The organism is Variovorax sp. 770b2 (genome assembly GCF_900115685.1).
In the GTDB taxonomy this organism is placed as follows: domain Bacteria; phylum Pseudomonadota; class Gammaproteobacteria; order Burkholderiales; family Burkholderiaceae_C; genus Variovorax.
In genome coordinates this window covers 282480-340150 of the sequence record NZ_FOXJ01000001.1, presented here as the reverse complement: position 1 = coordinate 340150, position 57671 = coordinate 282480, and the positions used below count along the sequence as shown (strand labels likewise).

Here is a 57671-nt window from a genome sequence, read left to right as displayed (position 1 = left end):
CAGCGCATCGACCTCGGCCTGCTCGAACCCCTGAATCCGGCGCACGACAAGAAGTGGTACGCGCGCTGGAAGTTCTGGAGCTTCATCCTCGGCGCGGCCGGCCCGGTGGCCTCGCTCACGCTGCAGGGCCTGGCGCTGCGCCCCAGCGAACCCCAGGACGCGCACGCCGACCTCGTGGCCAAGGCGCGCAAGGTGCTGGAGAGCTGGCGCCGGACTTCCGACCCGCTCTTCTGGTCCGCCGTCGAAGACTATGTGCGGCAGCAGTCGTTCTCGCTCGAGACGCAGGCCTACCTCATGCACTGCATCGCGGCCGTGTTCAGCGGCGACACCATGAAGCTGTCGAACGCACAGAGCGAGCAGTTCGCGGGCCTTCTCACCGAGACCTATTGCGACGCGCTCGGCACCGCGGCCACGATGCCCTCCTCGGACATCTACCGGCGTCTGGCCGAAGGCCTGGAGGCGACCGACCGGGAGAGCGGCCTTCGCCGGATGCTGGGCCGCAGCGACGCGGCGCAGATCGCGATGACCACGCTGGTCAACGCCATCGGCCACGGCGGCTCACGCTGAGCGCTGCGGCCTCGTGCGCTGGCGCAAGGCGCGCACCGCACTGTCGACCGTCGTGAGCACCGGCAGGCCGCAGGCCTGTGCACACGCGGCGCCCGCGCGCGCCATGCTGAACTGCGCGAGCGCGATGCGCGTGCAGCCGCGATCGCGCAGCACCGCAGCCTGTTGCGCGATGAGCGCATCGTGGCGCTGCGTGTCGCCGGCGTTCAGCGCATCCAGGGCGCCTTCGGCCAACGCAAGCTCCAACGCGGCACCCGCGGGAAATTCGGGCGGCATCGAAGCGAGCGTGGGTGCGAAGGTCGCGATCAGGCCCAGCCGTCCTTCCCCCTGCATCGCCTCGGCGATCATGGCCTCGTTGGGCTTGAGCACCGGAATGCCCGCATGCCGCCCCGCCACGGCCTCGATGCACGGCCCGAAGGCCGAACAGGTGAAGAGGATGCCCTGGGCACCCGTATCGACCGCGTACTGCGCGAGGCGTTGAAACCGTTCGTGCATCGCCGCATCCAGCCCGCGCCCGCTCCGCGCGAGATCGGCCGAGAGGCTGTCGTCCAGCAGGTTCATGCGCACCGCCTCGGGCCAGTCGCGCGCGAAGGCTTCGTTGATGGGCGCGACCGAATGCGAGAGCGCGTGGACGAGGGCGATGCGTGTCATGAAGCCAGGTGATCAGATGCCCTTGGAAGACGGATTGGCGAAGGCCTCTTTCGTCTCGGCGTTGAGCGGGTAGTTGATGTTGATGCCCTTGGGCGGAATCGGCGACATGAACCACTTGGCATAGAGCTTTTCCATCTCGCCGGACTTCATCATGCCCGACACCACGCGGTCCACCAGCGCCTTGAAGGCCGCATCGTCCTTGCGGAACATGAGCGACTGGTTCTCGGTGCGCAGGCTCTCGCCGGTGATGATGAAGTCCTTCGGGCTGCGCGCGTTCGCGATCTGCCCGGCCAGCAGGATGTCGTCGAGCACGAAGGCCTGCGCGCGGCCGCTCTCCACGAGCAGGAACGAATCGCTGTGGTCCTTGCCCGCGAGGTTGGTCACTTCGAGGCTGCGGCCGCGGTCGGCCTCGCGCAAGAGGCGGAACGAGGTGGTGCCGCTGGTGGTGGCGACCGTCTTGCCCTGCAGGTCGGCAATGCTCCGGATGCCCGAATCGGCCTTCACCAGCATGCGCACGTTGTAGCGAAAGATGTCGGGCGAGAAGGCCACCTGCTTCTGGCGCTCGACCAGGTTGGTGGTGGAGCCGCACTCGATGTCGACCGTGCCGTTCTGCACCAGCGGCATGCGGTTGGCCGAGGTGACGGCCTGGTACTTGATCTCGATGGCCGGCAGCTTGAGCTCGGTCTTCACCGCCTCGACGATGCGGTTGCAGATCTCGATGCTGTAGCCCACGGGCTTCAGGTTGCCGTCCAGGTACGAGAAGCCGAACGACGACTCGCGGTAGCCGAAGGTGATGGCACCGCTCGCCTTGATCTTGGCGAGCGTGTCGCTCTCCTGCGCCTGGGCGACGGCGAACGGCAACAGGGTGCAGGCCACCACGAGGGCGACGGCACCGAAGGGAATCTGCAGGCGAAGCTTGGGCATGGGAGCGCTCCTCGGAACGGCGGGTTGAAGAAAAACGGCGAATGAAAAACGGGTCGCGGTCAGCGCGCGGCGGCGCTCGTCACCGCATCGATGGAGGCCGCGAGACGGGTGGCGATTTCCTGCAGGTCTTGCCGCGTCGCGATGAAGGGCGGTGCGAGCAGCACGTGGTCGCCCTGCCGGCCATCGACCGTTCCGCCGAAGGGGTAGCACAGCAAGCCGCGCGCCATGGCGTCCTTCTTGACGAGTGCGTTGACCCTGAGGGCCGGATCGAGCGGCGCCTTGCTCGCGCGGTCGGCGACCAGCTCGATGCCCCAGAAGAAGCCGCGTCCGCGGATGTCGCCCACGTGCACGTGGCCGCCCAACGCGTCGGCCAGCATCGCGCCGAAGGCCACGCCGTCTTCGCGCACCTTGGCGACGAGGCCGTCGCGGCGGATCACCCGCTGCACCGCGAGCGCCGCCGCGCAGGCCATCGGGTGGCCCAGGTAGGTGTGGCCATGCTGGAAGAAACCACTGCCCTTGGACATGGCCTCGACGATCTTCTGCTGCGCGAGCACCGCGCCGATCGGCTGGTAGCCGCCGCCCAGGCCCTTGGCGATGGTGATCAGGTCGGGCACTATGCCTTCCTGCTCGCACGCATGCAGCGAGCCCGTGCGGCCCATGCCGCACATCACCTCGTCCAGGATCAGCAGCACGCCGTATTTGTCGCACACGGCGCGCACCGCCTTGAAGTAGCCCGCTACGGGCGTGAGCACACCGGCCGTGGCACCGCCCACCGTCTCGGCGACGAAGGCGATCACGCGGTCGGCGCCCTGCGCGACGATGGCCGCTTCGAGCTCGGCCGCCAGGCGCAGGCCGTACTGCTCGGCGCCTTCGCCCTCGCGCTGTTCGCGGTACGGATAGCACGGCGCCACATGCGTGGCCGGCACGAGGATCGGCGCGAACGGCTCGCGGCGCCATGCGTTGCCGCCCACCGCGAGCGCGCCCAGCGTGTTGCCGTGATAGCTCTGGCGGCGCGCGATGAAGTGCGTGCGCTGCGGCTGGCCGATCTCCACGAAGTACTGGCGCGCCATCTTGAGCGCCGACTCCACCGCCTCGGAACCGCCGCTCACCAGGTACACGTGGCTCATGCCTTCGGGCGCGGAGGCGATCAGTTCATCGGCCAGTTGCTCGGCCACTTCGCTCGTGAAGAAGCTGGTGTGGGCGTAGGCCAGCGTGTCGAGCTGCGCGTGCATGGCGGCCAGCACCTCGGGGTGCGCATGGCCGAGCGACGAAACGGCCGCGCCGCCCGAGGCATCGAGGTATTCGCGGCCTTCGGCATCGCGGATGAACATGCCGTGCGAGCCGGCGGCAACGGGCGGGGTCTGGCGAAGGTGGCGGTGAAAGACGTGCGTCATGGCGTTGAAAATCTGGAACAGTCTTTGGAACCAACGTTTCGGCCGGATTATTGTTTGGAACATTTGTTCCGTCAACTGCTTCGTCGTTCCATGTCCGGTACATTCGTTCCAACCGCAGCCAGAAAAGAGACACCGCCATGGGCGCCAGAGACCAGATCCGCCAGCGCTTCAACGAACTGAGCCCCGCCCTGCAGCAGGTGGCGCGCTACGTGCTCGACCACCCCAACGAAGTGATCACCGCCTCGATGCGCAACGTCGGCACGCGCGCGCAGAGCACGCCCGCCACGCTGGTGCGTTTCGCGCAGAACCTGGGCTACGCGGGCTGGCCGCAGCTCAAGGAGGCCTTCGCGGGCGACATGGGCCTGGGCACCGAAACCTACGGCGGGCGCGCCAAGCAACTGGTCGGCCGTTCGCACGACCGCGGCCTCACGGGCGAGATGTTCGAGGTGCAGCGCCGCAACCTGGAAGCCACGCACCAGCAGAGCGAGCAGGCGCTGCAGAAGGCCTGCACGCTGATCGAGAAGGCACCGGCCGTGCATGCCGCGGGCTTCAGGGCGTGCTTTCCGATCGCGTTCTCGTTCGTCTACGTGTACCGGCTCTTTCGCGCCAGCGTGCACCTGGTCGATGGCCAGGGCGGCTCGCTGGAGATGCAGCAGCGCGCCTTCGCCAAGGGCGACGCGCTGGTGGTGGCGAGCTTTGCGCCCTACTCGCGCGAGGCGCTGCAGGTGGCCGAAGCCGCGAAGGCGGCGGGATGCCGCATCGTCGCGATCACCGACAGCGTGACCTCGCCGCTCTCGCTGCTGGCCGACGAGACGCTGCTCTTCACGATCAACAGCCCCTCGTTCTTTCCCTCGGTCGCGGCCGGCGTGGCGGTGACCGAGGCGCTGGTCGAACTGCTAGCCAGCCGCGCGGGCAAGCCGGGCATCAAGCGCATCGACCGGGCGGAGGCGCAGCTGTTCGAGTCGGGTGCGTACCTTTTGCCTCCTGTCGCACGCGGATAGTCGCTGCCCCGAGACGGAACCCTGCCCCGACGCGGGTGTCCAACCGATGTCGCGGCGTCTTGTCGCGACAGGAGGTAATGACCATGAAGCAAGTGAAGCATTGGCAAGACCCCGTCAACGCCGTCGCCGGCGCCTGGCTGATCGTCTCGCCCTGGGTCCTGGGCTTTCAGGGCATCTCGCCCGCCATGTGGACCATGGTGGCCACCGGCATCGTGCTGGGCGCCGTGGCACTGGGCGCGACCTTCGTGCCCAAGCAGTGGGAAGAGTGGACCGAAGTGGCCCTCGCGGTGTGGCTTGCCGCATCGCCGTGGCTGGTCGGTTTCGCCGCGATGGAAACGGCGATGGTCAACGCGGTGCTCGTGGCCGCGGTGATCCTGGTGCTCGCCCTCTGGGTGCTGGTGACCGACAAGGACTACCTTGGCGCGTCGCTGAACCGACCGGCGCACTGAGCGGCTGCGCCGCGAAACGAGGCCCGCCGCACTGGCGGTGAGGCCGACTGGATGGGCACGATGCCCATCCGCGAAACCGCCCTCCGCCGTCTTTTCTTTTATTGCGCGCGAGGGACGGCGGGTTGTTGCGCCGTGGCCGCGGTGCCGTCCGGGTTGCTCATCCACCCGGCCTGCCAGCCACCGCCCATCGCCTGGATGAGCGCGATCGCCGAGGCCTGGCGGTTGACCTGCAACTGCACCAGCGCGCGCCGCGCGCTGAGGGCAGCCGCCTGCGCCGTCACCACGTCGGTGTAGCTCACCTGCGCCGCGCGGTAGCGGTTGAGCAGTTGCTGCTCGGTCTTGTCGGCCGCCGCCGAGGCCTCGCGGCGCAGGCCCTCCTGCTGCGCGAGCGTGGCGCCCGTCGTCAGCTGGTCTTCCACCGCCTGGAACGCGGTGAGCACCGTCTGGCGGTAGCGCGCCACGGCGGCTTCGTGGCCGGCCTTGGCGGCATCGACGCTGGCGCCGATCGCGCCCGCATCGAACACCACCTGCGCCACCGAGAAGCCGAGCGACCACAGCGTGTTGGCCGAGCTGAACAGGTCCTTCACGCGGCTCGCGTTGGTGCTGCCGACCGATGCGGTCAGCGGGATGTTCGGGAAGTACGCGGCGCGCGCAATGCCGATCTGCGCGTTGGCCGACGCCACCGAGCGCTCCGCCGCGGCGATGTCGGGGCGGCGCTGCAGCAGCGTCGAGGGAACGCCGGTCGGCACGCCGGGGACCGTGGGTGTCCAGGTCGCGGCCGGCAGGGTGAAGTCCGCGGGCGCCACGCCCACCAGCATCGCGATGGCGTGTTCCAGCGTGGCGCGCGTGCGCGCGAGGCCCACGCGGTCGGCCTTGGCGTTCACGAGCTGCGTCTGCGCCTGCAGCACGTCGGTCTGCGCGGAGATGCCCGCCGCATAGCGGTTGCTCGTGATCTCGAACGCGCGCTGGTAGCCCGCGATGGTTTCGTCGAGCAGCACGATCTCGGCATCGGCCTCGCGCAGCGAGAAGTAGTTGGTCGCAAGGTCGCCGATGGCCGAGAGGCGCGCCGCCGCGAGGTCGGCCTCGCTCGCCTGTGCATTGGCCTGCGCGCTGCTCACCGCTTCGCGCAGGCGCCCCCACACGTCGGGCGTCCAGCTCGCGTTCAGCGAGGCGGAGAAGCTGTTCGACGGGCTGGCTGTTTCACTGTTGCTGTTCACGTTGCCGCTGCGCCGGCCGCTGCCGCTGAACGACACCGAGGGAAACAGCGCCGCGCGCTCGCCGCGCACCAGCGCCTGGGCCTGCGTGTAGTTGGCCACCGCCGCGGCGATGTTCTGGTTGGACACCTGCACGCGGCCGGCCAGATCGTCGAGCGTCGGGTCGGCGAAGAGCTTCCACCACTCGCCGCGGTCCAGCGCATCGGCGGGCGCGGCGGGCAGCCAGCCTTCGGCGGTCTGCTGCTCCTTCCAGGCGGTGGACGCCGCGGAGGTCGGCACCTGGTAGGCCGGCCCGACCGCGCAACCCGCGAGCAGCGCGGCAAGCGCGATCGACGTGAGCGCGAAGCGGCTCGATCGGAAGGGGGAAAGCAATGCGTTCATGGTGTTGTTCTCAAGCGGGCGTGGCACGGCTCAGTTCGTGTTCGTTCTTGCCACGGCGGCGCAGCTTGTCGAGCAGGAGATAGACCACCGGCGTTGTCAGCAGGGTGAGCAACTGGCTGGCAATCAGCCCGCCGATGATGGCCACGCCCAGCGGCCGGCGCAACTCGGCGCCCTCGCCGAAACCGATGGCCAGCGGCAGCGCGCCGAGCGCGGCCGCCATCGTGGTCATGAGGATGGGACGGAAGCGCAGCAGGCAGGCCTCGCGCACCGCCTCCAGCGGCGTGAGCCCGCGCGAGCGCTCGGCCTCCAGCGCGAAGTCGATGATCAGGATGGCGTTCTTCTTCACGATGCCGATCAAAAGGAACACGCCGATCAGCGCAATGATCGAGAACTCCATGCGGAACATCAGGAGCGCCAGCACCGCGCCCACGCCGGCCGAGGGCAGCGTCGAGAGCACGGTGATCGGGTGCACCAGGCTTTCGTAAAGGATGCCCAGCACGATGTAGATCACGATCAGGGCGGCCAGGATCAGCATGACCTGCTGCCCCTGCGACTGCTGCGCGCTGGCCGCCGTGCCGGCGAAGGCGCCGCGCACGTTGGTGGGCATCGCGATGTTGGCCTCGGCCTTGGCGATGGCCTCGCGCGCATCGCCCAGGTTCGCGCCCTCGGCGAGGTTGAACGAGATCGTGGTCGCGAGCTCGCCGTCGTCGTGGCTCACCGAGGTGGCGACGGACTGCTCCTCGAACTTGGCCACCGCCGACAGCGGCACCAGCGTGGTGGGCGTGTTGCTCAGCACGTTGCCGGTCGATGCGCCGCGCAGGCCCGCGTTGGCCGAGACCGGCACCGTGGTGCTCGCGGCCGTGGCGGTCGATGCGGCGCCGCCGGTGGTCGAAGTGGTGGTGGTCGTCGCCGCCACCTGCGTGGTCACCGTCTGCCCGCCGATCACCGAGGTGCGGGTGGCCGGCACGTACACGTCGCTCAGCGAATTGGGGCTGCGCGTGTAACGCGGCGCCCACTCCATCACCACGTGGTACTGGTTGAGCTCGGTGTAGATGGTCGCCACCTGCCGCTGGCCGAAGGCGTTGTAGAGCGCGTTGTCGATGGCGGTGGATGTGAGGCCCAGCCGGCGCGCGCTGTCGGGGTCGACCTTGGCCACCGTTTCCACGCCGTTCTGGTCCTGGTCGGTGTCCACGTCGGTGAGCAGCGGCTGCAGCTTCAGCTCGTCGGACAGCTTCGTGGCCCAGCTGCGCAGGTCCGCCAGGTTGTCGCTCTTGAGCGTGTACTGGTAGGTGGAGTTGCTCGAGCGCCCGCCCGAGCGCACGTCCTGCACGGTGCCCAGAAACACGCGCAGGCCCGTCACCTCGTTCAGCTGGGGCCGCAGGCGCGCGATGACGGCCAGGCCGCTTTCGGTGCGCTGGTTGGCCGGCTTCAGGTTGACGAACATGAAGCCGCCGCCCGCGCGCGAGCCGCCGGTGAAGCCGATCACCGTGTCCACCGCCGGGTCCTTGCGGACGATGTCGATCACCTGCCGCAGCTTGTCGGCCAGCGCCTGCGACGAGATGCTCTGATCTGCGCGCAGGCCCCCGTTGAGCTGGCCGCTGTCCTGCTGCGGGAAGAAGCCCTTGGGCGCCGCGCTGAAGAGGTAGACGTTCAGCCCCACCACCGCCACCAGGATGAGCATGACCAGCCCCTTGCTGTCCAGCGCCCAGTCCAGGCTGTACTCGTAGCGCTTGAGCACCCAGTCGTAGCTGCGCGCGGCCATGCGCCCCAGGCGTCCTTGCGGCTTGTTCCTGTCATGCTCGCCGCCGCGCTTGAGCAGCCACGCGCACATCATCGGCGTGGTGGTGAGCGAGATGACCAGCGAGATCATCACCGCCGCCGACAGCGTGATCGCGAACTCGCGGAACAGCCGCCCCACCTGCCCGCCCATGAACAGCAGCGGAATGAACACCGCCACCAGCGACACGCTGATCGACAGCACGGTGAAGCCCACCTCCTTGGCCCCTAGCAGCGCCGCCTTCATGCGCGACATGCCCGACTCGATGTGGCGGCTGGTGTTCTCCAGCACCACGATGGCGTCGTCCACCACGAAGCCGGTCGCCACCGTGAGCGCCATCAAGCTCAGGTTGTTGAGGCTGAAGCCCAGCAGGTACATCACCCCGAAGGTGCCGAGCAGCGCCGCGATCGTGGCCACGGCCGGCACGATGGTCGCGCGCACGCTGCGAAGGAACAAGCTGACGACAAGCACCACCAGCAGCACCGAGATGACCAGCGTCGCCTCGACCTCGTGCAGCGAACTGCGGATGGAGTTGGTGCTGTCCGAGGCGACCTGCAGCGTCACGTCGGGCGGCAGTTGCGCCTGCAGCTCGGGCAGCAATGCGCGCACGCTGTCCACGGTCTCGATGATGTTGGCCGAGGGCTGCCGCGTGATGAGGATGATGATCGCCGGCTCGCCGTTGAAGAGACCGAGCGTGCGCGTGTCTTCCACGCCGTCGATCACCTCGGCCACGTCCTGCAGCCGCACCGCCGCGCCGTTGCGCCAGGCCACCACCATCGAGGCGTAGTCGCTTGCGCGCAGGGCCGGCGTCTGCGTGTAGATCTGCAGCTTGCGGCCGTCGCCCTGCACCATGCCCTTGGGGCGGTTGGCGTTGGAAGCCTGGATGGCGGCGCGCACGTCCTCGGTGCTGATGCCGTAACGGTTGAGCGCGAACGGCAAGAGTTCGATGCGCACCGCGGGGAGCGAGCCGCCGCCGATCTCGACGTCGCCGACGCCGTCGACCTGCGACAGGCGCTGGCTCACGATGTTGGAGACCGCGTCGTAGATCTGGCCCGGCGTCTTCGTCTTCGAGGTGAGGGCCAGGATGATGACTGGCGAGGCGGCGGGGTTGGCCTTGCGGTAGGTCGGGTTGCTCCGGAGGGTGGCGGGCAGGTCGACGCGGCTGGCGTTGATGGCGGCCTGCACTTCTCTGGCCGCGCCGTCGATGTTGCGGCTCAGGTCGAACTGGAGGGTGACGCGGGAGGAGCCGACGGAGCTCGTGGACGTCATTTCGTTGACGCCCGCGATGGTGCCCAGGTGGCGCTCCAGGGGCGTTGCCACGCTGGTTGCCATCGTCTCGGGGCTTGCGCCGGGGATCGAGGCGCGCACCGAGATGACCGGGTAATCGACCTGGGGCAGCGGCGAGACCGGCAGCACAAAGAAGGCCGCGATGCCGGCCAGGGCGATGCCGATGGTCAGCAGGACCGTGCCGATGGGCCGCCGGACGAAAGGAAGCGAGAGATTCATCCCGCCGCCTCCTCCTCGATCACGGCGCGGCGCGAGCTGCCTCCCCCCAGCCGATCGAACGCCAGATAGATGACGGGCGTGGTGAACAGCGTCAGCAGCTGGCTGACGATCAGCCCGCCGAAGATCGCGAGCCCCAGCGGCCGACGCAACTCGGCACCCTCGCCAAAGCTCAGCATCAGGGGCACGGCAGCAAAGAGCGCCGCCAGCGTCGTCATCAAAATCGGCCTGAACCGCAACAGTGCAGCCTGGTGAATCGCCTCACGAGGCGACTTGCCTTCCGTGCGCTCCGCATCGATCGCAAAGTCGATCATCATGATCGCGTTCTTCTTCACGATGCCGATCAGGAGAATGATCCCGATGATCCCGATCACCCCCAGGTCGTTGCCCGTGATCATCAGCGCCAGCAGGGCCCCGACCCCGGCCGAAGGCAGCGTCGACAGAATCGTCAGCGGATGCACGTAGCTCTCGTACAGCACCCCCAGCACGATGTACACGCAGACCACCGCCGCAAGAATCAGCCACAGCTGGTTCGACAGCGACCGCTCGTAGGCGCCCGATGCCCCGAGAAAGGTCATCGTCACGCTCCCGGGCATCCCGATTTCCTTGGCCGCCGCGCGAATCGCATCGACCGACTGGCCGAGCGACACGCCCGGTGCGGTATCGAAGTTCAGCGTGCTCGCCGGGTACTGCGCCACGTGCGTGATCTGCAGGGGCGCCTGCTGCTCGGAAATGTCGGCGATCGCGGCCAGCGGCGTGGCCGTGCCCGAGCCGGCGATGAGGTTCAGCTGCCCCAGCGTCTGCGGCGTGTTCACCATGCCGGGCCGCGCTTCGAGAATCACGCGGTACTGGTTGGTCTCGGTGAAGATGGTCGAGACGATGCGCTGGCCGAAGGCGCTGTAGAGCGCGTCGTCCACCGTGCTCGCGGTGATCGAGAGGCGCGCCGCGGTGTCGCGGTTCACGTTGACGAACGCGGCCAGCCCCTGCGCGCCGGCGTCGCTGCTCACGTTGCGCACCTTGTCCGAGTCCTGCAGCCTGGCCACCAGCTTCTTCATCCACTCGGTGATGAGCGCGCTGTTCACGCCTTCGAGCGACACGCGGTACTCGGTCGGGCCGGTCTCCGCGTCGATGGTCAGGTCCTGCGTGGGCTGCAGGTACAGCGTGACGCCGGCCACCTGGCGCACGCGCTCGCGCAGGCGCTCCATCACCTCCTGCTGGCTGTCGTGGCTGCCCTTCAGGTTGATGAGCATGCTGCCGGTGTGCAGCATGGTGTTGTTGGCGGCGTCCACGCCGACGAAGGAACTGAGGTTCTCCACGTCCGGGTCGTCCAGGATCGCGCGCGCGGCCTGCTGCTGCAGCTGCGCCATGCGGTCGAACGACACGTCCTGCGAGGCCTGGATGCGCCCTTGCAGCTGGCCGGTGTCCTGCGTGGGAAACAGGCCCTTGGGAATCGTGAGGTACAGCACCACCGTGAGCACCATGGTGAGCAGCGCGACCAGCAAGGTGAGCGGCTGGTGGTCGATCACCCAGTGCAGCGAGCGGTCGTAGCGCACCATCACGCCCTCGAAGAAACGCTGCGCGCGTGCACCGAGGCCCGTGCCACCCGGCTCCTTCTTCGGCTCGTGCCTGAGCCAGCGCGCCGACATCATCGGCACCAGCGTGAGCGACACCACGGCCGAGATCAGGATGGTGATGGCCAGCGTCACCGCGAACTCGCGGAACAGCCGCCCCACCACGTCGCCCATGAAGAGCAGCGGAATCAGCACCGCGATGAGCGACACCGTGAGGGAAATGATGGTGAAGCCGATCTGCGTCGCGCCCTTGAACGCGGCCTGCAGGGGCTTTTCGCCCTCCTCGATGTAGCGGGCGATGTTCTCGATCATCACGATCGCATCGTCCACCACGAAGCCGGTGGCGATGGTCAGCGCCATCAGGCTCAGGTTGTTCAGGCTGTAGCCCAGGAGGTACATGAGCCCCAGCGTGCCGATGAGCGAGATGGGCACCGCGATGCTCGCGATGACCGTGGCGCGCAGGCTCCCGAGGAACGCGAAGATCACCAGCACCACCAGCACCACGGCCAGCACCAGTTCCATCTCCACGTGCTGCACCGAGGCGCGGATGCCCGCGGTGCGGTCGCTCAGCACCTCGATCTTCAGGCCCGCGGGAAAGCCCGCCTGCAGCTCGGGCAGCTGTTTCTTGATGGCGTTGACGGTGGCGATCACGTTCGCGCCGGGCTGGCGCTGCACGTTCAGGATGATGGCGGGGGTGAGCTTGCCCTCACCGCCCTCGGAGGTCTTGGTTCCTGCCCAGGCGCCCAGCTGCGTGTTCTCGGCACTGTTGACCACCTGCGCCACATCGACCATGCGGATCGGCGCGCCGTTCTTGTAGCTGACGATGAGGTTCTTGTAGTCCTCCACCGTGAGCAACTGGTCGTTGGAATTGATGGTGTAGGCGCGCTTGGGACCGTCGAAGCTGCCCTTGGCGCCGTTGGAATTGGCCGCGCTGATGGCGGTGCGCAGCGTGTCCAGGCCAATGCCGTTGGCCGCGAGCGCCTGCGTGTTGGCCTGGATGCGCACGGCCGGCCGCTGCCCGCCGCTGAGCGACACCAGCCCCACGCCCGAGACCTGGCTGATCTTCTGCGCCAGGCGCGTGTTGACGAGGTTCTGCACCTCGGTGAGCGGCAGCGTGTCCGACGTGATGGCCAGCGTGAGCACCGGCGCATCGGCCGGGTTGACCTTGGCATACACCGGCGGCGCGGGCAGGTCGGCCGGCAGCAGCGAGCCGCCCGCGTTGATGGCGGCCTGCACTTCCTGCTCGGCCACGTCCAGCGTCTGGCCGAGCGAGAACTGCAGCGTGACGATGGACACGCCCGCCGCGCTGGTCGAGCTCATGCGGTCCAGGCCGGACATCTGGCCGAACTGGCGCTCCAGCGGCGCGGTGACGGTGTTGCTCATCACCTCGGGGCTGGCCCCGGGGTAGAGCGTCTGCACCTGGATGGTCGGGTAGTCGACCTGCGGCAGCGCCGACAGCGGCAGGAAGCGGAACGCCACCAGGCCGGCCAGCACGATGGCGACCATCAGCAGCGAGGTAGCCACCGGGCGAAGAATGAAGGGACGTGAGGGGCTCATCGTGCGCGGTGCTGCTGCGGGCCGGCCTCAGCGCGCCGTGCCGTTGGCTGGCGTCGGAGGAACGGTGGGGGTGGCCGGGGGAACGGGTGCGCCGGCCGGCGGCGTGGCCGATTCGATCGGCTGGCTCGGCGGCGCGCCGCCGCCGCCCTCAGTTGCACCGCCCTGATGGCGCTGCCCGCCCTCCCTGTTACCCCGGCGTCCGCCTTCGCGGTTGCCGCGGCGCGCGCCGGAGGCGGCGCCCGAGGCCGGCGTGGCCGGCCGGTCGGCCTGGGTCTGCACGCTCGCGCCGTCCTTCAACCGGTCGCCGCCTTCGGTCACGACCTGTTCGCCGGCCTTCAGGCCCGACATGACGGCCACGTTGTCCACGCTCGATTCGCCGCGCGTCACGGGACGCTGCGACACGGTGTTGTCTTCGTTCACCACGTACACGTAGTCGCCGTTGGGCCCGTGGCGCAGCGCCGTCACCGGCACCACGACCGCGCTGTTCACGGTGCGCAGCAGGAGCCGCAGGTTGACGAACTGGTTCGGGAACAGCGCGCCGTCGGCATTGGAGAAGCGCGCCTTCGACTTGACGGTGCCGGTCTGCGTGTCCACCAGGTTGTCCAGCGTGGAGAACATGCCCTTGGCGAGCTGGCGGGTGCGGGTGCGGTCGAAGGCCGTGGCCTCCAGCTGCGCGCCCTGCGCAAGGCGTTCCTGCACCTCGGGCACGCGGTCCTGCGGCACGGAGAATTCGACGTCGATGGGCGCGATCTGCGTGATGACCGCCACGCCGCCGGTGGTGCCGGTCGAGATGTAGTTGCCCGCGTCCACGGGCCGAAGGCCGATGCGCCCGCTCACCGGCGCGGTGATGCGGCTCCAGGTGAGGTTCAGCCTTGCCGTGCCTTCGTTGGCGCGGTCGATGGCGACCGTGCCTTCGAGCTGCTTGACCAGCGCGGCCTGCGTGTCGACGTCCTGCCGGGCGATGGAGTCCTGCCCGAGCAGCGTCTGGTAGCGCTGCAGCGTGACGCGCGCGGCGGCCAGCTGGGCCTCGTCGCGCTGGCGCGCACCGGCGGCCTGCGCCAGCGCGTTCTGGAAAGGCTGCGGGTCGATGGTGGCGAGCACGTCGCCCTTCTTGACCATCTGCCCTTCCTTGAAGAGCACCTCGGTGAGCACGCCCGAGACCTGCGGCTGCACCGTGACGTTGGCCAGCGGGGTGACGGTGCCCAGCGCCTCCAGCTGCACCGGAATGTCGGCCTGCCGCGCGGTGGCGACACCGACCGTGTTGGCGGCCGCGCCGCCGCCCCGCCCACCGGGGCCGCCGCCGCCCGGCCGGCCGCCACCACCACCACCACCTGGGCCGCCCGCGCCGCCGGGTCCGGCTGCCGGCGCCTTCGAACGCTGGATCAGGTACCACGCGCCGCCTCCCAGGGCCACGAGCAGCGCCAGGGTCAACAGCCACCCCAGCCACCGGCGCCTGCGTACCGGAGGGTGTGTCGGCGACACGATGGGCGGCAGGGGCTCGGGGGGAGTTTTGGGGTCCATGGGATGCGTGGGGAGGGTACAGAGGGTGCAGAGCGTGCGAAAGGGGCGGCCTAGAGTACAGCGCCGAATGGTAGTACCGCAGTTTGCTGCGCCGTAAAGCGGCGGTAAAGCTCGCGCCGCTGCCGCAGTTCACGCCTTGCGGATGCGGCTCGCGCCGTTCTCCTGCATTTCGTCGCATGGCGGTGGCCCGTGCGGCGGAGCGGCGGCACAGTCCGCCCATCGCTTCCCCACCCGCATCGCTCACACCTTTCACCGGAGAACCCCCATGCTGCTGCAGATCCTTCTTCACACGCCCAAGTGGGTGTTCGCCGTCTTCGTGCTGCTCGTCTGGCTGGGCGCCAGGCAATTGCTGTCGAACAGCGTGAGCCTCAGCCGCGTCACGCTGATGCCCATCCTCATGGGCGGGCTGTCGGTCTTCGGCGTGCTCTCGGCCTTTGGCGATTCGCTGGGCGCCCTGCTGGGCTGGGCGGCTGCGGCCGCGGTGCTGATTGCGCTGGTGCTGCAACGTCCCCTGCCCTCCACCACCCGCTACGACGCGGCGGGCCGCCAGTTCCACGTGGCCGGCAGCGCCGTGCCGCTCGCGCTCATGATGGGCATCTTCTGCACCAAGTATGTCGTGGGCGTGGCGCTGGCCATGCACCCCGAATTGCGCCAGCAGGCGGTCTTCGCCCTCGCCATCCCGACGCTGTACGGCGCCTTCACCGGCATCTTCGCGGCCCGCGCCGTGCGCCTGTGGAAGCTGGCGATCGCCACCGACGCTGTCGCCACCGGCGTCCGCGCGGCCTAAGATCCGAGCCCCAGCTCCCGTGAGCCCCGCCAGCCAGGAACCGCCATGACCGTGCTCTTTCTGCTCCTCAAGATCTCCGTCACGGTGGTGCTGGTCGCCTCGGTCCTGGAAGCGCTGGTGCTCTCCTGGCGCAACGGCTGGGCCAGCTACGACTGGAAGGCGGCCGGCGTCTCGGTGTTCGACTTCCTGGTGCGCGAATACCCGCTGCGCTGGCTGCTGCCGGTGGCCTTCTGGACCGGCGCGATGGACTGGTTCTGGAACCACCGCCTCTTCACCCTGCCGATGGACCACTGGAGCGGCTGGGTCGCCTGCTTCATCGGCCAGGAGTTCTGCTACTACTGGTACCACCGTGCGGCCCACCGCGTGCGCTGGTTCTGGTGCACGCATGCCATCCACCATTCGCCGAACCAGCTGAACCTGTCGGCCGCCTACCGCTTCGGCTGGACCGGCCGCCTCACCGGCACGCTGCTGTTCTTCATGCTGGCGCCGCTCCTGGGCATGCCGCCGAAGGTGATCCTGCTGATGCTCACGCTGAACCTGCTCTACCAGTTCTGGATTCATGCGACGTGGATTCCGCGCCTCGGGCCGTTGGAATGGGTGCTCAACACGCCCTCTGCGCACCGCGTGCACCACGCCTCGAACCTGGAATACCTGGACGGCAACTACGGCGGCGTGCTCACCGTGTTCGACCGCCTCTTCGGCACCTACATTCCCGAGCGCGCCGACCTGCCGTGCCGCTACGGGCTGGTGAACCCGATCACCTCGCACAACATCCTGGAGATCGAGTTCACCCACTGGCGCGCGCTCTTGCGCGACCTGCGTTCGGCGCGCTCGGTGCGTGCGTTCGCGGGTTATCTGCTCAAGCCGCCGGGCTGGCGACCGGAGGGGCCCGGCGACACCACCGAAGAGCTGCGGCAGCGCGCGGCCCTGCAACCGGCAGCGCCCTCGCCGCAGCCGTCCGCCCCCGATTTCATACCTGTCCAATTCAAGGAGTTGTCATGAACCCCACCCCCTCGAACCCTTCGCAACCCCACCTCGAAAAGCTCGCCCGCCGCCGCGCTGGCGCCAAGATGGGCTGGTACATCCACGCCTTCGTCTATGTGCTGGTCAACCTCGGGCTGGTCGCCTTGTCGGCCGCCAACGGCCGCACCTGGGCGATGTACCCGCTGATGGGCTGGGGCCTGGGCCTGCTCATCCATGGCGCGGTGATCTGGTTCCTTGCGCCTGGCGGCAGCTTCTACGACAGGCTGGTGGCGCGCGAGCGCCGTGCACTGGGCGCCGGGGAGCGTGGGTGACGCCTGAAGCGCTGCCGCGGTTTCGCGCGGAGAACTTCCGCGACATGTTGCGGCATGGCCTGATCACCGTCGCCTTCTGCTGCTTCATCGCCACGGCGCTGGCCATTTCGGGCAACGGCAGTTGGGAATCCCAGATGGTGTATTCGCTGTCGATCGGAACGATCTGTTGGCTCGTCATCGACGCCGGCCGGTTGCTTTTGAGCGGCAACAAGGAGGTGCTGTGGCCGCACGGCCTCTCGGGCTATGGACTGATCGCGCTGGGGATCACCGTCGGCTTTCTGGGCGGCAACGCCATTGGCGACGCCTGGGTCGGCGCACCGCCGTTCGAGTTCCACAACCTCGCCGCGCGCCGGATGACCTCGACCATCGTCATCACCCTGGTTGCCACCATCGGCATGTGCTTCTTCTTCTTCAGCCTCGGCAAGAGCAAGCACATGCAAAGCCAGCTCGACCTGGCCAAGCGCAACGCCACCGAGGCGCGGCTCAAGCTGCTGGAGACGCAGCTGGAGCCGCACATGCTGTTCAACACGCTGGCGAACCTGCGCGTGCTGATCACCCTCGACCCGCCGCGCGCCGTGGCGATGCTCGACCGCCTCAACAGCTATTTGCGCGTGACGCTCAGCGGCTCGCGCACGCTGGCGCATCCGCTCTCGGCCGAGTTCGACCGGCTGGGCGACTACCTCGAACTGATGTCGGTGCGCATGGGCGAGCGCCTGCGCTACACCCTCGACCTGCCCGACGAACTGCGTGACATTCCCGTGCCGCCGCTGCTCTTGCAGCCGCTGGTGGAAAACAGCATCCGCCACGGGCTGGAGCCCAAGGTCGAGGGCGGCGAAATCGCCGTGCGCGCGCGCAGGAACGGGGACCGGCTGGTCATCGAAGTGAACGACACCGGCGTCGGGCTCGATGCGGCGCTGCCCTCGGAAGATGGCAGCAACAGCGGCTTCGGGCTCGAACAGGTGCGCGAGCGCCTGGCCACCGTGTTCGGCGCGCAAAGCGAGATGCGCCTTGCGGCCGCACCGGCCGGCGGGACCTGCGCGACGCTGAGTTTTCCGCTGCCCGCGGCTGCCCCATGAATGCGACGACCCCCATGAACCCCACCGCACTGATCGCCGAAGACGAGCCTCTTCTGGCGCAAGCCCTCAAGGCCGAGCTGGCCGCTGCATGGCCCGGTCTGCAGATCGCCGCCACCGCCGGCGACGGCCGCAGCGCCGTGCGCGAGGCGTTGCGCCTCTTGCCGCAGGTGCTGTTCTTCGACATCCGCATGCCCGGCCTGGACGGCCTGGGCGCCGCCGCCGAACTGGCCGACAGCTGGCCCGCCGACGAGGCGCCGATGCCGCAGCTGGTGTTCGTCACCGCCTACGACGAATACGCCGCGCGCGCCTTCGAGGCGGAGGCCATCGACTACGTGCTCAAGCCCGTGCAGCCCGAGCGGTTGCGCAAGACCGTGGCGCGCCTGCAGCAGGCGCTGGCGGCGCAGCAGCCGTTGCCGACGGCCTCCCCCGCCGTGGCGGGTGAAGCACTCGAACAAACCCTTGCGCAGTGGCGCCAGGTGCTCGCGGCAGCCGGGGCCGGTGGCGCCTTGCCGGCAGCCGCCCCCGCACCGCTGCGGATGATTGCCGCCAGCGATGCCGGCGGCAGTACCGTGCGAATGGTGCCGATCGACGAGGTGCTGTATTTCGAGGCGGCCGACAAGTACCTGCGCGTGCTCACCGCCACGCACGAGTACCTGATCCGCACGCCGCTGAAGCAGTTGATCGCGCAACTCGACGCCGACGCCTTCTGGCAGGTGCACCGCGCGGTGGTCGTGCGCAGCGGGGCCATCGAGTCGGTGCACCGCGATGAAGCGGGCAAGTTGCACCTCACCTTGCGCGGGCGGCCGGAGAAGATCCCGGTCAGCCGGCTCTACGCCCATCTCTTTCGCGCAATGTGAAATTCGCTGTCGAGCGCCCATGAAAAAAGCCGGCCCTTTCGGGGCCGGCTTTTTTTCATTCAGTCGCCAATCGCGTGGCAATTCAGCGCCAGTGGCCGCCATGGCGATGGCCGTAGCCACCGCCCCGGTAGTAGCCCCCACCGCCGTAGTAGCGGGGACCGTAGTAGGCCGGCGGGCCGTAATAGACCGGGGCCGGACGGTAATACACGGGCGGCGGACGGTAGTAGACCGGCGGCGGCGCGTAGTACACAGGGGCCGGCGGTGCATAGACCGGCGCCGGGTAGTAGGCGGGACCGCCCACGCCGACCGCCACGCCCGGCAGGCCGACACCGACCGACCAGCTCACGTCGCTGCGCGCGCTGGCCGAGGTGGCTGCAAACAATGCACCGGCTGCCACGACACCCGCGGCGGCCCATTTGAAGAAGGTGGAACGTGTGAGGCTCATGATGTTGACTCCTTGTTTCGGAGGGCTGCGTCCGGGTCTGGACCGCCCTTGTGTGTATTGAACGCGGCAATTGCAAACGGGGTGCACCGGCCATTGTGAAGAACGTTGCCAAAGGTAACTCAGAAGGGGCGCCCTCTAGAATGAGGCAATGACCTCCCCGACCGACAAAAACGGCGCCAAAACGACCGCTGCACCGAGCAATTTCCTGCGCCACGTGATCGAGAACGACCTCGCACAGGGCGCGTATTCTGGCCGCAAATGGGGCGGCTCCCCCGGCAACGCCGCCCACCACGCCCAGGGCATGACCGACCCCGCCAAGGTGCGCCTGCGCTTTCCGCCCGAGCCCAACGGCTACCTGCACATCGGCCACGCCAAGAGCATCTGGCTGAACTTCGAGCTGGCCCGCGAATACGGCGGCGTGAGTCACCTGCGCTTCGACGACACCAACCCTGAAAAAGAAGAGCAGGAATACGTCGACTCCATCCGCGACGCCGTGAAGTGGCTCGGCTACGAGACCTACCTGGCCGACCGCCCGAGCGCCCCCGGCACCCTGCAGCCGCACGAGTACTTCGCGAGCAACTACTTCGACTTCATGTACGAAGCGGCCGAGTACCTGATCGGCGCCGGCCTCGCCTACGTGGACGAGCAAACCCCCGAGGAAATGCGCGCCAACCGCGGCGACTTCACCACGCCCGGCACCGACAGCCCCTTCCGCAGCCGCACGCCCGACGAGAACCTCGCGCGCTTTCGCGAAATGCGCGACGGCAAGCTCGACGACGGCGCCGCCATCCTGCGCGCGAAGATCGACATGGCGAGCCCCAACATCAACATGCGCGACCCGGCGCTCTACCGCATTCGCCGGGCCACGCACCACAACACGGGCGACAAGTGGTGCATCTACCCGATGTACACCTACGCGCACCCCATCGAAGACGCGCTGGAGCAGATCACCCACTCCATCTGCACGCTCGAATTCGAAGACCAGCGCCCCTTCTACGACTGGCTGCTCGACCGCCTGGCCGAAGGCGGCCTCATCGCGAGCCCGCACCCGCGCCAGTATGAATTCGCGCGCCTGAACGTCACCCACGTGATGACCAGCAAGCGCAAGCTGCGCCAGCTGGTCGAAGAGGGCCACGTCGACGGCTGGGACGACCCCCGCATGCCCACCATCGCGGGCCTGCGCCGCCGCGGCTACACGCCCGAGGCGCTGCGCCTGTTCTGCGAGCGCAGCGGCACCACCAAGTCGGGCGGCTGGATCGACTACGCGAGCCTGGAAGCCGCGCTGCGCGACAGCCTGGACCCCATCGCCCCGCGCGCGATGGCCGTGCTCGACCCGGTCAAGCTGGTGATCACGAACTGGGGCGAGCTGATGGGCGGCAACGAGGTTCTGGACGACTGCTCCGCCCCCGTGCACCCGCACCACCCCGAGATGGGCAAGCGCGAGTTCAAGCTCGGCCGCGAGGTGTGGATCGAAAGCACCGACTACGAGGACGTGCAGCCCAAGGGCTTCTTCCGCCTGTTCCCGGGCAACAAGGTGCGGCTGAAGTACGGCCACGTCATCGAATGCACCGGCGCGACGCGCGATGCCAACGGCAAGCTCATCGAAGTGCAGGCCACGCTGGTGCCGGACACCAAGAGCGGCACGCCCGGCGCGGACGCGGTCAAGGTGAAGGGGAACATCACCTGGGTGGCCGCAGCCGATGCGGTGCAGGCCGAGGTGCGGTTGTACGAGCGGCTGTTTGCGGCGGCGAATCCGGGCAGCGGGGAACTGCTGGACGAGCTGAACAAGCAGAGCTTGGAGATCTGCTCGGCGTTCGTGGAGCCTTCATTGGCGACGGCTGAGGCCGGGGTGGGGATTCAGTTCGAGCGGCATGGGTACTTCGTGGTGGATACGAAGACGGATGCGCCCGGCAAGCGGGTGTTCAATCGGGCTGCCGGCATGCGGGACAGCTGGGGCAAGTAACTCGCCCCGCCTCCGCACAAAAGCCGGGACCGTCAAAAGCCCCGGCTTTCATTTATTCAGGCCGCTTGTAGACCACGCCCAGCACCGCGCTGTTTTCGTCCCTCGTGCACACCGCCGAACGCGTGCAGGACGAACTCTTCCTGGCGAGTGAACCGTTGCGTGCTTTCTGGCGTAATCAGCTGTGTTTTCTGGAATTTTAACGATCTAAACCATTGATTTATAACGATTTTCCGTATAGATTTGGATTTACATCCATCACACGGAAAACTCATGGATTTTCAGGACATCGGCGACGATGCTCGTCGTCAATACATTGATGCCCGTGCCACTTTCGAAGCACTCGAGGCAGCCGAAACACAGGCCGCTGGCGTTCGAGGCGGCATGTACTGGAAGAGTGTGAATGGTCTGGACTACCTGATCCGCACCAGCACCCGCAACGCACAAAAAAGCCTGGGTGTTCGCAACGCCGAAACCGAAGCCATCCATGCCAGTTTCGTTCGCAGAAAAGAAGAAGCCGAGGGCAGAGTCAAAGACCTTGACGAGGCACTGACTCGTCATCAACGCATGAACCGGGCGTTGTTCGTTGGACGCGTTCCAACCATCGTCATCGACATCCTCGACATGCTCAAGCGCGCGGACATCGCGGAGCATTTCACTGTGGTGGGTACGCATGCGCTGTATGGCTACGAAGCAGCGGCGGGTGTACGTCTGCAAAGCGCCGCCGTGGCTACACGCGACGTGGATCTGCTCTGGGACACCCGCAAGCGCTTCCGTTTGGCGACCCAGCTCAAGCGGCTCGATTCCTCCATGTTGGCGCTGCTGCGCAAGGTCGACAAAACCTTCTCCCTGATCAACGACCAGCGCTATACAGCAGTCAACAGCAAAGGCTTCGAGGTGGACATCCTGCGGCGTGAAGCGCAGGAGCAAGACCCCCACCCCGCCCAATTGAGCGAAGCCGAGGACGATTTCTGGGTTGTACAGGCCCTCAACGCGGAACAGTTGGTGAGTGCGCCCCGCTTCTCGGCCGTCGTGGTTGGCACCACCGGGCACATGGCGCGCATGAACACCGTGCATCCGCTCGCCTTCGTGCGCTTCAAGCGCTGGCTGGCCCAGCGGCCCGATCGGGATCCGCTCAAGGCCGGGCGCGACAGTTTGCAAGCGGACACCGTGCAGCAGCTGGTGCAAGACTATCTGCCGCAGTTGGCCAATTCGCCACACGACGCCCGACGCCCATGAGCTTGCCATCCTCGTCCCGCCTCATCCGCTTCAACAAGCCCTACGGCGTCTTGAGCCAGTTCACCCCCGAGGGCCGCTGGCGCGGATTGAAGGACTTCATCGACATCCCCGACGTCTACGTCGCAGGCCGCCTCGATGCCGACAGCGAAGGCCTGCTGCTCCTGACCAACGACGGCCAGCTCCAGGCGCGCATCGCCGATCCGCGCTTCAAGATGGAGAAGACCTATTGGGTGCAGGTGGAAGGCGTGCCGACCAAAGAGGCGCTCGCCGCGTTGCGCCAGGGCGTGCAACTCAACGACGGCCTCACGCGCCCTGCCCGCGCCCGCCTGCTCGATCCGCCGCCCGAGGTGTGGGAGCGACAACCGCCGATTCGCGAGCGCAAGAGCATTCCGACCGCATGGCTGGAACTGGCGATCAGCGAAGGCCGCAACCGCCAGGTGCGGCGCATGACCGCCGCTGTCGGGCTGCCCACGCTTCGCCTGATCCGCGCCGCCATCGGGCCGCACACGCTCGATGGATTGGCGCCCGGCACGTGGCGCGAGTGACGCGGCCGCGCGACTTCACAGAACCTGTTTCATTCGATCTCTTCATGCACGACAACATCCGAACCACCTCGCCCGACATCCTCACGCTCGCACTGAATCGCCGCAGCGCATTGCTCGGCACGCTGGGCCTGCTCGCGCTGCCCGCGACGCACGCCGTCGCTGCTGCCCCCGCGAAGTCGAAGCAACCGCACTCGGACGTCTGGCCGCACGCATCCCATGTGCCGGGCGGCGTGGCGCGCCTGTCGCTCGGCCCGAGCGCCAAGCGCCCGGCCGCCTTTGCAGGCGACGTGCCCTTGCTCGTGCTGGGCGACGCCATCGAGTGGACGGCGCTGGTCGGCATCCCGCTCGCGGCCACGCCCGGGGACGCGAGCATCACGGTGCGCGCCGAGAACGGCAGCGAAAGGCAGGTCGCCTACACGGTGGCCGACAAGCAATACCGCGAGCAGCGCCTGACCGTCGCGCCGCGCACGGTCGATCTGTCGCCCGAGGACGAAGCGCGCTACGTGCGCGAACGCGACCACCTCACCGGCGTGATGGCCACGCTCACCGACCTGCGGCCCGATGCGTCGCTGCAGATGCGCGTGCCGGTGCCGGGCCGCCGCTCCAGCTCGTTCGGCCTGCGCCGCGTGTTCAACGGGCAGTCGCGCAATCCGCACAGCGGGATGGACATCGCGGCCGGCACGGGCACGGCGGTGCTGGCGCCGCTGCCGGGGCGCGTGATCGATACGGGGGACTATTTCTTCAATGGCGGGACGGTGTGGCTCGACCATGGGGGTGGGCTGCTGACGATGTATTGCCATCTGAGCCGGGTGGATGTGAAGGTCGGCGATGCGCTGAAGACCGGTGAGCAGTTGGCTGCGGTCGGTGCGACTGGTCGTGTGACGGGGCCACATCTGCATTGGTCGGTGATGCTGAACCGCGCGATGGTGGACCCCGCGCTGTTCATCGCGGCTTGAGTAATCACCCTGAGTTCCGAATTCCCCTCGCCTCCTAAACTCGCGCTACTCAAACAAGGGCGGGTGGGTGCGATGGCCAAACAGACAAGAGCCGGGCGGCGCCGTGAGCGCGCAAGGAATGAACTGGCAGGCAAGGGGTGGACGGTCATCGTCGTCGGCGTCCTGCTGCTTGTGGGCCCGCGCTTCATGCAGGGCTCCATCGCCGGCACACTCGGCCCGGCGCTTCGACCGGCTGGATGGGGGGCGCTGACGGTTGGCGTGGTGTTGCTGGGGCTGCATTACCTTCTCGCCCGCAAGGCAGCGATCCCGGACACGGAGCGCGTTGCGCAGCAGTCGCCCGTCGCCAAGGTCGCCCAACCCACGCCGCCGCCTTCTGTCCAGCGGCGGGAACCCGCCGTTGCTTCAACGTCATCCGAACCGAAGCGCCCTTCTCCAGAATCCGCGCCGCAGCACGAGCAGCAATGGAGCCCCGCGGTACTCGCAGCCATCGAATGGCGCCGCTTCGAGGCATTGTGCGAAGCGCTCTATGCACAGGCGGGTTTCACCACGCGCAGCCAGTCGCACGGTGCAGACGGCGGCATCGACATCTGGCTTCACTCCAAGCACAGCGACGTGCCACGCATCGTTCAATGCAAGCACTGGCAAAGCAAGGTCGTGGGCGTGAAGGAGATGCGCGAGTTCTTTGGCGTGATGGCTTCGCATCAGCTGAAGAGCGGCACCTACGTGACGAGCTCGACCTTCTCCGCAGACGCCGCAGCGTTCGCCAAGGCAAATGGCATCCACGCGCAGGACGGCACCGCCCTGCTCAAGCTGATCGGCCAACGCACGCCCGAGCAACAGGCCGCATTGCTCGCGGTGGCTTACGAAGGCGAGTACTGGCGGCCCACCTGCGCGAGTTGCGGCACGAAGATGGTCGAAAGAAACTCATCCAAAAATGAAGGCAGCTTCTGGGGTTGCGCCAACTATCCGAAGTGCCGAGGCAGGACGATTCCGAAGTCCAAGGCATCTGCAACGGTCTGATCGCGAGGCACGCCATGACGGATCAACTGCTGTTCACCGAAGCCTGCCTCGACGCAACCTTCGCCCGCGCCACCCGCCGCGAAACCATTGACATCCTCAACAGCCGCCTGCACCCCGCCCTGCAAAGAATCGTCGCTGCCGAAGTCGCCTCGGGCAACCGCGTCGTCGATGTCGGCATCGACTGGCCCGACGCGGGCTCGGTGCACGTCACCCTGCGCGACCGCTTCAGCAATCGCCACGCGGGCGCAGAAGCCGTCTTCAGCCTTTGCGACGACCCGCACTACTGGCACGCCGACTACAGCACCACGGCCAAGCCGACGCACCTGCTCATCTGCTGACTGTTTTCTTTGGCCAGGCGGCAGTGCTCCACGCAATCAGCGCCAGCAGCACCACCTGAACCGGCAGCCGCACCACCAGCGCCCAATACGGCACGCTCGCAAACAGCTCCGGCCGCTGCAGCATGTAGAAATGCGCGGGCGTCACGGCCAGCGTCAGAAGGAACAGGCCGATCCCCGCAGCGCGCCGCGTCGGCCGCCACAGCAGCCCGGCCGCACCCAGCAGTTCGAACACGCCACTCACCAGCACGGCCGCGCGCGGCCAGGGGATGTACGGCGGCACGATGCGCATCTCCGCCTCGGTCGCCACGAAGTGCGCGACGCCGCCGATGGCGAACCACAGGAAGACGAACAACAGGCCCGCCACGCGCCAGCGGCTGAGAGCTGGCGCGGCGCTCATCGGCAGGCCATCCACCGCATCAGATCGGCTTGGTCAGATACAGCGCCTCGCGCCCCACGATCACGCGCTGCGCGGGCATGAAGATCGTGCAGTCGTCGCATGGCGCGCGGATCTCGTCCGGGCCGTTGGTCGCGATCAGCTCGCCCTTGGCAAAGGTCTCGAAGCCGATCAGCGGCCGCACGAACGCAAAGTCTTCCGACTTGATGACGTGCGTCTGCAGCAGCTGAAAGCGGCGCTGCGGCGCGGGTGCAGGCGTGGCCGGGTCCTTGTCGACAAGACCGAAGTACGCAAGGAAGTCGTAGGTGACCGCGGTCGCCAGCACCGACGCCGAGCGCAGGAAATGCTGGCCGCATTCGACCACCATCGCCACGCCCTTGCCGTCCGGCCCGCCATGGCTGCCGTACTGGATCAGCGGCGTGCCCGAGCCCAGGCCGTCGGGCATCACCAGGTGCACCGACGGGCGGCCGATGGCCAGCGCCACTTCGGCATTGCGCTCGAACGCCGGGTAGACCCAGAACGGCACGACGGGTTGGCTGGTCGAATGGATGTCCAGGATGTGGTCGGCAGCGTCCACCACCGGCCGCAGGATGCGCGCGCGGCGCAGCTCGGGGCTGTCCTCGGCGCCGTCCAGCCACTCGGGCGACCAGATGCGGTTCAGGTTGTGCACGATCTGGCGGCTGTCGTAGGGGGACTCTTCCTTGAACGACTCGTAGGCGTCGATGTTGGCGAAGCTCACGGTGAGCGTGCCGATCTTGGGGCGCACGCCGTTGTCCAGCAGGTGGGTGGCGGCGGTCATGCCGCAGATTTCGTTGCCGTGCGTGAGCGCATTGATCAGCACGTGCGGGCCGGGCTTGCCGGACTCGAAGCGGTGCACGTAGTCGATGCCGACATTGCCTTGGCGGTAGGCGGAGAGGTCGCGGGGGAGGACTTCGAGGGCGGGTGGGGATTGGGTCATGGGGCTGTGGGCGTTGGAGCGATTCGGTCGGGCGAGTTTGCTACAGCCGACAAATCCGCGCTCCGGGCGCCATGACCGGGTTTTTCGAGTTCGATTCGACCGAATCGAACTCGCAGGGAGGCTCAGCGCACCTGCTGGTAATCCACAGGCACCCACACATACCCCGACCCTTCGGCCCGGATGCGCCCCAGCCCCGGGAACGGAAGATGCGCGCTGCCCACCAGGTAGCGCCCCTTGGCGGCATCGGCATACGCCTTCTTGCGCTCCACCGCGGCGGTCTTTGAATCGGTGTCGAACGAGATAGTCACCTGCGGCTGCACGAACTGCACCGCGGCCACGTGCATCAGGTCGCCCCACAGCACGAGCTTCTGGCCCTTGGACTCGAGCACGTAGGTGTTGTGGCCCGGCGTGTGGCCATGGGCGGCCACGGCCTTGATGCCGGGCACGAGGTCGGCGCCCTCCTTCAGGGGCGCGAACTTGCCGGCCTCGACGTAGGGGTTCAGCGACGCCTGCGCACCCTGGAAGAAGCCCTTCATCTCGGGCGAGGCCTTCTCCAGGTTGGCCTTGCTGAGCCAGAAGTCGGCGTCTTCCTGGCCGGCGTGGATCGTGGCGTTCGGAAAGGCCAGCTTGCCGTCGACGATGAGGCCGCCCACGTGGTCGCCGTGCATGTGGGTGATGAACACGTCGTCGATCTGCTCGGGCTTGTAGCCGGAGGCCAGCAGGTTGTTGCGCAGGTTGCCCAGCGTGGGGCCGAAGAGCGAACCGGCGCCGGTGTCGATCAGCACCAGCTTGCTGCCGGTGTTCACGAGGTAGCTGTTCACCGAGGTGGGCACCAGGTCCTTCTTGAAGGACCGGTCCAGGAGCTTGCCGACCTGCGCCTGCGTGGTGTTGGTGAGCAGCTTCTTCACCTCCAGGTCGAGGGTGCCGTCGAACAGGGCCGTGACCTCGAAGTCGCCGAGCATCATGCGGTAGAAGCCCGGCGCTTGGGTCTTGATCTGGGGCGCGCCGGCGTGCGCCGCGAACGAAAGCATCAGCACGCTGCTTGCCAGTGCGGCGATGCCGCGGCGCAGCCAGTGGGTGGGGTGGGTCATCGGGGTTCCTTCTCCGGCGTGTCGTTAGAGGGGGCGAAGAATAGCCCAAACCCCGCGCGCCCTCCCTCTCTCTTTTGGCGCGGTCACCAGTTCACTTCGCGCTCCGGCGTGGCCGAGATGTGGTGGATCGACAGGTCGGCACCGTCGTATTCCTCTTCCTGCGTGAGGCGCAAGCCCATCGTGGCCTTGAGCACGCCGTACACCGCCGCGCCCGCCAGCGCCGCCCACACCACGCCCATCAACGTGCCCATGAGCTGCGCCCACACGTTCACCCCGCCGATGCCGCCCAGCGCCTGCGTGCCGAAGATGCCGGCCGCGATGCCGCCCCAGGTGCCGCACAGGCCGTGCAGCGGCCAGACGCCCAGCACGTCGTCGATCTTCCATTTGTTCTGCGTGAGCGTGAACATGAAGACGAAGATCGCGCCCGCCACGCCGCCCACCACCAGCGCGCCCAGCGGGTGCATCAGGTCGGAGCCGGCGCACACGGCCACCAGGCCCGCGAGCGGGCCGTTGTAGACGAAGCCCGGGTCGTTCTTGCCCATGGCCAGCGCCACGAGCGTGCCGCCCACCATTGCCATCAGCGAGTTGACGGCCACCAGGCCCGAGATCTTGTCGATGCTCTGCGCACTCATCACGTTGAAGCCGAACCAGCCCACGCACAGCACCCACGCGCCGAGCGCGAGGAATGGGATGTTCGACGGCGGATGCGCGCTCAGCGAGCCGTCGCCGCGGTAGCGGTTGCGGCGCGCGCCCAGCAGGATGACCGCCGGCAGCGCCAGCCAGCCGCCCACCGCGTGCACCACCACCGAGCCCGCGAAATCATGGAACTCGTGGCCGGTGACCGAGGCGATCCAGCCCTGGATGCCGAAGTGCTTGTTCCACGCGATGCCCTCGAACAGCGGATACACCACGCCCACGATCACCGCGGTGGCGATGAGCTGCGGCCAGAACTTGGCGCGCTCGGCGATGCCGCCCGAAATGATGGCCGGAATGGCCGCGGCAAAAGTCAGCAGGAAGAAGAACTTCACCAGCTCGTAGCCGCTCCTGGCCGCCAGCTCGGTCGCGCCCACGAAGAAGTGGGTGCCGTAGGCCACGCCGTAGCCCACGAGGAAGTACACGATGGTCGAGACCGAGAAGTCGACCAGGATCTTCACCAGCGCATTGACCTGGTTCTTCTTGCGCACGGTGCCCAGTTCGAGAAAGGCGAAACCGGCATGCATGGCCAACACCATGATGGCGCCGAGAAGAATGAACAGCGCATCTGCGCCCTGTTTGAGTGCGTCCATGGGAGCTTCTTGCAATTTTTGGTTTGAATTGGTGCATCGCATCCAGATTGCCCGGAGCGATGGTGCAAGGAAGCAAAAATGGTGCCTAAAAGCTCTTCGATGGTGCGAAACGAGCCATAACGGCGCGTCCACGCACCGGAACAGGCTGCTTTAGACCCGCTCAGCCCACCGCGCCGGCGCGCAGCGCGTCGCGATACCGCCGGCTGCAGGGCACCGAGGTGCCGTCATGCATGTGCAGCCGGGCGTCGCCGCCGTCCAGCGGCTCGATTTCCTTGATGCGCGCCAGGTTCACCGCATGGCTTCGGTGCACGCGCACAAACCGGGCGGGGTCCAGCTGGGCGAGGAAATCGGTGAGCGTGGCGCGCAGCAGGTAGTCGTGGCCGTTGACGTGCAGGCCGACGTAATTGCCCTCGGCCTGGAGCCAGTCGATGTCGGTGGCGGCGATCAGGAATTCGCGGCGCAGCTTGCGCACCAGAAAGCGTTCGGGCCGCGCCGGAAGGGTCGGGGGCGGCGGGCTCTCCGGCTCGGTGGGCGCATCGGTCGGCAGCGCCGGGGGAACGGGCGGCGGCGGCGCGGGCTCCGGCGCGTCGGACACGCCCGCCTCCGGCGCATCGAGCACCCGCGCCTCGCCCTGCAGCCGCAGCATGAAGAGCCGGTACGCCCAGATGCCGAAGACGATCGAGACGTACACCCGCACGTCCTTCAGGTACTCGTAGCCCCACTGGGCGCTCCAGCCGCCGAAGTCGTAGCGGCCGCCGGCCAGGGCATAGACCAGCGAGCGCACCGCGAACATGCCCGCCACGTGCGCCACGCTGATGGCCACGCTGGCCACCACGTGCCCGGCCACGAATCGCACCCAGCGGCCGGGCATCATCAGCGGCGCCAGCCGGCGCTCGACGGCCACGAACACCGGGATCAGCATCAGCAGCACCAGGTGGCTCGATCCCTCCCAGGTGACGATTTCCCAGGTCGCGCGCGGCACGGCGCGATTGCGGGCGTCGACCACCGCCACCATGGTGCTGAACACGCCCTGCAGCGCCATCAGCACGATCCAGAAACCTGCCTCCACGTAGCGGCGGATCGGCTCGTAGCGCTCGTACAGGTTCCGGTGGGACGCTTTCATGCCCGGGATTCTCGCCATCCGCGCGGCCCTGGCGGTGAATTTCGTCCCACGGGGCCACCGCTCGTCACAAAGCCCGGGCCATCCGTCCCGCGGCCGCCCCGCCGGGCGGCGCCGGGCCACACGATGGCCGCTCTTTCTGCTTCGAGGACCCCGAAATGAACCTCCCGACTCCCCTGCCCGACGCCGGCCGGCGCCACGACATCGACGCGCTGCGCGCCCTCGCCTTCCTGTTCGTGATCCTCTATCACGTGGCCATGTACTACGTGGCCGACTGGCCCTGGCACCTGAAAAGCCCGCACGCGGCCGAATGGCTGCAGTGGCCGATGCGGGTGCTGAACCTCTGGCGCATGGACCTGGTATTCCTGATCTCGGGCGTGTCGCTCGGCTTCCTCGCCCGCCACCAGGGCACCGCGGCACTGCTGCGCAGCCGCGGCGCCCGGCTGATGCTGCCGCTGGTGTTCGGGATGATGGTGATCGTGCCCTACCAGGCCTACGCGCAGGGCGTGGCCAACGGGCTGATCGCACCGGGATTCGGCGCCTTCTTGCTGCGCTACCTGTCGATGGCCGGGCCATGGCCCCGGCGCGCGTTCGACGGTGCGGAGTTCGGCATGACCTGGAACCACCTCTGGTACCTGCCCTATCTCTTTGCCTACACCGCGCTGGTCGCGCTGACGCTGCCGCTGTGGCAATCGCCGGCCGGCCAGTGGGTGCGCCGCCGCTTCAACGCGCTGCGCGGCTGGAAGTTGCTGCTGCTGCCGGTGCTGCCGCTGCTGGCGTGGACGGTGCTGCTGGCCCCGCACTTTCCGCCCACGCACAACCTGGTGCGCGACTTCTACCTGCACGCCATCTACCTCACCGTGTTCCTCTACGGCTACTGGATGGGCGTGGACACGGGCATCTGGAAGGAGCTGGAGCGCATGCGGCGGGTGTCGCTGGTGCTGGCGGTCGTGGCGATCGCCGCCTTCATCGCGCTGCGGGTCGGCGCGCGGGGATCGGCCCCGGACCTGCTCGTGGACCTGCTGCGCACGCTCTACATGTGGCTGGCCATCGCGACGATCCTCGGCCATGGCCACCGCCACCTGAACCACCCGTGGCCGTGGCTGCGCTGGGCCAACGAATCGGTGTACCCGTGGTACGTGCTGCACCAGACGCTGATCATCGTGGCCGTCGTCTGGCTCGCGCCGCTGGCGCTGGGCCCGGTGCTGGAGCCCGCGCTGATCCTCGCGGCCACCATCGGCGGGTGCTGGCTGCTGACCGACGGGCTGGTGCGCCGCGTGCGGTGGCTGCGGCCGCTGTTCGGGCTGACGCGCCGCGCGCGCCCGGCGCCCGCCTTGCGGGATCAGAGCCCGCTTTCCCTGGCCAGCACGCGCAGCACCTGACGCGCCACCTTGGCGAACAGGCTTTCGCCGCGCGCATCCATGGTCACCACGCCGCGCACGATCTGCTGGATGCGCGCGGTGTCGCCGCGATCGCCCTCGGCACGCACAGGGCGCATCAGCAGCGGGTACTGGCTCAGGTTGGGCACGGCCTTGCCCTTGTCGGTCACGTTCACGGCAATCGGCCCGCCATTCACCGACTGCAGGTAAGCCGAGTCGATGTCTTCCGCGGCCACGGCCGACACGTCCACCAGCGCCACCTGGAAGCTGGCCTGCCGCGGATCGTCGGGCACGAAGCGGCCTTGGGCACCCTCGCGCAGTCGCCAGGCATGCTGGCCCTCGACATAGCCGCGCAAGTCTTGCGCGCCCCGCTCGTCGACGATGCGCGCCAGCAGTTGCTTGCCGGTGATCCAGCGCGAGGCATGCAGCTCGGCATCCAGGTCCACCGCGATGCCCGCGAACGGCGCCTTCACCTGCAGCAGCGCGCGGCGCCTGGCCAGCCCGCCGAGGTTTTCCTGCTCGGCGACCACGCCGCGCAAGAGCTCCTGCGTCTGCGCGCGGTCGATGCGATCGGCCACCGAGCGCGCGAGCCGCGCCTGCAGCAGCGCCAGGCGGATGCGCGCCTCGCGCTGCTCCTGTTCGAGCATGGGCGAACGCAGCGTGAAGAGCACCTGCCCCTCGCGCACCTGCGCGCCCGGCCGCACATGCAGCTCCGCAATCTGCGAGGCCTCGGGCGCGAAGATCGGCCCCTCGCGCGTGGCGCCCAGCACGGCCGGCACCTTCACGCTCAGGTCCAGCGGCAGGAACACCGCGACGAGCGCGATCGCCAGCAACGAGAACGTCAGCACGCTGCGGGGCTTGCGCGCGATCGCGCCGCGCAGCGCCCACCAATGTTTGATTTCGCGCCAGACGGGCATGGCGATGAACCAGCCGATCTCCACGGCGAACAGCAGGATGCCCGCCGCCTTGAAGAAGAAGTGATAGACGACCAGGGCGATGCCCAGGAACAGAAAGAGCCGGTAGAGCCAGGTCGCCCAGGCGAAGAAGGCGAACATCCGCGCGATGCGCGCCGTCGCCGGTTCGGGCATGGGCGCACCCATGCCGAACAGCCACTCGCGCATCTTCCATTGGCCAAAGGCCTGCGAGCGGCTGCCGAGGTTGGGCACCCCCAGCATGTCCGACATGAAGTAGTAGCCGTCGAAGCGCATGAACGGGCTCAGGTTGATCGCCAGCGTGCCGATCCAGCCGGTGGTGGCGATCACGAAGGCCGCGCTCCTCACCGGCCCGTCGGGCAGGAAGGCCCACAGCAGCGTCGCGATGCTCGCCAGGCACAGCTCGGTGATCACGCCCGCGCCGTCGACCAGCAGACGGTCCTTGCGCGAGCGCAGCTTCCAGGTGTCGGTGGTATCGGTGTAGAGCACCGGCACCATCACCAGGAACGACACGCCCATGGTCGGCACCCGGCAGCCGCAGCGCGTGGCGGCGTAGGCATGGCCCAGCTCGTGCAGCGTCTTGGTGAAGGCCAGGCTCAGCCCGTACACCGCCAGCCCTTTCAGCGAGAAAAAGTACGGGAAGGTGTGCAGGAACTCGTCCCACTGCCGCGACGCGAAGTACAGGCCCAGCAAGCCCGTGAGCACGATGCAGAACACGAAGGTGCGCGTGAACAGCGGCGCCACCCAGCGCACCGTGCGCTTCAGGAATCGGTCGGGCTTCACCAGCGGCACGCGGATGAACAGGTAGTGGTGCAACAGCCATTGCCACCACGACTGCTCCCGCGCCTCGGCCTGCGCGTGCAGGCTTTTCACCGCATCGCCCAGCGGCGCGCGCACGAGGCTGTTGGCCAGCAGGAACTGCAGCAGCGCCTTGATGGCGCGGGGGTCGGGCTCGGCGCCCTGCTGCTGCACGAAGCGCCGCCGCATCTCCTTGACCGTGCCGCCGCGCCATGCGGCCAGCATCGCGAACTCGGCCTGGCCGATCTGGAAATAGGCGTGCCGCACCGGGTCGAAGATGCTCCAGCTGGGCGCGCCGTCCAGCAGCGGCGAACTGCGGTCGAAGCGCAACTCCTCGCGCAGCTCGGGCAGGTACGCATCGTCGGGCAGGTCGCCCGGCGGTGGCGGCGCCGGCTGCGGCACCGGTCCCGGCATGAGTTCCTCGATGCTCATCGCTTCTTCCGGCTACCAGCCCACGGTCTGGCGCAGCACCGTGATCGGCCTGCGCAGCACGTAGAACAGCAACGGCACCTTGCCGCCGTATACCTGCGCGGTGCCGCGCGTGCCGATGCGCAGGTTCTTCAGCGCCGCGCCGTCGTCGGCGCGGGCGGCCAGGCGGAAGGCCAGGTTGTTGCTCTCCGTCTTTTCGGCCTGGTAGCCGGCGCGCAGCAGTTGCGCATCGATGGGTCGCAGCGGGTCGCTGTCCAGGTAGATCTTCACGCGGGCACCGTCCTGGATCAGCAGGCTGTCCTGCACCGGCAGGAGGATGCTGAATTCGATGCGCCCGGGGTTCGCGATCTTCATGATCTGCTGGCCCGTTTCCACCGGCCGGCCCTGCCAGTCGCGGCGGTCCGAATACACCGCGATGCCCTCGACCGGCGCGCTCAGCACCGACTTGGCCATGAGGTCGCGCGCGTAGTCGTACTGCGCCGTGGCCAGCTCCAGCTCGGCCTTGTTGATGGCCACCTCGCGGTTGGCGTCGGCGCTGTCGATGGCCGCCTGCGAGGTGCTGGCGAAGCGCGCGGTCGCCACCTGCATCTTGCGCTGCGCAAGCTCCAGCTCGTTGCGCAGCCGGGTGTCCTCGAAACGCAGGATCGGCTGGCCGGCCTTCACCGGCGAGTTGGGCGGCACGAGAATTTCGGCCACCACGCCGGTCAGCGGCGCGGCGATCACCGAAGGATCGGCCGCGGCCACTTCCATCGGCGCGAGCGCGCTCATCGACACCGGGAAGATGCAGGCCAGCAGCAGTGCCGCGGCCACCAGCCAGCGCGTCTTGCGGTCGAAGCGCCAGCGCTGCCAGGCGCGCTGCGGGCCGGCCAGCGCGCGCCATGCGTGCGAATAGGTTTCGGCCAGGCGCGCGGCGATCTTCTGCTGCGGCTCGGTCCACGGCTCGCCCGCGAACAGCAGCGCGCCACCCAGCGCCTGGCCTTCGTGAAGGCGCATCGGCAGCCACAGCGCATGCCCGAACGGGTAGCTGGCCGCATCGCGGTCGTCCGCATCCACATACGACGCGCGGCCGAAGGCCAGCGGCTGGTCGGTGCGCGATGCCTCCTCGGGCAGGCTGGCGACGATCCGCTCGATCCAGCGAATCAGCGGCACGTTGCGGTCCACCGCGGCGAGGCTGGAAACGCCCGCCACGTGAAAGCCCGCGTCCGCGTGGCGCCGCCGCAGCGCGAAGGCCTGGCGCAACGGCAGGATGCGCCGGGTCTCGTTGAGCAGGTGAAAGAGAAGCTCCTTCTCCGTCTGCTGCCGCCGGATTTCCGCCTCGAGTTCGAGCAGCACCAGCATGCCGTCGCGAAAGCGCGGCGTGGCGTCCACCACGCGGGCGCCCTGCGGCCCGTCCTTGGGCACCGGCGTCATGGCCCTGCCCGTTCCTTCGGCTTCAGCGCGGGATTCTGCGCAAACTCCGCGCTGCCGCTCATGCCGGGCAGCACCTTGTCGCGGTTGCCCGAGAAGACGCCGACCACGCGCACCGTCTGGCTCACCGGATCGACCGAGGCGCCCAGCCGCGCGACCTTGCCTTCGTAGCTCGCGGCCGTCTCGTCGACCCTGAACCTGAAGGGGCTGCCCGGCTGCAGCCAGCTCAGCCAGGCCGAGGGCGCGATCAGGTGCATCTCCAGTTCGCTGTCGTTCAGCACGCGCGACAGTTCCTTGCCCGCTGCCGCGTTCTCGTGCAGGTGCGAGATGTTCTCCACCACGATGCCCGAGAAAGGCGCAACGATGGTGCAGTCGCGCATCTGCGCCTCGAGCGCGCCGGCTTCGGCGCCGCTCTGCTCGGCCTTGGCCTTGGCGATCTGCACGTCGGTCTTGCCGATGGCGTTGTACCTGTCGAGCTCCTGGCTCTGCCGCAGCACCTGGTTGCTCGCGCGGTTGGCGGCCCATGCGGCGTTGGCCTCGGCGCGGATGCGCGTGCAGTCGAAGGCCACCAGCACGGCGCCCTTCTGGAAACGCTCGCCTTCCCGGTAGGGCATCTGCGCGATGCGCGCGGCGATCTTGGCGGAGAACAGCACTTCGTCCCTGGGCTTGACCACGCCGCGCACGGCGGTGGCATCGGGGCGCGGCGTGGCGGCGATGTCGGCCGGCGGCGCGGGCGCTGAAGTTGGAGCGGAGGCCGATGCGGCCGCGGCGGGCGCCGTGGCCACGGTTGCCGGCGCGGGCGCAGTCACGGGCACCGCCATGATCGGCGCCGGCGGCGCCTTGCGTTCAGGCCCGGCTTCCATGTACCCCCACGCGATGGCCGCCAGCCCGGCCACGAAGGCCGCGCCGATGGCAAGCGTCCGCACGGGCACGCCGTCCGCTCCGGGCTCGGGTTGCGGGCCGCGCTCCTGGCTCATGAACTGGCGGCGCAGGCGGCAACGCCGGTGGCGCCGCTGGCGTCCTGCCGGCTCTGCCACAGCCGCTGCAGGCCGCCGGCCAGGTCCTTCACCGAATCGCGGCTGCTGACCTCGGGCGTGAAGCTGTCCAGTCCCACCGAGCTGTAGACGTTGGCGAAGGCGTTCTGCATGTCCGCATAGGCCAGGTCGTAGCGCACCTCGGCCAGCAGGCCGTTCATCTCCTCGCGGATCACGCGCTGGCGGCTTTCCTGCCTGGCCTTGAAGGCCGAGCGGATCTGGTCGTTGATGCCCGCCTGCACCTGCGTGTAGCGGCTCGCCGTCACCAGCGACTGGCGCGCGAAGGCGAATTGCGCGCGGCTCACGTGCACCTGCGTCATCACGGCCATGGTGAGCGCGCGCTCGCGCTCGCCCAGCCATTCGGTCTGCGCCTGGATCACGCGCTTGTCGGCCGGGTAGCGGAACACGCTCAGCAGGTTCCAGCTGGCGCGCACGCCCACGCCGGTCCAGTTGCTGTTGTAGAGAAAGCTGTTGGAGTCGTAGTTGGCGCCGATGAAGGCGCGCAGGCTCGGCAGGTTGCGCAGCAGCGCCACCGTGCCGTCCTGGTCGTTGATGCGCAGGCGGTAGGCGATGTCGCGCAGTTCCGAGCGGTTCTCCAGCGCGGTGCGGATCATGGTCTCGCCGGACATGCAGAAATCGGTCGACAGCGCGGTGCGCACCGGCACCGCGAGCTCGAACTCGGTGCCCGGCGCGAGGTTCATCAGCGCCGCCAGCTGGGCCTTGGCGATCACCAGCTCGCGCTGCAGCGATTGGATCTGGCGCTCCACGTCGATCAGGTCGCGCTGGTAGGTCAGCGCGGCCAGCGGGCTCGCGGTGCGGCGGCGCGCGATTTCCTCGGAGTCGCCGAGCGCCGACGTCACCTCGCCCGAGAGCTGCGTGAGCTTGGCGATCAGGCGTTCGGCGCTCACGGCGCGCCAGTACGCGGTGCGTACGTCTTCCACCATCCGGTTGGCGACCTTGCGGCGGCTCTCCAGCGAGATCAGGCGCTGGTCCGAGGCCTGCCTGGCGCGCGCATACGACACGCCGAAGTCCAGCACGTCCCAGCTCAGGCTCAGGTCGGCCGCGGTGGTCCGGCGCTCGACCGAGGTCGAGGGCTCCAGCGACTGGCGGCCGCTCAGCAGCGAGCGGCTGCTGGCGCCGCTGTCGTTGTCGCGGGCGCTGTAGCCGGCGTTGGCCACCAGCTGCGGCAGCATGTCCAGGTGCGCGCGGTCCAGCTCCTGGCCGCGCACCGCCTCTTCCATCATCGCGACCTTGTAGTCCAGGTTGTATTTCAGCGAACGGGCCATGGCCTCGTACAAGCCGATCTGGCCGGCGACCGGCTCCTGCTCCGCGGTGAGCCCGGCCACGTTGCGATCCGCGCGCTGGCGCAGGTCGTCCCGGGCCAGCGGCTCGGGGGTCACGCTGCAGCCCGCGAGCATCGCGGCGAAGGCCACGGCGCAGGCGGCGGCAACCGTCGCACGAGCGGGAAGGCGCAGGGTCCGCGGGGTCCGGGGCGTCCGGTGAGTCGTTGGCAGCTCGAACATCTTTTCTCTTTCTTTGCGTCAAAGGCGTCAGGGGTTGCTGGAAGCAACGGAAGACAAGGCAGGAAGCCGTGCGGCCAGCGCTGCGGCCAGCTGGTCGGTCTCTGCCGACGACTGGCCCAGGCGGAAGGCGATCTGCTCGCTGAACATCAGCGCGTCCACATCGGGCTCGGCGTTGCCGTTCCCGCGCGCGACATCCAGGATGCGGGCGTCGCCCTGCGCGGTGAACATCGCCTGCACCGGGTCGAGCACCTGCAGGCGATGCTGCAGCTGCGCCACCAGGTCGAGCACCGGCGTGGGCGTGTCCAGCGGCTGCGTGCCGTCGAGCGGGCGGATCCCATCGACGGCGATGCGCAGCGGCCCGAGCGCATCCAGCGCCGGCGTGCCGTTCAGCGGCCGGATGCCGTTGACCGCATCGATGATGTGCATCCTCACCTGCATCGTCTGCGGCTCGCGGGCCTCGCGGCCCCACTCGCCGCGCGTGTCCCGGCCGGCCGGCAGGTCCGCATGCCCCATGGCCAGCAGTTGCTGCACGTTCGCGCCATTCGAGGGTGCCGGTGCCGGTGCCGGCACTGGCGCGGCGGTCACCCGCAGGCGCACGGTGCCCGAGGCCTCCGAACCGGCACTGTCGGCCACCGTGTACGAGAAGGTCGGCGTGCCGACGAAGCCCGGGTTCGGCACGAAGGTGAGCGTGCCGTTCGCGTTCAGCGTGACGCGGCCGCCGTCCACCGCCACCGAGCCGCCCACGGCGATGGCCGTGCCGTCGATGGCGCGCACCGTCAGCGGGTCGCCCTCGGCGTCGGTGTCGTTGCCGAGCACGTCGACGGTCACCGAAGCGCCGTTGGCGGCAATGGCTGTATCGGGCTGCGCGGACGGGCCGTCGTTCACCGGCGTCACCGTCACCGGCACGGTCACCGTGAGCATGCCGCCCCGGCCGTCGGACATCTGCACCGTGAAGCTGTCGGCGCCGTTGAAGTCGCGCCCCGGCGTGTAGACATAGCTGCCGTCGGGGTCGATCGCCAGCGTGCCGTGCGCCGGGCCACTGATGACGGTGTAGCCGAGCGCGTCGCCGTCGGGGTCGGCCACCTGCAGCGAACCGGCCAGCGGCGTGTCCTCGGCCGTGACCGTGCCGGTGGGCGGCGCGACGACCACCGGCGGGTCGTTCGACGGCGACACCATGACCGGGATCGTCACGGTCGTCTGTCCGTCTTGCCCGTCCGACACCACGACCGTGAAACTGTCGGCACCGCTGAAATCCGCGGCCGGCGTGTACACGTAGCTGCCGTCCGGGCCGAGCACCAGTGTGCCGTGCGCCGGGCCTTGCTGCACCGTGTAGCCGAGGGCATCGCCGTCGGCATCGGTCGCTGCGATCTGGCCGTCGACGGGCGTGTTCTCCGGCGTGCCGGCCGGCGGTGCCGACGCGACGGGCGCGTCGTTGACTGGCGCCATGTCGAACGTGAGCGTGCTGGGCGCCGGATCGAAGGCGCCGGATGTGTCCTGCACCGAGAAGCCCAGGCTCGCATAGGCCGCGCCGTTGCCGTTGGCACCGGGCGCGAAGGCAAGGCGCCCGGCCGCGATGTCCGCCGCCGAGATCACCTGGCCCGCATTCACCGCCGCGCCGTCCAGCAGCAGCGTGCCGCTGGCCGGCAGCGTGTCGATGCGCACGCCGGACAGCGCCTGGCCCGCATCGGGATCGGTGAAGGGGAAGTTCGCGGGCGTGAGCACCAGCGGCGTGTCCTCGGTGCCGTCGGCCGTGGTGTCGGCGCCTTGCGGCGGCGTGTTGGCACCCACGATGACCGTGAGCACCGCGGCGGCGGTGCCGCCCTTGCCGTCGCTCACGGTGTAGCCGATCTGCACGGGCCCGCTGACGTTGGCGGCCGGCGCGAAGCTCAAGGTCCCATCGGGGTTCACGCTGACCGTGCCCAGCCCCGCGCCGACGGTGGCGCCGGTCACGGTGAGCGGGTCGCCGTCGGCATCGGTGTCGTTGGCCAGCACCGGGAGGTTCAGCAGCGGCACGTTGATCGGCGTGCTCGCCGCATCGTCGTTCGCCACGGGCTCGTCGTTCACCGCGGCGACGGTGAAGGCCAGCGTGGCGCTCGCGGTGGCCGCGCCGTCGCTCACCGTGTAGGTGGCCACGGGCACCGGCCCGTTGTAGTTGGCCGCCGGCGTGAAGGTGTAGCTGCCGTCGGCGCCGATCGCGAGCGTGCCGACGTCCGCAATCGTCGCCGTCTCCCCCGCCGCGAAGGTGGTGCCGCCGATTTCGAACTGCGTCACCGCCAGCGGACCGCCTTCGATGTCGGTGTCGTTGGCCAGCACGTTGCCGGTCACGGGCGTGTCTTCGTCGGAGGTGGCAATGTCGCCGTTCGCCACCGGGGCGTCGTCGACCGGGGCGATGTCGAAGACCAGCCTGTTCGGCGCCGTGCCGAAGGCGCCGCCCGAGTCCTGCACCGAGAAGCTGAGGCTGGCGTGGGTGGCGCCGTTGCCGTCCTGGCCCGGCACGAAGGTCAGGCGGCCTGCGGCGATGTCCGCGGCGGCCAGGACCTGGCCCGCGACCACCGCCACGCCGTCGAGCAGCAGCGTGCCCTCGACGGGCAGCGTGTCGATGCGCACGTTGGCCAGGCTCTGGCCCGCATCGGCATCGGTGAACGGAAAGTTCGCGGGCGTGAGCACCAGCGGCGTGTCCTCGGTGCCGTTCGCCGTGGCGTCCGCGCTCTGGGGCGGCGTGTTGGCACCCACGTTGACCGTGAGCACGGCGGTGTCGGTGCCGCCCTGGCCGTCGCTCACCGTGTAGGTGATCTGCACCGGGCCGCTGACGTTGCTGGCGGGCGTGAAGATCAGCGCGCCGTCCGGGTCGATGCCGACCGTGCCCTGCGCGGGGTCCACCGTCGCCAGGGTGACGGTCAGCGGATCGCCGTCGGCGTCGCTGTCGTTGGCGAGCACCCGGATGTCCGCGAGCGGCGTGTTGATCGGCGTGCTGGCGACGTCGTCGTCGGCCACCGGCGCGTCGTTGACCGCGGCGACATCGAAGCTGAAGGTGTTCGGCGACGCGTCGGTGTCCAGGCCGCCGTCGCCGGTGCCGCCGTTGTCCACGGCCTGGAAGGTGAATGCGCCGATGCCGGTGCCGTTCAAGTTCGCGGCAGGAGTGAAGGTCAGCTGGCCGAGGCTGCCGGCGGGGATGACTTGCCCCGCCGTCACGGCAACACCGTTCAGGCGCAGCACGCCATCGGATGCGGGCGGCAGCGTCGTGACGACCACGGACTGCAGGCCGTTCGCCGGCGCGTCGTCACCATCGATGATCGGGAAGTCCGCCGCCGAGAAGGTGTAGGCGCCGTCCTCGTCGATCGTGACCGTGCGGTCCGCGCCCGATGGCGCATCGTTGACCGGCGTGATCGTGAGGGTCGCGGTGTCCGTGTCCGTCAGCGTGCCGCCTGCGCCCGTGTTGCCCAGGTCGCTGGTCGTCATGGTCAGCGTCACGTTGCCCTCGGCGTTGGCCACCGGGACGTAGCCGGGCCTTGCCGCACTCGCAAGATAGGCGTTGATGTCGGCCTGGGAGCCTTCCAGGATCAGCGTTTCGGAGCCGCTGCCGGTCACCACGACCCCTGCGCCCGAATCCGCGGTGAGCGAGCCGCTCGCCACGTTCAGCGTCACGCGCACCGGGCCGCTGCCCGCGTCCACGTCGGTGATCTGCAGGCCGGTGATGCCGACCGTCGTGTCTTCGCTGGTCGTCCAGCCTGCCGGAATGGTGTTGACGGGTGCGTCGTTGGTGGCCGAGACCGTGAAGGTCAGTGTCGAGGTGGCCGTGGCCGTGCCGTCGCTCACGGTGCAGGTCACCACGGGCGGCGTGCCGTTGTAGTTCGCCGCCGGCGTGAAGGTGTAGCTGCCGTCGGCATCGATCGCGAGCGTGCCGACGCCCGCGATGGTGGCGGTCTGTCCTGCGGCGAAGGTGCCGCCGCCGGCCACGCTGAAGCCGGTCACCGTCAACGCATCGCCGTCCACGTCGGTGTCGTTGGCCAGCACGTTGCCCGTGGCGGGCAGGTCCTCGGCCACGGTGCCGGTGTCGGGAGTGCCGACCGGCGCATCGTTGACCGCGGCGACGCCCAGGGCGAGCGTCGAGGTGTCGGTGCTCGAGCCGTCGGTCAGGCTGTACGTGGCCACGGGCACCGGGCCGTTGTAGTTCGCGGCCGGCGTGAAGGTGTAGCTGCCGTCGGCGGCTATCGCCAGGGTGCCCACGCCGGCGATGCTCGCGGTCTGGCCCGCGGCGTACGCCGTGGCATCGCCCGCCACGCTGAAACCCGTGACCGTGACCGGGCCGTCCACGCTGCCCGTGCCGGCCAGCACCGAGCCCGTCAGCGGCGTGTCCTCGTTCGTGCCCGCCGTTTCGTCGGCATCGGCGAAGGCATCGTCCACCGCCGCGACGGCGATGGCCAGCGTCGAGGTGCCGGTGCTGGAGCCGTCGGTCAGGCGGTACGTGACCACCGGCACCGGGCCGTTGTAGTTCGCGGCCGGCGTGAAGGCATAGGTTCCGTCGGCGGCTATCGCCAGCGTGCCGACGCCCGCGAGGGTGGCCGTCTGCCCCGCCGTGTAGGCCGTGTCGTCGCCCGCCACGCCGAAGGTGGTGACCGTCACCGGTCCGTCGACGCTGGTCGTGCCGGTCAGCACCGAGCCCGACAACGGCGTGTCTTCGTTCGTGCCGACGGTCTCGCCGGCATCGGTGAACGGATCGTCCACCGACGCCACCGTGATCGCCAGCGTCGAGGTGTCGCCGCTCGATCCATCGGCCAGGCTGTAGGTGACCAGCGGCACCGGGCCGTTGTAGTTCGCGGCGGGCGTGAAGGTGTAGCTGCCGTCGGCATCGATCACCAGCGTGCCGACGTTCGCGATGACCGCGGTCTGGCCGGCGGTGTAGGCGGTGCCGTCGCCCGCAACCGTGAAGCCGGTGACCGTCACCGGCCCATCGACGCTCGCCGTGCCGGTGAGCACCGAGCCCGAGAGCGGCGCGTCTTCGTCGATGCCCACGGTCTCGTCCGCATCGGTGAAGGCATCGTCCACCGCAGCGACCGTGATGGCCAGCGTCGAGGTGTCGCCGCTGGAGCCGTCGGTCAGGCTGTAGGTGACCAGCGGCACCGCGCCGTTGTAGTTGGCAACGGGCGTGAAGGTGTAGCTGCCGTCGGCGTCGATGGCCAGCGTGCCCACGCCGGCGATGGTCGCGGTCTCCCCCGCCGTGTAGGTGACCGGATCGCCCGCAACGGTGAAACTGGTGACGCTCACCGGGCCGTCCACGCTGGCCGTGCCCGTGAGCACGGAACCCGTGAGCGGCGTGTCTTCATCGATGCCGACCGTCTCGTTCGCGTCGGCAAAGGCATCGTCCACCGCCGCGACCGTGAGGGCCAGCGTCGAGGTGTCGACGCTGGAACCGTCGCTCGTGGTGTAGGTCGCCACCGGAACCGGTCCGTTGTAGTTCGCGGCCGGTGTGAAGGTGTAGCTGCCGTCGGCGTTGATCGCCAGCGTGCCGACACCGGCGATGTTCGCCGTCTGGCCCGCGATGTATGTGGTGGCATCACCGGCCACGTTGAAGCTCGTCACGGCGACCGGACCGTCCACGCTCGTGGTGCCCGTGAGCAGCGAGCCGGTCAACGGCGTGTCTTCGTTCGTGCTCGCCGTCTCGTCGGCATCGGTGAAGGCATCGTCCACCGGCGTGACGCCGATCGTCAGCGTCGAGGTGTCGGTGCTCGATCCGTCGGTCAGGGTGTACGTGACCACCGGCACCGGGCCGTTGTAGTTGGCGTCCGGCGTGAAGATGTAGCGGCCGTCGGGGTGGATCACCAGCGTGCCGGCGTTCGCGATGGTGGCCGTCTGGCCTGCGGTGTAGGTGGCGGCATCACCGGCCACGCTGAAGCTCGCGACCGTGACCGGCCCGTCCACGCTCGCCGTGTCCGTGAGCACCGAGCCTGTCAGCGGCGTGTCTTCGTTGGTGCTGGCCGTTTCGTCGGTATCGGTGAAGGCGTCGTCCACCGGCACGACGGTGATGACCAGCGTCGAGGTGTCGCCGCTGGAACCGTCGGTCAGGCTGTACGTGGCCACCGGCACCGGGCCGTTGTAGTTGGCCACCGGCGTGAAGGTGTAGCTGCCGTCGTCGTTGATCGCCAGCGTGCCGACGCCGGCGATGGTCGCCGTCTGGCCCGCGATGTAGGCGGTGGCATCGCCGGCCACGCTGAAGCTCGCGACCGTGACCGGCCCGTCCACGCTCGCCGTGCCCGTGAGCACCGAGCCCGTGAGCGGCGTGTCCTCGTTGGTGTCCACCGTCTCGTTCGCGTCGGTGAATGCATCGTCCACCGGCGTGACGTTGAACGTCAGCGTCGAGGTGTCGGTGCTGGAACCGTCGCTCGTGGTGTAGGTCGCGACCGGCACCGGTCCGTTGTAGTTCGCGGCCGGTGTGAAGGTGTAGCTGCCGTCGGTGTTGATCGCGAGCGTGCCGACACCGGCGATGTTCGCCGTCTGGCCCGCGGTGTACGTGGTGGCATCACCGGCCACGCTGAAGCTCGCGACCGTGACCGGCCCATCCACGCTCGTCGTGCCCGTGAGCACGGAACCTGTCAGCGGCGTGTCTTCGTTGGTGCTGGCCGTTTCGTCGGCATCGGTGAAGGCGTCGTCCACCGGCGCGACGGTGATCACCAGCGTGGAGGTGTCGGCGCTCGACCCATCGGTCATGCTGTACGTGACCACCGGCACCGGGCCGTTGTAGTTGGCCACCGGCGTGAAGGTGTAGCTGCCGTCGGCGTTGATCGCCAGCGTGCCGACGCTGGCGATGTTCGCCGTCTGGCCCGCGATGTACGTGGTGGCATCACCGGCCACGCCGAAGCTCGCGACAGTGACCGGGCCGTCCACGCTCGCCGTGCCCGTGAGCACCGAGCCGGTCAACGGCGTGTCTTCGTTCGCCGTCACCGTCTCGTTGCCGTCCGTGAATGCATCGTCCACCGCTGTCACGCTGAACGTCAGCGTGGCGCTCGCGGTGGCCGCGCCGTCGCTCACCGTGTAGGTGGCCACGGGCACAGGCCCGTTGTAGTTGGCCGCCGGCGTGAAGGTGTAGCTGCCGTCGGCGCCGATCGCGAGCGTGCCGACGTTCGCGATCGTCGCAGTCTGCCCCGCCGTGAAGGCGGTGCCGCCCACTTCGAACTGCGTCACCGCCAGCGGACCGCCTTCGACATCGGTGTCATTGGTCAGCACATTGCCGGTCGCGGGCGTGTCTTCGTCGACGACGACGGTGTCGGGGGTGCCCACCGGCGTGTCGTTGACCGCCGCGATGTTGAAGGTGACGGTGTTCGGCGCGGTGTCGAAGGCACCGCCCGAGTCCTGCACCGAGAAGGTGAAGCCCGCATAGGTGGCGCCGTTGCCGTTGGCGCCGGGCGCGAAGACCAGGCGTCCGGCGGCGATGTCCGCCAGCTCGATGGTTTCGCCCGCGGCGACCGCCACGCCGTTGAGCAGCAAGGTGCCGCTGGCCGGCAGCGTGTCGATGCGCACGTGCGACAGGCTCTGGCCCGCATCGGCGTCGCTGAAGGCGAAGTTGGCGACGGCCAGCGTCAGCGGTGTGTCCTCGGTGCCGCTGACGGTGGCGTCCGCACTCTGCGGCGGCGTGTTGGCGCCGACGTTCACGGTCAGCACGCCGGTGTCGGTGCCGCCCTGGCCGTCGCTCACCGTGTAGCCGATCTGCACCGCACCGGAGACGTTGGTCGCCGGCGTGAAGTTCAGCGTGCCGTCCGGATTGACGGTGACGGTGCCCAGTGCCGGGTCCACCGTCGCGGCGGTCACGGTCAGCGCATCGCCGTCCACGTCGGTGTCGTCGGCGAGCACCGGGATGCTCGCCAGCGGCGTGTTGATCGGCGTGCTCGCGACGTCGTCGTCGGCCACCGGCGCGTCGTTCACGGGCGCGACGTTGACCGTCACCGTGGCCGTCGAGGTGCCGCCGTTGCCATCGCTCACGGTGTAGGTGAAGCTGGCCGCGCCGTTGAAATTCGGCGCCGGCGTGAAGACCACGTTGCCGCCCACCAGGCTCACCGTGCCGTCGACGGCGTCCTGCACGCTGGTGATCGTGAGCGCGTTGCCTTCGATGTCGGTGTCGTTGCCGAGCAAGGTCGCCACCGGGACCGAGAGCGGCGTGTCCTCGGTCGCGGGGAGCGTGTCCGGCGCGGCCACCGGCGCGTCGTTGACCGCCGCGATGTTGAAGCTGAAGGTGTTGGGCGACGGGTCGGTGTTCAGGCCGCCGTTGGCGGTGCCGCCGTTGTCCACCACCTGGAAGGTGAACGCCCCGAGGCCGGTGCCGCTCACGTTGGCCGCCGGCGTGAAGGTCAGCTGGCCCAGGCTGCCGGCGGGAATCGCCTGGCCCGCCGTCACCGCCACGCCGTTCAGGCGCAGCACGCCTTGCGAGGCTGGCGGCAGCGTGGTGACGATCACCGACTGCAGGCCGTTGGGCGGCGTGTCGCCGGCATCTGTGAGCGGAAAATCGGCGGCCGAGAAGGTGTGGGTCGCGTCTTCGTCGATCGCCACGGTGCGGTCCGCACCGGCCGGCGCATCGTTGACCGCGGTGATCGCGATCGTCGCCGTGTCCGTGTCGGTGAGCGTGCCGCCGGTGCCCGTGTTGCCCAGGTCGCTGGTGGTCATGGTCAGCGTCACGCTGCCGTTGGCGTTCGCCACCGGCACGTAGTTGGGCCGCGCCGCGCTCGCGAGGTAGGCGTTGATGCTGGCTTGCGTGCCTTCGAGGATCAGCGTGCCGGTGCCGCTGCCGGTCACCGTGACGCCGCTGCCCGAGGCCGCGGCAAGGGTGCCGCTGGGCACGCTCAGCGTCACGCGCATCGGGCTGCCGCCCGCATCCACGTCGTTGATCTGCAGCCCGGTGATGCCGACGGTCGTGTCCTCGTCGGTCGTCCAGCCTGCGGGCAGCGTATTGACGGGCGCATCGTTCACCGCGGTGATCGTGAGGGCCAGCGTGGAAGTGGCCGTGGCCGTGCCGTCGCTCACCGTGTAGGTGACGGCCGGTACAGGGCCGCTGTAGTTCGCAGCGGGCGTGAAGGTGTAGCTGCCGTTCGCGGCGATCACCAGCGTGCCGACGCCCGCGAGGGTCGCGGTCTGGCCGGCCGTGAAGGTGGCGCCGTTGACCACGAACTGCGTCACCGAGAGCGGATCGCCGTCGACATCGGTGTCGTTGGCCAGCACATTGCCGGTGAGACCGCTCTCTTCCGCCGTGGTGCCCGTGTCGGGGTTGCCCACCGGCGCGTCGTTGACCGCCGCGATGTTGAAGCTGAAGGTGTTGGGCGATTGGTCGGTGTTCTGTCCGCCGTTGGCGGTGCCGCCGTTGTCCACCACCTGGAAGGTGAACGACCCGAGGCCGGTGCCGTTCACGTGGGCCGCCGGTGTGAAGGTCAGCTGGCCCAGGCTGCCGGCCGGAATCGCCTGGCCCGCCGTCACCGCCACGCCGTTCAGGCGCAGCACGCCCTGCCCCGCGGGCGGCAGCGCAGCGATGACCACCGACTGCGGGATGTTGGCAGGCGTGTCTGCTGCATCCGTGACCGGGAAGTCCGACGCCGAGAAGGTGTAGGTGCCGTCTTCGTTGATCGCCACCGCGCGGTCCGCGCCGGCCGGTGCATCGTTGACCGCGGTGATCGCGATCGTCGCCGTGTCCGTGTCGGTGAGCGTGCCGCCGGTGCCCGTGTTGCCCAGGTCGCTGGTGGTCATGGTCAGCGTCACGCTGCCGTTGGCGTTCGCCACCGGCACGTAGTTGGGCCGCGCCGCGCTCGCGAGATAAGCGTTGATGCCGGCTTGCGTGCCTTCGAGGATCAGCGTGCCCGTGCCGCTGCCGGTCACCGTGACGCCGCTGCCCGAGGCCGCCGTCAAGGACCCCGCCGGCACGCTCAGCGTCACGCGCATCGGGCTGGCGCCCGCATCCACGTCGTTGATCTGCAGCCCGGTGATGCCGACGGTCGTGTCTTCGTCGGTCGTCCAGCCTGTGGGCAGCGTGTTGACGGGCGCATCGTTCACCGCGGTGATCGTGAGGGCCAGCGTGGAAGTGGCCGCGGCCGTGCCGTCGCTCACCGTGTAGGTGACGGCCGGTACAGCGCCGTTGTAGTTTGCAGCGGGCGTGAAGGTGTAGCTGCCGTTGGCGTTGATCGCCAACGTGCCCACGCCCGCGATGGTGGCCGTCTGGCCCGCGATGAAGGTGGCGCCGTTGACCACGAACTGCGTCACCGTGAGCGGGTCGCCGTCCACGTCGCTGTCGTTGGCCAGCACGTTGCCGGTGACGGGCGTTTCCTCGGTGCCGCTGGCGGTGTCGGGGGCGATCACCGGCGCGTCGTTGACCGCCGCAATGTTGAAGCTGAAGGTGTTGGGCGACAGGTCGGTGTTCTGGCCGCCATTGGCGATGCCGCCGTTGTCCACCACCTGGAAGGTGAACGACCCGAGGCCGGCGCCATTGAGGTTGGCGGCCGGCGTGAAGGTCAGCTGGCCCAGGCTGCCGGCCGGAATCGCCTGGCCCGCCGTCACCGCCGCGCCGTTCAGGCGCAGCACGCCTTGCCCTGCGGGCGGCAGCGTGGCGACGATCACCGACTGCAGCCCATTGGCCGGCGTGTCGTTCGCATCGGTGACCGGGAAGTCGGCGGCCGAGAAGGTGTAGGCGGCGTCTTCGTTCAGCGCGACGGTGCGGTCCGCGCCGGCCGGCGCATCGTTCACCTGCGTGATCGCGATGACGGCCGTGTCCGTGTCCGTTTGCGCACCGCCCGCGCCGGTGCTGCCCAGGTCGGTGGTGGTCATGGTCAGCGTCACGTTGCCGTTGGCGTTCGCCACCGGCACGTAATTGGGGCGCGCCGCGCTCGCCAGGTAGGCGTTGATGCTGGCTTGCGTGCCTTCGAGGACCAGCGTGCCCGTGCCGCTCCCGGTCACCGTGACGCCGCTGCCCGAGGCCGCGGTGAGGATGCCGCCGGGCACGCCCAGCGTCACGCGCAGGTTGCCGCTGCCGGCGTCCACGTCGCCGATCTGCAGGCCCGTGATGCCCACCGCCGTCTCTTCGTTCGTGGTCCAGCCCGCGGGCAGCGTGTTGACCGGCGCGTCGTTCACCGGGCCGACGTTGACGCTCGAGGTGACGGTGTTCGAATTGGCGGCGCCGTCGTTGACCGTGCAGGTGACGGTGCGCGCCGCGGCCGACGGGTCTTCGGAGGTGTTGGCGTACTGCACCGCACGCAGCGCGGCCTGCCACTGCGCCGTGGTGGCGCTGTTGCCGGCCGAGCTCAGCGACATGACGCCCGTGGCCGCGTTGTAGGTGCCGGCGATGTTGCCCATCGTGGCGACCACGTTCGTGAAGCTCAGCACGTCCTGCCCCGCCACGAAGTTGCCGGTGATGGCCACCGTGCCGCTCGCGAGCGTGGCGTTGTCCGGGTCGGAGACCACGACCGCGCCGTTCACCGCGGTGGGCGCGCCGTTCTCGGCGTAGGTGACGCTGGTGCCGCCGGCGAGCACCGGCGCGTCGTTCACCGCGGCCAGGTTCACCGTCGAGGTCACGGCATTGGAATCGAGCGCGCCGTCGTTCACCGTGTAGCTCACGGTGCGCGCGGCGGTCGACGGGTTGTCCGAGCTGTTGCTGTATTGCACCGCGCGCAGCGCGGCCTGCCACTGCGCCGTGGTGGCGGTGTTGCCGGCCGAGCTCAGCGTCATGACGCCCGTGGCCGCGTTGTAGGTGCCGGCGATGTTGCCCATCGTCGCGGCCACGTTGGCGAAGTCCAGCACGTCCTGCCCCGCCGCGAAGTTGCCGGTGATCGCCACCGCGCCCGAGGCGAGCGTGGCGTTGTCCACGTCGCTGACGACGATGGACGGATTCACCGCCGCCGGCGCGCCGTTCTCGGTGTAGGCGAGCGAGGAGCCCGTGCCCAGCACCGGCGCGTCGTTCACCGGCACCACCGTGATGAACGCGTGCGCCACGTTCGACGAGAGGCCGCCGTCCCTCACCGTCACGGTGATGTCCCGCACCGGCGAGCCCAGCGGGTTCTGCAGCGTGCTCTGGAAAGTGACGGCGCCGATGGTGCTCGCGTACACGGCCTTGGTGGCCGAGCCGCTGAGGTCGATGATGGTCACCCCGCCGCTCACGCTGACGGTGTAGTTCAGCCCGTTGAGGGTGCCGGTGGCGCCGTTGGCCAGCGCCACGCCGCCGATGCGCAGCAGGTCCCCGGCCTGCCCGTTGGTCAGCACGATCTGCGCCGCGACCATGTTGGCCGAGTCGCTGTCGATCACCGTCGCATCGGTGTCCGAGATGGACACGGGCGCGCCGTCTTCCGTGAACGTGGCGCTCCAGTCGCGGCCCGGCGTGGCGTCCGCCGAGGTCAGCACGCGCACGTTGTCGATCGACACGTCGTCCGAGCTCGGGACGGGGGTGCCCAGCGCGTAGTTGAAGACCAGGCTGCCGCTGTCGGCCACGTTGGCCGGCAGGTTGATCGTGATGTCGGTGTACGTCCAGTTGTTGAAGGGGCTCGTGTTCACGATGGAGACGGGCCCGCTCGCGCCATTCGAATAGACGATGGTGGCGATGTTCGGATTCAGGAGCGACCGGCCGGTGGTGATGGTCGCGTACACCACGCCGCCCACGCTCACCGTGAAGACGCCCGAGGCGTTGGTATCGGGCACTCCGTTGTTCCAGCCGAAGCCGAAGATCACCTGCCCCGCGCCGTTGGCGCCCGGCCCGGACTGCAGGCCGGTGAGGCCCGCCTGCGTGAGCGTGCCGGAGTCCGTGTCCGAACTCCACTCCACGTGGTTGTTGAAAAACGTGGTGGCGCCCGTGCTGGTCCAACCCGCGCCGCCGCCGGTGAAGCCGCCGTTGGTGACGATGTCGGTGAAGACGGTGCCCGAGTTCAGGTCGACCACCGGCGGCACCTTGTCGTAGCCGAAATCGGCCGTGAGGATGGACCCGCCGATGGTGGCCAGCGAGACCGCGCGGAACGCCGCGCCGTTGGTGGGCGCGCTGCCGCCCAGCACGCCGTTGGCGTCGGTGACGCGCACCACGTAGGCGCCCGGGAGCACGCCGGTGAACAGGTAGTTGCCGGTGGCGTTGGTGGTGTCCGTGGCGAGCACCCGCTCGCCGGCATCGGCGATGCCGTTGTTGTTGACGTCGTCCACGATCTGCACGGTGACGTTGGCGATGCCGGTGTCGCCGGCGCCGAAGACGCCGTCGCCGTTGTTGTCGTCGAAGATCCTGTCGCCGATGGTGCCCGTGGCCGCCGTCGCGCCGGCGCCGTCCGCCGGCGCGCCGGCGATGAGGGTCGTGCCGTTGGTGGTGACGTTCGTCGTGGAAATCAGCGCACCGGTCGTCGGGTTGATGCTCTGGATCGTCGTCCCGCCGAGGGCGTAGAGAGCGCCGTTGGTCCCGTTGGAGATCTGGGTCGCGGTCGGGGTGTAGTTGACGTTGGTCAGCTGGGTGCCGGTCGCAAGGTCCCAGCGCACGAACAGACGCCCGCCCGCGTCGCCGCCGCCGGTGCTGACGAGCGCGTTGTTGGCCGTGTCGATGGCCAGGTCGCCCCAGTCCGCACCACCGGCCACCGCACCCACGAACACCGAGGTGCCGGTGATGCTGCGCCCGTCCGCCGCGAACGCGAGCCGGAAGATGCTGTCGGAGGGCGTGCCGCCGACGTTCTCCACGCCCAGGTACATCGCGCCGTTGTAGAAGGCCGCCCCGCCGCCGCTCACGCCCTGCTCGCCCGGAACGACCACGCTGCCGGCGTCGGTGATGTTCGCGTCGATCAGGATGTGGGTGTTGTTGATGTAGTCGTACGCGAACAGCGCGCGCGTGGCGGTGTTGCCGTCGAAGTAATAGATCAGCCCCGCCGGCGCATTGAGCGACATGGCATTGATCGTGTCGCCCACGGCCAGGCCGCCGACCGTGGCCGGCACGCTGGTGACCACCGTGGCCTTGCCGGTGGTGACGTCGATGCTCACGATGTTGCGGCCATACACCGCCAGCACGGCGCCGCTGCCGGTATTGACCGCCGCGTCCAGCGTGCTGTCGTAGAGGGCCTGCGTGCGCTCGTCCACCACCACGCGGCTTTCGATGTGGCCGGTCCGGTATTCGAGGTTCCAGTTGCCGCCCAGGCGCGCCGCGCCCGTCAAGTCGACCGAGGCGGCCACGTCGGCGCCCGTCAGGCGCGACAGGCTGTGGGCGAACTGCGCTCCCACCACGCCCTGCGCGGTGTCGCAGCCGTACAGCAGGATGTCGCCCTCCGCGCCCAGCGCGCGGCCGATGGCGGCCAGGTCGGCCGACCGCGCGGACAGGCCGGCGTTGTCGTACACCGCGTTGCCCAGCCGCAGCTCGCCGGGGTCGCCGTGGGACAGGATATGGATCGCGCCGATATCGGTGCGCCCTTGCAGCGCGCTGGCGATCTGCGAGAGGCCATCGGACCGGTTGTCCAAAAAGATGACTTCGGCCGACGGGTCGATGCCCTGGAGCAGCGTCGAGACGTCGGAGACGCCGGGATCGATGAACACGATCTGCGCGCCGTGGGCGCCCTGGTCGTCTCGCGGTGCATACAGCTGCAGCGCGTTCCCCAGGCCCTCGAAGCCATGGGAATCCTGGCCCTGGCCACCCTGTGCTTTCTCGTCGACCGAGGTGTAGAGGCGAGCAAGGTCCTCACCGCCGGGCTGCGCGGCAGGCACGGCGGCGGGCGCGGGCGCGTGGTCGGCCTGGCGCGCGGCATCGGCGATGGCCGCATCCGCCTGCTGCGCCGCGGCCTGGGCCGCCAGCACCTCGGCACCGGTCGCGACAGCGGCCGCATCGAACATGTAGCGGGCTTCAAGCGCCATGGCGCGGAGTCCGAACCGTTCGGGCACTGCGGGGGCGGCGGGTTGAATGGCGTTTTGAATGGCGTTTTGGGCGCCGGCGCGGGAGGTTTTTTTGGCCATGCTGTAGCTATTGCTTTTGCTCGCCCAAGGCAAGATGGACCCGCCGCCGGAGACGCGGGTAGGCGCGCCGGCGCGAATTGTTTTCAGAAAAGGGAGAGAGCCCTGATTCGGGCGGGCGAACGCGACAGGCAGCGCGCTTCATGGACGGCACGAGCCGTCTTTTTTCCCTGAAATTAAACCAAACGTACAACTGTTTTCCGCCCTGAAGACCCGAACTGCGGAGGACGGATTGCGAGGTGGTGAGGCCGTCAGCTGCAGGTCAGTTCGGCTTTTTTAACAGTTGATTTCAGTTTGACTCAGAGGTCTTACGTCAAATTGCAAGTCGTTTACGTATTGGATCGCGGCATCTTATGAATCAGGCGCAATGGGGACTTTTTCAATTCATTCGACTGAATAGCGCTTTGACGCGCTGGTCATTCCTTGAATTTATGAATTGACGCAGGCAATGCAATTAAAACGATTGGGTTATTCCTGCTGAAAACCCGGAGATGGATCGCGCCGGAATCTCTCAGATCTTTGGCGCGGCGACCGCAGGCGCCTCCACGGGAACCAGGATGGCGCTGCCCGTGGCGAGCAACTTGAGCGCACCGCCCTGCGCCTGGGCTTCGGCGTACAGCTCGCCGGCGGCGAACACCTGCTTTCGCCCGGCCTTCACCACGCGTCCCCGCGCCACGAACACCTGCCCCACGGCGGGCGAGATGCAGTTCACGGAAAAATGCGAAGCCAGCACGCGCCCCGCCACCGTGGCTGCCGCGAAGCCGCAGACCGTGTCGAGCATGGCGCCGATGAGGCCCGCATGCAGGAAGCCGGCGTACTGGCCCATGTCCTCCTCGCGCCAGCGCATGCGCAGCTCGGCCTCGCCGTCGGCGGCGCGCGTGACTTCGAAGCCGGCCCAGCGGTTGAATGCAGCGGATTGGTTGATGGCCTGGATGGTGTCGAGCATGGAGGTTCTCCTTGGAACGGAAATGCATTGCGATAGGGACGAATCCACTCTACGAACCAGAGCCTTCGCGCGTCGTCGCACGCGTGACCGGAAACGCCGTGGCGGTTGCATTGGCGACAGCAGCACCCGTCTCGTCGATTTTTTTGACGCCGCCGTAACCCCGTTGAACGCGCCCGGCCGTATGAGTGGAGGTCAACCCACTCACTCCCGAAGGCTCTTCAATGAAAGCACCGTCCTGCGCTCTTGTGCTCCGCGCCACCGTCGTCGCCGCCACATGGCTGGTCCTGAGCGCCAGCGCCCAGGGCACGGCCCCAGCCCCGTCCGATTCGCGCATCACCCAGGTGAAGGTCTACCCAGGCAGCGCCACGGTGGAGCGCGTCGCGCGCGTCGCGGCCGGCAGCCGCTCGGTCACCTTCGCGTGCCTCCCGGCGGGGCTGGACGTGCAGAGCCTGCAGGTGTCGGCCGATGCGTCGGTGCGCGTGGGCGAGACCTCGGTGCTCGCCGAGCAACGCGAACTCTCGGCACGCTGCGCCACCAGCGCGCTCGACGGCCGCATCCGCGAACTCGAAGACCAGAAGGCCGCGCTGCAGGCCGAGAGCGATGCGTTCGGCATGGTCACGGGCTATCTCAAGGGCCTCTCGGGCGGCGGCGGTGAATCGGCCCAGGGCGCCCGCGCGCCGATGGACGCCCGCAACCTGGCCGCGATGACCGAGGCGATGCGCCGCACCGGGCAGGATTCGCTGCTCAAGCAACACCAGCTCGCGCGCAGGCAGGGCGACATCGACCGCCAGCTCAACCCGCTGCTCGCCGAGCGCACGCGTTCCCAGGGCAACGGTGCGCAGGTGGTGGCCGTGACGGTCACGCTGGCCGCCAGCGCCGATGCAGAGGTGAAGCTCAGCTACCAGGTCAACGGCCCGGGCTGGACGCCCACCTACCGCGCGTTGCTCGACACCGCCACGCAGAAGGTGCGCATCGAACGCCAGGCGCTGGTGGCGCAGGCCACGGGCGAAGACTGGCGCGGCGTGAAGCTGGTGCTCTCCACCGGCCAGCCGCGCCGCGAAACCACCGGCCGCATGCCGGGTGCATGGCGCATCGGCATCGAGCCGCCGCCGCAGCCGCAGCGCGCACGGGCCGACATGGCCTACCCTGCGGCGCCGGCTGCCGCAGCCATGGCGCCCATCACGAAGGAGTCGGCCATGGAACGCCGCGCGCCGCTGTTCGACGTGAGCGTGTTCGACAACAGCTTCGCCACCGAATTCTCGGTGCCCCAGAGCATCGACGTGCCCTCCGACGGCCAGCGCGTGACGATGGCGCTCGGCCAGTACGAGGACACGGCGAAGCTCGCCTCGCGCACCAGCCCGCGCGTGGACGCGAGCGCCTTCCTGGTCGCCGATCTCGCGCAGCCCAACGGTGTGTGGCCGGCCGGCCCGATGCAGCTCTACCGCGACGGCAATTTCGTCGGCAACGGCCAGTGGACGGCGCCGAACGATGCGCGCCTGACGCTCTCCTTCGGCCGCGACGAACTGGTGCGCGTGCAAGCCGAACCGGAGAAGGACAACCAGGGCACCGGCGGCTTCGCCGGCACGCGCGCCGAGCGCAAGGTGCAGCGCGCCTACGTGATCGAGAACCGCCACCGCACGCCCATCGCGGTGCAGGTGCTCGAGGCGGCGCCGGTGTCGGTCGACGAGCAGGTGCGCGTCGCCTCGCAGTTCTCGCCGCAGCCGGGCGAGCTCGCCTGGAACAAGCAGCCGGGCCTGGCGATGTGGCGCTTCGACCTGGACGCCGGCAAGACCGCGCGCGTGGCGGCCGACTACACCATCAGCTACCCGAAGGACGCGCGGCTGCAGATGCGCTGAGCGCGCGCCGTCAGAAGTCGAACTTGGCCGACACCTCGAAGGTGCGCCGCGGCGCCAGCAGTACCTGGCTGGTGGCGCGCCCCACCCAGGTGGCGTAGAGCTTGTCGGTGAGGTTGCGCACGCGAAGACTGAGCAGCGCGTTCTTCAGGCGGTAGCTCACCGCCGCATCCATGGTGGTGTAGCCGTTGATGCGGATCTGGTTGGCGGTGTCGGTGAACATGGGGCCGGTGCGGTTGAGCGACACGAAGTACTCGAACTTCGAGTTGTCGGGCCGGTAGGTCGCAAAGAGGTTGGCCACGCGCTCGGGCACGTTGGGCGGGGTCTTGCCCACGCGCGAGACGTTGCCCGCCTCCACCAGCGTGTCGAAGCGCGCATCGAGCGCCGCGAGGTTGCCTGCGAGCGTCCATTCGCGCGTCGGCTTCCACACCGCCGAGAGCTCCAGGCCGCGCGACGACTGGCGCCCGTTGTTCACCGTGTTGGCGGCGTTGTCCGGATCGCGCGAGAGCACGTTGTCCAGCTCGATCCTGTAGGCCGCCGCGGTCCACTCCAGGTTCGCCTCGGGCAGGCTCTGCTTGAAGCCCACCTCGGCCTGCTTGCCGCGCGACATCGGAAACGCCGCGTTCGATGCCGACAAGAGGAAGAGCGAATTCACCGGCAGCGTCGCGTTGGTGTACTGCGCATAGATGCTCGACTGCGGCGTGAGGTCGTACACCGCGCCGATGCGGCCCGAGGTGGAGCGGTAGCTCGCGCCAAAGCGCGTGTAGCTGCCCAGGTTGAGGTCGGTGATCGCACGGTCCACCTCGGTGCGGTCGTGGCGCAGGCCCCCGACCAGCGTGAGGTTGCGAATCGGCTTGAGCGCGTCTTCGACGAAGAGCGACGTGACCTTCACCTTCGACATCGTGTCGGTCCGGTTGCCGCCGCCCGTGCTGAGCGCCGGGTCGTCGTTGAAGAAGCCCACGTACGGATCGAACACCGGCACGCGCAGCAAGCTCGCCGTCGCCGCGCTGCCGTTGGAGAAGCGGCGCTGGCTGCCGAAGCGCGTCTCGCTGTATTCGCCGCCCACGACGAAGCGGTTGTCCATGCCGCCGATCGTGCCCTTGTGCGTGGCGTCGAAGCGGTCGAGCCAGAAGTCCTGGTCGTGGGTGATCAGCGTCTGGTCGCGCGCGATGCTGGCGGGTGCGACGAAGGTGGCGCTTTCGGAGTTGCGAAACACGCGGTTCGACTTGTTGGCCGAGAACTCGTTGCGCCACGACCAGCCGCCCTCGAGCTGGCCCGTGAGGCGCGCGCGCAGCCAGTAGGTCTCCGAGGCGTTGTCGTCGTCGAGCACGTTGTAGTTGGTGCGCGCCATGCGCCGGTCGATCACGCGGCCGTCGGGCGTGCTCACCACGTTCGTCGGCTGCGTGGCGAAGCTGCGCGGCACGAGCGGCGTGCCCCAGTAGGCATCGTTGTTGTCGCGCAGGTAGTCGAACGACAGGTCCAGCTTCACCGAGCCACCCAGGTCGAGCGCGAGGCCGCTGGTGAAGTGGTCGATGCGCTCGCCGTTGCGCTCGATGGTGCCGACCTTGGTGTCGTTGCGGCTGTAGTCGATGCGGTAGGCGCTCGCATCGCCGAGCGCGCCGCCGAAGCCGAAGGCCGCGCGCGTGGTGCCGTAGCTGCCATAGGAAAGCAGCGCCTCCTTGTGCGGGTTGTCGCGGTCGGGCCGCTTGGTCACGAAGTTGACGACGCCGCCGATCGCGCCTTCGCCGTCGAGCACCGAGGCCGGGCCCTTGAGCACTTCGATGCGGTCGTAGTTCCAGGTGTCCTGCACGCGGTTGGTGACGCCCGCGCCGGAGCTGCGCACGCCGTCGTAGAGGTACATGAGGCTGGTGAAGCCGCGCGTGGAGAGCGTCGTGGGCGACGACGGCGGCCCGCCGCCCGACAGGCCCGCCATGCCGCGCAGGGCCTCGCTGAAGGTGCGCGCGCCGCGCTGCTGGATCGCGTCCTGCGAGAGGATCTCGACGGAAGCCGGCGTCTCGCGCACCGAGAGGCCGAGCCGCGAGGCGGTGCCGCTCGACTCTTCCAGGTGCAGGCTGCTGGCATCGCGGCTGCCTTCTACGGTGATGGCGTCGAGGCCGGCGCTGCTCTGTGCATGCGCTGCCTGGAACGCGGTGACGGCGGCCACCGCCATGGCCGTGCGGGTGAACTGGATCATTGGACTGCCTGGTTGGAACGAAACTGAAAATCGGTGTGATGCACTAAGCGACCGAGAAGCGCCGCAGCCGCCATGCCGCGAGGCCGAAGAGCAGCAGGCTGGGCACCAGCAACTGCAGCACCGCGAGCGCGGCCTGGCCGCGCATCAGGCCGGCGGGCTCCTCCTGCCAGGCGAACGCGGGAATGCGGTCGAACCCGGAGGGCGTGAGCGCATCGCGCGCATCGATGCGCGGGAAGAAGAAGGCCTTCCACGCCTCGTGATGCGCGACGGTCTGCGCCTCGAAGCGGGCGTGGCGGCGTGCACCGTTGCCCGCCAGCGCAGTCATGCCTTCGTAGGCCACGGCCGCGGGCGACACCGCGCCGAAGCGGCCGAGCAGCTGCTGCTGG

The 57671-nt window shown here is 68.9% G+C and carries 37 protein-coding genes (2 of these 37 cut by a window edge); 16 read left to right on the top strand and 21 right to left on the bottom strand.

Annotated elements, in window-relative coordinates:
• A protein-coding gene (locus tag BM133_RS01425; protein WP_093431130.1) for a hypothetical protein crosses the window boundary here: on the top strand, nucleotides 1-567 show its 3' portion. Its footprint begins 306 nt before the window's first position; only the last 567 of its 873 coding nucleotides appear in the window; its start codon lies beyond the left edge, outside the window; the stop codon is at nucleotides 565-567.
• Here the strand turns inward: BM133_RS01425 and BM133_RS01420 are convergent.
• Genes BM133_RS01420 through BM133_RS01410 form a run of 3 tightly spaced genes read right to left on the bottom strand, consistent with a single transcriptional unit; the run spans nucleotide 559 to nucleotide 3533 of the window.
• Nucleotides 559-1215: an aspartate/glutamate racemase family protein gene (locus BM133_RS01420; protein ID WP_093431129.1), complete on the bottom strand. Its 657-nt coding sequence runs from the start codon at nucleotides 1213-1215 to the stop codon at nucleotides 559-561. The genes BM133_RS01425 and BM133_RS01420 overlap by 9 nt on opposite strands.
• Before the next feature lie 12 nt (nucleotides 1216-1227).
• A complete protein-coding gene (locus BM133_RS01415; RefSeq protein WP_093431127.1) occupies nucleotides 1228-2139 on the bottom strand; it encodes a transporter substrate-binding domain-containing protein in 912 nt (303 codons plus the stop codon).
• A 59-nt stretch (nucleotides 2140-2198) separates the two neighbouring features.
• Nucleotides 2199-3533: an aspartate aminotransferase family protein gene (locus BM133_RS01410; RefSeq protein WP_093431126.1), complete on the bottom strand. Its 1335-nt coding sequence runs from the start codon at nucleotides 3531-3533 to the stop codon at nucleotides 2199-2201.
• A 137-nt stretch (nucleotides 3534-3670) separates the two neighbouring features.
• Between BM133_RS01410 and BM133_RS01405 the strand changes: the two genes are divergently transcribed.
• Nucleotides 3671-4534, top strand: a complete 864-nt coding sequence (locus BM133_RS01405; protein WP_093431124.1) for a MurR/RpiR family transcriptional regulator — start codon at nucleotides 3671-3673, stop codon at nucleotides 4532-4534.
• Nucleotides 4535-4617: 83 nt separating this feature from the next.
• Entirely contained in the window at nucleotides 4618-4983 is a 366-nt protein-coding gene (locus BM133_RS01400) for an SPW repeat protein (RefSeq protein ID WP_093434949.1), read from the top strand.
• Nucleotides 4984-5081: 98 nt separating this feature from the next.
• On the opposite strand, the gene BM133_RS01395 is transcribed toward BM133_RS01400, so the two are convergent.
• The 4 genes from BM133_RS01395 to BM133_RS01380 are packed head-to-tail and all read right to left on the bottom strand — an operon-like array spanning nucleotide 5082 to nucleotide 14507.
• Nucleotides 5082-6578 (bottom strand): efflux transporter outer membrane subunit, encoded by a 1497-nt coding sequence (locus tag BM133_RS01395; protein ID WP_093431123.1) that lies wholly within the window; start codon nucleotides 6576-6578, stop codon nucleotides 5082-5084.
• Nucleotides 6579-6588: 10 nt separating this feature from the next.
• Nucleotides 6589-9861, bottom strand: a complete 3273-nt coding sequence (locus tag BM133_RS01390; protein WP_093431121.1) for an efflux RND transporter permease subunit — start codon at nucleotides 9859-9861, stop codon at nucleotides 6589-6591.
• The gene (locus BM133_RS01385) at nucleotides 9858-12986 is read right to left on the bottom strand and encodes an efflux RND transporter permease subunit (protein WP_093431120.1); all 3129 of its coding nucleotides are present in this window, start codon (nucleotides 12984-12986) and stop codon (nucleotides 9858-9860) included. Before BM133_RS01385 ends, BM133_RS01390 begins: the two co-directional genes overlap by 4 nt.
• Before the next feature lie 27 nt (nucleotides 12987-13013).
• On the bottom strand, nucleotides 13014-14507 hold the full coding sequence (locus BM133_RS01380) for an efflux RND transporter periplasmic adaptor subunit (RefSeq protein ID WP_256219031.1): 1494 nt from the start codon (nucleotides 14505-14507) through the stop codon (nucleotides 13014-13016).
• A gap of 265 nt (nucleotides 14508-14772) precedes the next feature.
• Here BM133_RS01380 and BM133_RS01375 point away from each other — a divergent pair, with 265 nt between their 5' ends.
• Genes BM133_RS01375 through BM133_RS01355 form a run of 5 tightly spaced genes read left to right on the top strand, consistent with a single transcriptional unit; the run spans nucleotide 14773 to nucleotide 18522 of the window.
• Nucleotides 14773-15294, top strand: a complete 522-nt coding sequence (locus BM133_RS01375; protein ID WP_093431118.1) for a DUF6622 family protein — start codon at nucleotides 14773-14775, stop codon at nucleotides 15292-15294.
• 45 nt (nucleotides 15295-15339) lie between these two features.
• Complete coding sequence (locus tag BM133_RS01370) at nucleotides 15340-16296, top strand: sterol desaturase family protein (protein ID WP_093431117.1); 957 nt, start codon at nucleotides 15340-15342, stop codon at nucleotides 16294-16296.
• Nucleotides 16293-16589, top strand: a complete 297-nt coding sequence (locus BM133_RS01365; RefSeq protein WP_093431115.1) for a 2TM domain-containing protein — start codon at nucleotides 16293-16295, stop codon at nucleotides 16587-16589. Before BM133_RS01370 ends, BM133_RS01365 begins: the two co-directional genes overlap by 4 nt.
• 44 nt (nucleotides 16590-16633) lie before the next feature.
• Nucleotides 16634-17665 carry a sensor histidine kinase gene (locus BM133_RS01360; RefSeq protein ID WP_256219030.1) on the top strand — a complete coding sequence of 344 codons (1032 nt, stop codon included), beginning with the start codon at nucleotides 16634-16636 and terminating at the stop codon, nucleotides 17663-17665.
• 14 nt (nucleotides 17666-17679) lie between these two features.
• Nucleotides 17680-18522 (top strand): LytR/AlgR family response regulator transcription factor, encoded by an 843-nt coding sequence (locus BM133_RS01355; RefSeq protein ID WP_093434947.1) that lies wholly within the window; start codon nucleotides 17680-17682, stop codon nucleotides 18520-18522.
• Nucleotides 18523-18604: 82 nt separating this feature from the next.
• Here BM133_RS01355 and BM133_RS01350 read toward each other — a convergent pair whose 3' ends face one another.
• The gene (locus BM133_RS01350; RefSeq protein WP_093431112.1) at nucleotides 18605-18967 is read right to left on the bottom strand and encodes a hypothetical protein; all 363 of its coding nucleotides are present in this window, start codon (nucleotides 18965-18967) and stop codon (nucleotides 18605-18607) included.
• 148 nt (nucleotides 18968-19115) lie between these two features.
• On the opposite strand from BM133_RS01350, the gene BM133_RS01345 reads away from it, so the two are divergent.
• From BM133_RS01345 to BM133_RS01320, 6 genes are all read left to right on the top strand, one after another.
• The gene (locus tag BM133_RS01345; RefSeq protein WP_093431111.1) at nucleotides 19116-20930 is read left to right on the top strand and encodes a glutamine--tRNA ligase/YqeY domain fusion protein; all 1815 of its coding nucleotides are present in this window, start codon (nucleotides 19116-19118) and stop codon (nucleotides 20928-20930) included.
• Between the two features lie 270 nt (nucleotides 20931-21200).
• Nucleotides 21201-22166, top strand: a complete 966-nt coding sequence (locus BM133_RS01340; protein ID WP_177224683.1) for a GSU2403 family nucleotidyltransferase fold protein — start codon at nucleotides 21201-21203, stop codon at nucleotides 22164-22166.
• Complete coding sequence (locus tag BM133_RS01335; protein ID WP_177224682.1) at nucleotides 22163-22711, top strand: pseudouridine synthase; 549 nt, start codon at nucleotides 22163-22165, stop codon at nucleotides 22709-22711. The genes BM133_RS01340 and BM133_RS01335 overlap by 4 nt, the downstream gene beginning before the upstream one ends.
• A gap of 44 nt (nucleotides 22712-22755) precedes the next feature.
• On the top strand, nucleotides 22756-23667 hold the full coding sequence (locus BM133_RS01330) for a M23 family metallopeptidase (RefSeq protein WP_093431108.1): 912 nt from the start codon (nucleotides 22756-22758) through the stop codon (nucleotides 23665-23667).
• Nucleotides 23668-23739: 72 nt separating this feature from the next.
• Entirely contained in the window at nucleotides 23740-24687 is a 948-nt protein-coding gene (locus BM133_RS01325) for a restriction endonuclease (RefSeq protein WP_093431106.1), read from the top strand.
• A 14-nt stretch (nucleotides 24688-24701) separates the two neighbouring features.
• The gene (locus BM133_RS01320; RefSeq protein WP_093431105.1) at nucleotides 24702-25025 is read left to right on the top strand and encodes a hypothetical protein; all 324 of its coding nucleotides are present in this window, start codon (nucleotides 24702-24704) and stop codon (nucleotides 25023-25025) included.
• Here the strand turns inward: BM133_RS01320 and BM133_RS01315 are convergent.
• The 5 genes from BM133_RS01315 to BM133_RS01295 all read right to left on the bottom strand — a co-directional run bounded on the left by BM133_RS01315 (nucleotide 25015) and on the right by BM133_RS01295 (nucleotide 29877).
• Nucleotides 25015-25422 carry a DoxX family protein gene (locus BM133_RS01315; RefSeq protein WP_093434945.1) on the bottom strand — a complete coding sequence of 136 codons (408 nt, stop codon included), beginning with the start codon at nucleotides 25420-25422 and terminating at the stop codon, nucleotides 25015-25017. The genes BM133_RS01320 and BM133_RS01315 overlap by 11 nt on opposite strands.
• A 19-nt stretch (nucleotides 25423-25441) precedes the next feature.
• Entirely contained in the window at nucleotides 25442-26377 is a 936-nt protein-coding gene (locus tag BM133_RS01310; protein ID WP_093431103.1) for a M14 family metallopeptidase, read from the bottom strand.
• 122 nt (nucleotides 26378-26499) lie between these two features.
• Nucleotides 26500-27468, bottom strand: coding sequence for an MBL fold metallo-hydrolase (locus tag BM133_RS01305; RefSeq protein WP_093431102.1), 969 nt, complete (start codon nucleotides 27466-27468; stop codon nucleotides 26500-26502).
• Nucleotides 27469-27551: 83 nt separating this feature from the next.
• Entirely contained in the window at nucleotides 27552-28754 is a 1203-nt protein-coding gene (locus BM133_RS01300) for an ammonium transporter (RefSeq protein WP_093431100.1), read from the bottom strand.
• A 160-nt stretch (nucleotides 28755-28914) separates the two neighbouring features.
• The gene (locus tag BM133_RS01295; RefSeq protein WP_093431099.1) at nucleotides 28915-29877 is read right to left on the bottom strand and encodes a LytTR family DNA-binding domain-containing protein; all 963 of its coding nucleotides are present in this window, start codon (nucleotides 29875-29877) and stop codon (nucleotides 28915-28917) included.
• Nucleotides 29878-30032: 155 nt separating this feature from the next.
• Between BM133_RS01295 and BM133_RS01290 the strand changes: the two genes are divergently transcribed.
• A complete protein-coding gene (locus BM133_RS01290; RefSeq protein WP_093431097.1) occupies nucleotides 30033-31256 on the top strand; it encodes an acyltransferase family protein in 1224 nt (407 codons plus the stop codon).
• On the opposite strand, the gene BM133_RS01285 is transcribed toward BM133_RS01290, so the two are convergent.
• From BM133_RS01285 to BM133_RS01260, 6 genes are all read right to left on the bottom strand, one after another.
• Nucleotides 31217-33415, bottom strand: coding sequence for a site-2 protease family protein (locus tag BM133_RS01285; protein ID WP_093431096.1), 2199 nt, complete (start codon nucleotides 33413-33415; stop codon nucleotides 31217-31219). The two genes, BM133_RS01290 and BM133_RS01285, sit on opposite strands and share 40 nt — an antisense overlap.
• Nucleotides 33416-33427: 12 nt before the next feature.
• A complete protein-coding gene (locus BM133_RS01280; RefSeq protein WP_093431094.1) occupies nucleotides 33428-34822 on the bottom strand; it encodes an efflux RND transporter periplasmic adaptor subunit in 1395 nt (464 codons plus the stop codon).
• A complete protein-coding gene (locus tag BM133_RS01275; RefSeq protein ID WP_093431093.1) occupies nucleotides 34819-35796 on the bottom strand; it encodes an efflux RND transporter periplasmic adaptor subunit in 978 nt (325 codons plus the stop codon). The genes BM133_RS01280 and BM133_RS01275 overlap by 4 nt, the downstream gene beginning before the upstream one ends.
• Entirely contained in the window at nucleotides 35793-37286 is a 1494-nt protein-coding gene (locus BM133_RS01270; RefSeq protein WP_256219029.1) for a TolC family protein, read from the bottom strand. Before BM133_RS01270 ends, BM133_RS01275 begins: the two co-directional genes overlap by 4 nt.
• 117 nt (nucleotides 37287-37403) lie before the next feature.
• Complete coding sequence (locus BM133_RS01265) at nucleotides 37404-52196, bottom strand: tandem-95 repeat protein (protein WP_177224681.1); 14793 nt, start codon at nucleotides 52194-52196, stop codon at nucleotides 37404-37406.
• A 607-nt stretch (nucleotides 52197-52803) separates the two neighbouring features.
• Nucleotides 52804-53238 carry a PaaI family thioesterase gene (locus tag BM133_RS01260; RefSeq protein WP_093431090.1) on the bottom strand — a complete coding sequence of 145 codons (435 nt, stop codon included), beginning with the start codon at nucleotides 53236-53238 and terminating at the stop codon, nucleotides 52804-52806.
• A 221-nt stretch (nucleotides 53239-53459) separates the two neighbouring features.
• On the opposite strand from BM133_RS01260, the gene BM133_RS01255 reads away from it, so the two are divergent.
• Nucleotides 53460-55094 carry a DUF4139 domain-containing protein gene (locus BM133_RS01255; RefSeq protein ID WP_093431089.1) on the top strand — a complete coding sequence of 545 codons (1635 nt, stop codon included), beginning with the start codon at nucleotides 53460-53462 and terminating at the stop codon, nucleotides 55092-55094.
• Between the two features lie 10 nt (nucleotides 55095-55104).
• Here the strand turns inward: BM133_RS01255 and BM133_RS01250 are convergent, their stop codons facing one another.
• A complete protein-coding gene (locus tag BM133_RS01250) occupies nucleotides 55105-57285 on the bottom strand; it encodes a TonB-dependent receptor (protein ID WP_093431087.1) in 2181 nt (726 codons plus the stop codon).
• A gap of 43 nt (nucleotides 57286-57328) precedes the next feature.
• A protein-coding gene (locus tag BM133_RS01245) for an ABC transporter permease subunit (protein WP_093434941.1) crosses the window boundary here: on the bottom strand, nucleotides 57329-57671 show its 3' end. It continues 1139 nt past the right edge of the window; the window shows 343 of its 1482 coding nt (coding positions 1140-1482); its start codon lies off the right edge, out of view; its stop codon occupies nucleotides 57329-57331.

Excerpts from the sequence above, each read along its gene's own strand:
- BM133_RS01285 (WP_093431096.1), bottom strand. The coding sequence starts at position 33,415 with ATGAGCATCGAGGAACTCATGCCGGGACCGGTGCCGCAGCCGGCGCCG.
- BM133_RS01290 (WP_093431097.1), top strand. The coding sequence starts at position 30,033 with ATGAACCTCCCGACTCCCCTGCCCGACGCCGGCCGGCGCCACGACATC.
- BM133_RS01415 (WP_093431127.1), bottom strand. The coding sequence starts at position 2,139 with ATGCCCAAGCTTCGCCTGCAGATTCCCTTCGGTGCCGTCGCCCTCGTG.
- BM133_RS01370 (WP_093431117.1), top strand. The coding sequence starts at position 15,340 with ATGACCGTGCTCTTTCTGCTCCTCAAGATCTCCGTCACGGTGGTGCTG.
- BM133_RS01340 (WP_177224683.1), top strand. The coding sequence starts at position 21,201 with ATGGATTTTCAGGACATCGGCGACGATGCTCGTCGTCAATACATTGAT.
- BM133_RS01255 (WP_093431089.1), top strand. The coding sequence starts at position 53,460 with ATGAAAGCACCGTCCTGCGCTCTTGTGCTCCGCGCCACCGTCGTCGCC.
- BM133_RS01250 (WP_093431087.1), bottom strand. The coding sequence starts at position 57,285 with ATGATCCAGTTCACCCGCACGGCCATGGCGGTGGCCGCCGTCACCGCG.
- BM133_RS01365 (WP_093431115.1), top strand. The coding sequence starts at position 16,293 with ATGAACCCCACCCCCTCGAACCCTTCGCAACCCCACCTCGAAAAGCTC.
- BM133_RS01315 (WP_093434945.1), bottom strand. The coding sequence starts at position 25,422 with ATGAGCGCCGCGCCAGCTCTCAGCCGCTGGCGCGTGGCGGGCCTGTTG.
- BM133_RS01385 (WP_093431120.1), bottom strand. The coding sequence starts at position 12,986 with ATGAGCCCCTCACGTCCCTTCATTCTTCGCCCGGTGGCTACCTCGCTG.
- BM133_RS01345 (WP_093431111.1), top strand. The coding sequence starts at position 19,116 with ATGACCTCCCCGACCGACAAAAACGGCGCCAAAACGACCGCTGCACCG.
- BM133_RS01395 (WP_093431123.1), bottom strand. The coding sequence starts at position 6,578 with ATGAACGCATTGCTTTCCCCCTTCCGATCGAGCCGCTTCGCGCTCACG.
- BM133_RS01305 (WP_093431102.1), bottom strand. The coding sequence starts at position 27,468 with ATGACCCACCCCACCCACTGGCTGCGCCGCGGCATCGCCGCACTGGCA.
- BM133_RS01325 (WP_093431106.1), top strand. The coding sequence starts at position 23,740 with ATGGCCAAACAGACAAGAGCCGGGCGGCGCCGTGAGCGCGCAAGGAAT.
- BM133_RS01260 (WP_093431090.1), bottom strand. The coding sequence starts at position 53,238 with ATGCTCGACACCATCCAGGCCATCAACCAATCCGCTGCATTCAACCGC.
- BM133_RS01350 (WP_093431112.1), bottom strand. The coding sequence starts at position 18,967 with ATGAGCCTCACACGTTCCACCTTCTTCAAATGGGCCGCCGCGGGTGTC.
- BM133_RS01405 (WP_093431124.1), top strand. The coding sequence starts at position 3,671 with ATGGGCGCCAGAGACCAGATCCGCCAGCGCTTCAACGAACTGAGCCCC.
- BM133_RS01360 (WP_256219030.1), top strand. The coding sequence starts at position 16,634 with ATGTTGCGGCATGGCCTGATCACCGTCGCCTTCTGCTGCTTCATCGCC.
- BM133_RS01410 (WP_093431126.1), bottom strand. The coding sequence starts at position 3,533 with ATGACGCACGTCTTTCACCGCCACCTTCGCCAGACCCCGCCCGTTGCC.
- BM133_RS01330 (WP_093431108.1), top strand. The coding sequence starts at position 22,756 with ATGCACGACAACATCCGAACCACCTCGCCCGACATCCTCACGCTCGCA.
- BM133_RS01380 (WP_256219031.1), bottom strand. The coding sequence starts at position 14,507 with ATGGACCCCAAAACTCCCCCCGAGCCCCTGCCGCCCATCGTGTCGCCG.
- BM133_RS01280 (WP_093431094.1), bottom strand. The coding sequence starts at position 34,822 with ATGACGCCGGTGCCCAAGGACGGGCCGCAGGGCGCCCGCGTGGTGGAC.
- BM133_RS01355 (WP_093434947.1), top strand. The coding sequence starts at position 17,680 with ATGAACCCCACCGCACTGATCGCCGAAGACGAGCCTCTTCTGGCGCAA.
- BM133_RS01265 (WP_177224681.1), bottom strand. The coding sequence starts at position 52,196 with ATGGCGCTTGAAGCCCGCTACATGTTCGATGCGGCCGCTGTCGCGACC.
- BM133_RS01310 (WP_093431103.1), bottom strand. The coding sequence starts at position 26,377 with ATGACCCAATCCCCACCCGCCCTCGAAGTCCTCCCCCGCGACCTCTCC.
- BM133_RS01300 (WP_093431100.1), bottom strand. The coding sequence starts at position 28,754 with ATGGACGCACTCAAACAGGGCGCAGATGCGCTGTTCATTCTTCTCGGC.
- BM133_RS01320 (WP_093431105.1), top strand. The coding sequence starts at position 24,702 with ATGACGGATCAACTGCTGTTCACCGAAGCCTGCCTCGACGCAACCTTC.
- BM133_RS01390 (WP_093431121.1), bottom strand. The coding sequence starts at position 9,861 with ATGAATCTCTCGCTTCCTTTCGTCCGGCGGCCCATCGGCACGGTCCTG.
- BM133_RS01375 (WP_093431118.1), top strand. The coding sequence starts at position 14,773 with ATGCTGCTGCAGATCCTTCTTCACACGCCCAAGTGGGTGTTCGCCGTC.
- BM133_RS01275 (WP_093431093.1), bottom strand. The coding sequence starts at position 35,796 with ATGAGCCAGGAGCGCGGCCCGCAACCCGAGCCCGGAGCGGACGGCGTG.
- BM133_RS01295 (WP_093431099.1), bottom strand. The coding sequence starts at position 29,877 with ATGAAAGCGTCCCACCGGAACCTGTACGAGCGCTACGAGCCGATCCGC.
- BM133_RS01420 (WP_093431129.1), bottom strand. The coding sequence starts at position 1,215 with ATGACACGCATCGCCCTCGTCCACGCGCTCTCGCATTCGGTCGCGCCC.
- BM133_RS01400 (WP_093434949.1), top strand. The coding sequence starts at position 4,618 with ATGAAGCAAGTGAAGCATTGGCAAGACCCCGTCAACGCCGTCGCCGGC.
- BM133_RS01335 (WP_177224682.1), top strand. The coding sequence starts at position 22,163 with ATGAGCTTGCCATCCTCGTCCCGCCTCATCCGCTTCAACAAGCCCTAC.